At 64.0% G+C, this 55,277-nt stretch carries 55 protein-coding genes, 1 tRNA gene and 1 other RNA gene (2 of these 57 running past the window's edge); 39 read left to right on the forward strand and 18 right to left on the reverse strand.

Going from position 1 to position 55,277, the window contains the following annotated elements; all coding sequences use genetic code 11:
* Positions 1-47, forward strand: partial view of a TRAP transporter substrate-binding protein gene (locus OOB33_RS15730; RefSeq protein WP_271009366.1) — the final stretch only. It extends 1,036 nt beyond the left edge of the window; 47 of the gene's 1,083 nt are visible here — the last part of the coding sequence; its start codon lies off the left edge, out of view; the stop codon is at positions 45-47.
* 78 nt (positions 48-125) lie between these two features.
* Here OOB33_RS15730 and OOB33_RS15735 read toward each other — a convergent pair whose 3' ends face one another.
* The 6 genes from OOB33_RS15735 to OOB33_RS15760 all read right to left on the reverse strand — a co-directional run bounded on the left by OOB33_RS15735 (position 126) and on the right by OOB33_RS15760 (position 5,403).
* Positions 126-1,943, reverse strand: a complete 1,818-nt coding sequence (locus tag OOB33_RS15735; RefSeq protein ID WP_271009367.1) for a TRAP transporter large permease — start codon at positions 1,941-1,943, stop codon at positions 126-128.
* A 13-nt stretch (positions 1,944-1,956) separates the two neighbouring features.
* Complete coding sequence (locus OOB33_RS15740; protein WP_102770453.1) at positions 1,957-2,583, reverse strand: TRAP transporter small permease subunit; 627 nt, start codon at positions 2,581-2,583, stop codon at positions 1,957-1,959.
* Between the two features lie 222 nt (positions 2,584-2,805).
* Complete coding sequence (locus OOB33_RS15745) at positions 2,806-3,147, reverse strand: TIGR01244 family sulfur transferase (protein ID WP_171826234.1); 342 nt, start codon at positions 3,145-3,147, stop codon at positions 2,806-2,808.
* Positions 3,148-3,167: 20 nt separating this feature from the next.
* Positions 3,168-3,614 (reverse strand): GatB/YqeY domain-containing protein, encoded by a 447-nt coding sequence (locus OOB33_RS15750; protein ID WP_102770298.1) that lies wholly within the window; start codon positions 3,612-3,614, stop codon positions 3,168-3,170.
* A 180-nt stretch (positions 3,615-3,794) separates the two neighbouring features.
* Positions 3,795-4,007: a 30S ribosomal protein S21 gene (gene rpsU, locus OOB33_RS15755; protein WP_007833691.1), complete on the reverse strand. Its 213-nt coding sequence runs from the start codon at positions 4,005-4,007 to the stop codon at positions 3,795-3,797.
* Between the two features lie 160 nt (positions 4,008-4,167).
* Complete coding sequence (locus tag OOB33_RS15760; protein ID WP_102770299.1) at positions 4,168-5,403, reverse strand: NAD(P)/FAD-dependent oxidoreductase; 1,236 nt, start codon at positions 5,401-5,403, stop codon at positions 4,168-4,170.
* A 469-nt stretch (positions 5,404-5,872) separates the two neighbouring features.
* Here OOB33_RS15760 and OOB33_RS15765 point away from each other — a divergent pair, with 469 nt between their 5' ends.
* Positions 5,873-6,901, forward strand: a complete 1,029-nt coding sequence (locus tag OOB33_RS15765) for a GGDEF domain-containing protein (RefSeq protein WP_271009368.1) — start codon at positions 5,873-5,875, stop codon at positions 6,899-6,901.
* Between the two features lie 28 nt (positions 6,902-6,929).
* On the opposite strand, the gene OOB33_RS15770 is transcribed toward OOB33_RS15765, so the two are convergent.
* From OOB33_RS15770 to OOB33_RS15800, 8 genes are all read right to left on the reverse strand, one after another.
* Positions 6,930-7,397, reverse strand: a complete 468-nt coding sequence (locus OOB33_RS15770) for an EVE domain-containing protein (RefSeq protein ID WP_102770454.1) — start codon at positions 7,395-7,397, stop codon at positions 6,930-6,932.
* Positions 7,398-7,515: 118 nt separating this feature from the next.
* Positions 7,516-7,696: non-coding RNA, 6S RNA (gene ssrS, locus OOB33_RS24585), on the reverse strand.
* A 38-nt stretch (positions 7,697-7,734) separates the two neighbouring features.
* A complete protein-coding gene (locus OOB33_RS15775) occupies positions 7,735-8,058 on the reverse strand; it encodes a cell division protein ZapA (RefSeq protein WP_102770301.1) in 324 nt (107 codons plus the stop codon).
* Complete coding sequence (zapB, locus tag OOB33_RS15780; RefSeq protein WP_102770302.1) at positions 8,055-8,270, reverse strand: cell division protein ZapB; 216 nt, start codon at positions 8,268-8,270, stop codon at positions 8,055-8,057. The genes OOB33_RS15775 and zapB overlap by 4 nt, the downstream gene beginning before the upstream one ends.
* Before the next feature lie 16 nt (positions 8,271-8,286).
* Positions 8,287-8,958: an endonuclease III gene (gene nth / locus OOB33_RS15785; RefSeq protein ID WP_102770303.1), complete on the reverse strand. Its 672-nt coding sequence runs from the start codon at positions 8,956-8,958 to the stop codon at positions 8,287-8,289.
* 45 nt (positions 8,959-9,003) lie between these two features.
* Positions 9,004-9,693: an electron transport complex subunit RsxB gene (rsxB, locus tag OOB33_RS15790; RefSeq protein WP_271009369.1), complete on the reverse strand. Its 690-nt coding sequence runs from the start codon at positions 9,691-9,693 to the stop codon at positions 9,004-9,006.
* Positions 9,690-11,009, reverse strand: coding sequence for a polyhydroxyalkanoate depolymerase (locus tag OOB33_RS15795; protein WP_271009370.1), 1,320 nt, complete (start codon positions 11,007-11,009; stop codon positions 9,690-9,692). Before OOB33_RS15795 ends, rsxB begins: the two co-directional genes overlap by 4 nt.
* A gap of 242 nt (positions 11,010-11,251) precedes the next feature.
* Complete coding sequence (locus OOB33_RS15800) at positions 11,252-12,454, reverse strand: amino acid aminotransferase (protein ID WP_271009371.1); 1,203 nt, start codon at positions 12,452-12,454, stop codon at positions 11,252-11,254.
* A gap of 179 nt (positions 12,455-12,633) precedes the next feature.
* Here OOB33_RS15800 and uvrB point away from each other — a divergent pair, with 179 nt between their 5' ends.
* From uvrB to tsaD, 9 genes are all read left to right on the forward strand, one after another.
* Positions 12,634-14,727 carry an excinuclease ABC subunit UvrB gene (gene uvrB / locus OOB33_RS15805; protein ID WP_102770306.1) on the forward strand — a complete coding sequence of 698 codons (2,094 nt, stop codon included), beginning with the start codon at positions 12,634-12,636 and terminating at the stop codon, positions 14,725-14,727.
* A 231-nt stretch (positions 14,728-14,958) separates the two neighbouring features.
* Positions 14,959-15,492: a Fe-S cluster assembly transcription factor gene (locus OOB33_RS15810; RefSeq protein WP_102770307.1), complete on the forward strand. Its 534-nt coding sequence runs from the start codon at positions 14,959-14,961 to the stop codon at positions 15,490-15,492.
* A 102-nt stretch (positions 15,493-15,594) separates the two neighbouring features.
* Complete coding sequence (locus tag OOB33_RS15815; protein ID WP_271009372.1) at positions 15,595-16,815, forward strand: IscS subfamily cysteine desulfurase; 1,221 nt, start codon at positions 15,595-15,597, stop codon at positions 16,813-16,815.
* 98 nt (positions 16,816-16,913) lie between these two features.
* The gene (gene iscU, locus OOB33_RS15820; protein WP_102770308.1) at positions 16,914-17,300 is read left to right on the forward strand and encodes a Fe-S cluster assembly scaffold IscU; all 387 of its coding nucleotides are present in this window, start codon (positions 16,914-16,916) and stop codon (positions 17,298-17,300) included.
* 10 nt (positions 17,301-17,310) lie between these two features.
* On the forward strand, positions 17,311-17,634 hold the full coding sequence (iscA, locus tag OOB33_RS15825; RefSeq protein WP_171826242.1) for an iron-sulfur cluster assembly protein IscA: 324 nt from the start codon (positions 17,311-17,313) through the stop codon (positions 17,632-17,634).
* Positions 17,635-17,765: 131 nt separating this feature from the next.
* On the forward strand, positions 17,766-18,302 hold the full coding sequence (gene hscB / locus OOB33_RS15830; protein WP_271009373.1) for a Fe-S protein assembly co-chaperone HscB: 537 nt from the start codon (positions 17,766-17,768) through the stop codon (positions 18,300-18,302).
* A gap of 3 nt (positions 18,303-18,305) precedes the next feature.
* Positions 18,306-20,162: a Fe-S protein assembly chaperone HscA gene (gene hscA, locus OOB33_RS15835; RefSeq protein ID WP_271009374.1), complete on the forward strand. Its 1,857-nt coding sequence runs from the start codon at positions 18,306-18,308 to the stop codon at positions 20,160-20,162.
* 27 nt (positions 20,163-20,189) lie between these two features.
* On the forward strand, positions 20,190-20,528 hold the full coding sequence (gene fdx / locus OOB33_RS15840; protein WP_102770312.1) for an ISC system 2Fe-2S type ferredoxin: 339 nt from the start codon (positions 20,190-20,192) through the stop codon (positions 20,526-20,528).
* A gap of 8 nt (positions 20,529-20,536) precedes the next feature.
* Positions 20,537-21,568, forward strand: coding sequence for a tRNA (adenosine(37)-N6)-threonylcarbamoyltransferase complex transferase subunit TsaD (tsaD, locus tag OOB33_RS15845; protein ID WP_271009375.1), 1,032 nt, complete (start codon positions 20,537-20,539; stop codon positions 21,566-21,568).
* Positions 21,569-21,598: 30 nt separating this feature from the next.
* Here tsaD and OOB33_RS15850 read toward each other — a convergent pair whose 3' ends face one another.
* The gene (locus tag OOB33_RS15850) at positions 21,599-22,039 is read right to left on the reverse strand and encodes an Hsp20/alpha crystallin family protein (RefSeq protein ID WP_165794750.1); all 441 of its coding nucleotides are present in this window, start codon (positions 22,037-22,039) and stop codon (positions 21,599-21,601) included.
* Between the two features lie 519 nt (positions 22,040-22,558).
* Here OOB33_RS15850 and rpsO point away from each other — a divergent pair.
* The 25 genes from rpsO (at position 22,559) to OOB33_RS15975 (ending at position 49,184) form a co-directional block, all read left to right on the forward strand.
* Entirely contained in the window at positions 22,559-22,828 is a 270-nt protein-coding gene (rpsO, locus tag OOB33_RS15855; RefSeq protein ID WP_102770315.1) for a 30S ribosomal protein S15, read from the forward strand.
* Between the two features lie 260 nt (positions 22,829-23,088).
* Entirely contained in the window at positions 23,089-25,218 is a 2,130-nt protein-coding gene (gene pnp, locus OOB33_RS15860) for a polyribonucleotide nucleotidyltransferase (protein ID WP_271009376.1), read from the forward strand.
* Positions 25,219-25,227: 9 nt separating this feature from the next.
* The gene (locus OOB33_RS15865; protein WP_271009377.1) at positions 25,228-26,214 is read left to right on the forward strand and encodes an NAD(P)H-quinone oxidoreductase; all 987 of its coding nucleotides are present in this window, start codon (positions 25,228-25,230) and stop codon (positions 26,212-26,214) included.
* A 53-nt stretch (positions 26,215-26,267) separates the two neighbouring features.
* Positions 26,268-27,008, forward strand: a complete 741-nt coding sequence (gene tpiA, locus OOB33_RS15870) for a triose-phosphate isomerase (protein ID WP_271009378.1) — start codon at positions 26,268-26,270, stop codon at positions 27,006-27,008.
* A 79-nt stretch (positions 27,009-27,087) separates the two neighbouring features.
* On the forward strand, positions 27,088-27,468 hold the full coding sequence (gene secG / locus OOB33_RS15875; RefSeq protein ID WP_271009379.1) for a preprotein translocase subunit SecG: 381 nt from the start codon (positions 27,088-27,090) through the stop codon (positions 27,466-27,468).
* 279 nt (positions 27,469-27,747) lie between these two features.
* Positions 27,748-27,832: transfer RNA gene (locus tag OOB33_RS15880), tRNA-Leu, on the forward strand.
* 228 nt (positions 27,833-28,060) lie between these two features.
* Positions 28,061-28,420, forward strand: coding sequence for an NADH-quinone oxidoreductase subunit A (locus OOB33_RS15885; RefSeq protein WP_102770319.1), 360 nt, complete (start codon positions 28,061-28,063; stop codon positions 28,418-28,420).
* Between the two features lie 152 nt (positions 28,421-28,572).
* Positions 28,573-29,049: a NuoB/complex I 20 kDa subunit family protein gene (locus tag OOB33_RS15890; protein ID WP_047484384.1), complete on the forward strand. Its 477-nt coding sequence runs from the start codon at positions 28,573-28,575 to the stop codon at positions 29,047-29,049.
* A gap of 14 nt (positions 29,050-29,063) precedes the next feature.
* Positions 29,064-29,657: an NADH-quinone oxidoreductase subunit C gene (locus tag OOB33_RS15895; RefSeq protein ID WP_271009380.1), complete on the forward strand. Its 594-nt coding sequence runs from the start codon at positions 29,064-29,066 to the stop codon at positions 29,655-29,657.
* Positions 29,658-29,660: 3 nt separating this feature from the next.
* Positions 29,661-30,914 (forward strand): NADH-quinone oxidoreductase subunit D, encoded by a 1,254-nt coding sequence (locus OOB33_RS15900; RefSeq protein ID WP_271009381.1) that lies wholly within the window; start codon positions 29,661-29,663, stop codon positions 30,912-30,914.
* A gap of 15 nt (positions 30,915-30,929) precedes the next feature.
* Positions 30,930-31,463, forward strand: a complete 534-nt coding sequence (locus tag OOB33_RS15905) for an NADH-quinone oxidoreductase subunit NuoE family protein (protein ID WP_271009382.1) — start codon at positions 30,930-30,932, stop codon at positions 31,461-31,463.
* Between the two features lie 15 nt (positions 31,464-31,478).
* Positions 31,479-32,831: an NADH-quinone oxidoreductase subunit NuoF gene (gene nuoF, locus OOB33_RS15910; RefSeq protein ID WP_102770322.1), complete on the forward strand. Its 1,353-nt coding sequence runs from the start codon at positions 31,479-31,481 to the stop codon at positions 32,829-32,831.
* 18 nt (positions 32,832-32,849) lie between these two features.
* Positions 32,850-35,195, forward strand: coding sequence for an NADH-quinone oxidoreductase subunit NuoG (gene nuoG, locus OOB33_RS15915; protein WP_271009383.1), 2,346 nt, complete (start codon positions 32,850-32,852; stop codon positions 35,193-35,195).
* A gap of 13 nt (positions 35,196-35,208) precedes the next feature.
* Complete coding sequence (gene nuoH, locus OOB33_RS15920) at positions 35,209-36,267, forward strand: NADH-quinone oxidoreductase subunit NuoH (protein WP_102770324.1); 1,059 nt, start codon at positions 35,209-35,211, stop codon at positions 36,265-36,267.
* Between the two features lie 14 nt (positions 36,268-36,281).
* Positions 36,282-36,767 (forward strand): NADH-quinone oxidoreductase subunit NuoI, encoded by a 486-nt coding sequence (nuoI, locus tag OOB33_RS15925; protein ID WP_102770325.1) that lies wholly within the window; start codon positions 36,282-36,284, stop codon positions 36,765-36,767.
* Between the two features lie 156 nt (positions 36,768-36,923).
* Positions 36,924-37,574 (forward strand): NADH-quinone oxidoreductase subunit J, encoded by a 651-nt coding sequence (locus OOB33_RS15930; protein ID WP_102770326.1) that lies wholly within the window; start codon positions 36,924-36,926, stop codon positions 37,572-37,574.
* A complete protein-coding gene (nuoK, locus tag OOB33_RS15935) occupies positions 37,574-37,882 on the forward strand; it encodes an NADH-quinone oxidoreductase subunit NuoK (protein ID WP_102770459.1) in 309 nt (102 codons plus the stop codon). Before OOB33_RS15930 ends, nuoK begins: the two co-directional genes overlap by 1 nt.
* A gap of 6 nt (positions 37,883-37,888) precedes the next feature.
* On the forward strand, positions 37,889-39,940 hold the full coding sequence (gene nuoL / locus OOB33_RS15940) for an NADH-quinone oxidoreductase subunit L (protein ID WP_271009384.1): 2,052 nt from the start codon (positions 37,889-37,891) through the stop codon (positions 39,938-39,940).
* Between the two features lie 19 nt (positions 39,941-39,959).
* Complete coding sequence (locus tag OOB33_RS15945; protein ID WP_271009385.1) at positions 39,960-41,438, forward strand: NADH-quinone oxidoreductase subunit M; 1,479 nt, start codon at positions 39,960-39,962, stop codon at positions 41,436-41,438.
* Between the two features lie 19 nt (positions 41,439-41,457).
* Positions 41,458-42,939 (forward strand): NADH-quinone oxidoreductase subunit NuoN, encoded by a 1,482-nt coding sequence (gene nuoN / locus OOB33_RS15950; RefSeq protein ID WP_171826255.1) that lies wholly within the window; start codon positions 41,458-41,460, stop codon positions 42,937-42,939.
* Between the two features lie 30 nt (positions 42,940-42,969).
* A complete protein-coding gene (locus OOB33_RS15955) occupies positions 42,970-43,278 on the forward strand; it encodes a DUF2818 family protein (RefSeq protein ID WP_102770330.1) in 309 nt (102 codons plus the stop codon).
* Entirely contained in the window at positions 43,268-43,891 is a 624-nt protein-coding gene (locus tag OOB33_RS15960) for an NUDIX domain-containing protein (protein WP_102770331.1), read from the forward strand. The genes OOB33_RS15955 and OOB33_RS15960 overlap by 11 nt, the downstream gene beginning before the upstream one ends.
* A 46-nt stretch (positions 43,892-43,937) precedes the next feature.
* A complete protein-coding gene (locus OOB33_RS15965; RefSeq protein ID WP_271009386.1) occupies positions 43,938-44,468 on the forward strand; it encodes a DUF1178 family protein in 531 nt (176 codons plus the stop codon).
* A gap of 319 nt (positions 44,469-44,787) precedes the next feature.
* Entirely contained in the window at positions 44,788-45,960 is a 1,173-nt protein-coding gene (locus tag OOB33_RS15970) for an efflux RND transporter periplasmic adaptor subunit (protein ID WP_271009387.1), read from the forward strand.
* A gap of 5 nt (positions 45,961-45,965) precedes the next feature.
* Positions 45,966-49,184 (forward strand): efflux RND transporter permease subunit, encoded by a 3,219-nt coding sequence (locus OOB33_RS15975; RefSeq protein WP_102770334.1) that lies wholly within the window; start codon positions 45,966-45,968, stop codon positions 49,182-49,184.
* A gap of 94 nt (positions 49,185-49,278) precedes the next feature.
* Here OOB33_RS15975 and OOB33_RS15980 read toward each other — a convergent pair whose 3' ends face one another.
* Complete coding sequence (locus OOB33_RS15980) at positions 49,279-50,712, reverse strand: FAD-binding oxidoreductase (protein ID WP_271009388.1); 1,434 nt, start codon at positions 50,710-50,712, stop codon at positions 49,279-49,281.
* A gap of 58 nt (positions 50,713-50,770) precedes the next feature.
* Entirely contained in the window at positions 50,771-51,343 is a 573-nt protein-coding gene (locus tag OOB33_RS24450) for a DUF2069 domain-containing protein (RefSeq protein WP_333780334.1), read from the reverse strand.
* 18 nt (positions 51,344-51,361) lie between these two features.
* Between OOB33_RS24450 and OOB33_RS15990 the strand changes: the two genes are divergently transcribed.
* Positions 51,362-52,606 (forward strand): YihY family inner membrane protein, encoded by a 1,245-nt coding sequence (locus tag OOB33_RS15990; RefSeq protein WP_271009389.1) that lies wholly within the window; start codon positions 51,362-51,364, stop codon positions 52,604-52,606.
* Between the two features lie 6 nt (positions 52,607-52,612).
* Here OOB33_RS15990 and OOB33_RS15995 read toward each other — a convergent pair whose 3' ends face one another.
* Positions 52,613-53,209: a helix-turn-helix domain-containing protein gene (locus tag OOB33_RS15995; protein ID WP_171826262.1), complete on the reverse strand. Its 597-nt coding sequence runs from the start codon at positions 53,207-53,209 to the stop codon at positions 52,613-52,615.
* A 141-nt stretch (positions 53,210-53,350) separates the two neighbouring features.
* Here OOB33_RS15995 and kbl point away from each other — a divergent pair, with 141 nt between their 5' ends.
* Both kbl and OOB33_RS16005 read left to right on the forward strand, forming a co-directional pair.
* Entirely contained in the window at positions 53,351-54,556 is a 1,206-nt protein-coding gene (gene kbl / locus OOB33_RS16000; RefSeq protein WP_271009390.1) for a glycine C-acetyltransferase, read from the forward strand.
* 47 nt (positions 54,557-54,603) lie between these two features.
* Positions 54,604-55,277 carry the 5' portion of an NAD-dependent epimerase/dehydratase family protein gene (locus OOB33_RS16005; protein ID WP_171826264.1) on the forward strand. 277 nt of this gene lie beyond the right edge of the window, so the window shows 674 of its 951 coding nt (coding positions 1-674); its start codon is at positions 54,604-54,606; the stop codon falls past the right edge of the window.

Here is a 55,277-nt window from a genome sequence, read left to right on the forward strand (position 1 = left end):
TTGCTGAAGCTGGGTTTGACGACTTCATGCAATCGCAGAAGTTCTAAGCCTCGAGTCGCTCAGACAAAACAAAACCCGGCCAAGGCCGGGTTTTTTTTATGGGCGCGATGCGCGTGAATTGATCGTCAGGGCTTGCGGCTGGCTTCGGCTGCGGCCTCCAGCGGGTCGATGTGGCCTGCCGACGCTTTGCCGGCTCCAGAGGGAGCTGCAGGGGCTGCAGAGGAGGCTGCTGAAGCCGGTTCGTCAGCGGGGCCAAAGAGCTTGTTGGCGTCCATCTCGATGGCATTGCCGGATTCGCTTTGTGGTTGGGCTTCGATCACCACGTTGGCGTTGTCCGTGCTGCTGGCCGCCTGGCCCATGCCACCCGAGACCAGGTTGGGGAAGGCGATGATCAGACCCACCATGACGATCTGGATCAGCACGAAGGGCACGGCGCCCCAGTAGATTTGGCCGGTGGTGACTGGTGCAATGCGGCGCTGGGTCAGCTTGTCGATGTACTCGGTCAGTGGGGCCACGCTGCGCAGATAGAACAGGGCGAAACCAAAGGGCGGGTGCATGAAGGAGGTCTGCATATTGACGCCCAACAGCACGCCGAACCAGATCAGGTCGATGCCCAGCTTCTCGGCCACTGGGCCGAGCAGGGGCACAACAATGAAGGACAGCTCGAAGAAGTCCAGGAAGAAGGCCAGCACGAAGATCAGCACGTTGACGAAGATCAGGAATCCGATCTGGCCTCCGGGCAGTGCGCTGAGCAAATGCTCCACCCATTTGGGGCCGTCCACGCCTTGGAAACTCAGGCTGAAGATGGTGGAGCCCACCAGAATGAAGACCACAAAGCAGGACAGCTTGGTGGTGCTGGTCAGGGCTTGGCGCAAGAGGCCAGACGACATGCGGCCCCGCATGGCGGCCATCAACAGTGCACCCATGGCGCCCATGGCGCCGCCTTCGGTGGGCGTGGCGATGCCGAGGAAGATAGTGCCCAGCACCAGAAAAATCAGCGCCAGTGGTGGGATCAACACAAAGGTGACGCGCTCGGCCATGCGCGAAAGCAGGTTCAGTCGCAATGCCTTGTTGAGCACTGAAGCGATGAAAGCCACACCCACACCGACCGACATGGCCACGACGATGGTCTCATCCGTCGCCACGCTGGCCACCGCCTCGCCCTTGAAGTACTCGGTCACCTCCCGGTAGTGCTGGCCGAACAGAACGGCCAAGCCGGTCGAGACCGTGGCCAGCACGGCCAGTGAGCGCAGACCGCTTTGGCCGTTGTCCTCGCGGATGGAGCGCGCCTCCAGAGGCAGGGCTGGCACCCAGTGCGGCTTGAACACAGCCAGCCCGACGATGTAGAGGGTGTACAGCCCGGTCAGGATGAAGCCCGGCAGAAATGCACCCTTGTACATATCGCCCACGCTCTTGCCCAACTGGTCGGCCAGGATGATGAGCACCAGCGAGGGCGGAATGATTTGCGCCAGCGTGCCGGATGCGGCAATCACGCCCGAAGCCACGCGCCGGTCATAGCCGTAGCGCAGCATGATGGGCAGGGAGATCAGACCCATCGAGATCACCGAAGCCGCCACCACCCCAGTGGTGGCCGCCAGCAGGGCGCCCACGAAGATCACTGCGAACGCCAGGCCGCCACGGATGGGGCCGAAGAGTTGGCCGATGGTGTCCAGCAGGTCCTCGGCCATGCCCGAGCGCTCCAGGATCAATCCCATCAAGGTAAAGAAGGGAATGGCCAGCAACGTGTCGTTCTTCATGATGCCGAAGATGCGCAAGGGCAGGGCCTGCATCAGGGAGGCGGGCAGCACGTTCAGCTCGATGCCGACAAAACCGAAGAAGAGGCCGCAGGCACCGAGGCTGAAGGCCACCGGAAAGCCCATGAGCAGGAACACGATGAGCCCCGCGAACATGATCGGGGCCAGGTTGTTGGCGATGAATTCCATGGTGGGCGCTTCCTCAGGCCTTCTTGTGGTCGTGGGGGGCTTGCAGCGCTTCTTGCTGCCTTTCGGCAGCCAAGCGGATGGCCTCGGCCAACTCTTCCTCCGGGCTGCGCTGCTGCACCTTGATGCCGGGGTCGGGTGCCAGGCCTTGCAGGAAGGCCAGGCGCTTGATCAGCTCACTCAGGCCCTGCAGCAGCAAGAGGCTGAATCCCAAGGGGATCAAGGCGTAGACAGGCCAGACGATCAGGCCTCCGGCGTTGGATGAAATCTCTCCCGAGCGCCAGGCCTGCAGAAAGAAAGGCGTGCCCAGCCACAGCACAGTCACGCACATGGGCATCAGGAAGGCCAGCAGGCCGAAGACATCAATCCAGGTTTGCACGCGCCTGGAGAAGCGGCCGACCACCACGTCAATCCGCACATGCTCGTTGTTGAGCAGGGTGTAACCAGCGGCCAGCAAAAAGGACGCGGCGAACAGATACCACTGCAGTTCCAGGAATGCGTTCGAGCTGTAGTTGAAGACCTTGCGGATGATGGCGTTGACCGCACTGATGACCGTGGATGCCAGCACCAGCCAGATGACCCAGCGGCCGATGAAACGGCTCAGGCCGTCAATCAGGCCTGAGACTTTGAGGAGGGAATTCAAGGTGGTCTCCAATGCATTTTCTGGGGCAGAGGGCCCGCAAGGGCTTGCGCAGGGTTGCCGGCCTGGCCAGCCCCGCGTGGCAAGCCTGCACTGTAAGAGCTGACACCCAGGCTTGGAGCCTTTGTGGGGCCTGTCCTAGGGCAAGTCCTAGGCTGGTTCGCTTTGCCCATGAAAAAAGGGCCTGCATCGACGCAGGCCCTTGGGCATTGAATGGGCGGAGCTTCAGAGCACCGAGGCGGCCGTATAGAGACGGGTCGAGCGTGCGCCTGAACGGCAAAAGGCCAGGATGGGCTTGGGCAGGCTGTTCAGCAGCTGATGGAACTGCACGATCTCTTCCGGTGACTGGTAGCTGCCGCTGACCGGCAGATGGCGGTACTCCAGACCGGCAGCTCGTGCGGCTGCTTCCATTTGCGCCGTAGTGGGCTGATCCGGGCCGCCTTCGAAGTCAGGGCGGTTGTTGATCACGCTGCGGAAACCGGCTTGTGCCGCCAAGGCCATGGCCTCGGGTTGCAGCTGTGGCGAGACGCAGAAATCGGGGGCGATGGTTTGCGCGGGCAGGCTCATGGCAGGGCTTCGTCCCGGAATCACTGGCTCAGAGCTTGCTTGACCGCGGCCGAGACCAGGCCCATATCGGCCTTGCCTGCCAGCTGCGCCTTCACGGCGCCCATGACCTTGCCCATATCGCCCGGTCCCTTGGCGCCCAGCTCAGCGACGATGGCTTGCACGGCGGCTGCCACTTCCTCCGCCGACATGCGTTGCGGCAGGTAGGGCTCCAGCACTTGCAACTCTGCCTGCTCCTTCTCAGCGAGGTCAGGGCGGCCGCCCGCGCTGAACTGGCTGATCGAGTCTTTGCGCTGCTTGATCAGCTTGTCGACGATGGCGATCACACCGGCTTCGTCCAGTTCCACGCGTTCATCGACTTCTTTTTGCTTGATGGCGGCGAGCAGACCCCGAATGGTGGTCAGGCGCTCGCTGTCCTTGGCGCGCATGGCGGCCTTCATGTCGTCGGTGATGCGGTCTTTCAAGCTCATGGCAAATCCTGGGTGTCTTGGAATAGGTGGGTGCGTTGCACGCGGGACCAACGTGCTCTCGGCGCGCAGTGTGCCTGCGTTTGCGCAGGTTCGAGATCAAAAAAAACCCGCTACAGCGTCCTGTGCGGGTTTTTTCGGCCGTGTAGCGGTTCCAGAGGAACTGCCGAGGCAATCAGGCGATCAGTACAGCTTCTTCGGCAGCTGCATGCTGCGAACGCGCTTGTAGTGACGCTTGACGGCGGCTGCCTTCTTGCGCTTACGCTCAGCCGTGGGCTTCTCGTAAAACTCGCGGGCGCGCAGGTCGGTCAGCAGGCCCAGTTTTTCGATGGTGCGCTTGAAACGGCGCAGGGCCACATCAAACGGCTCGTTCTCTTTGACGCGAATCGTGGTCATGAAAAGGTAGTTCCTTCAATATGCGCTCGGTGTTCGCCAAGTACTTCATTCAAGACATTTTGAATTCAGTGTCTGAAACGGCTTATCCGGATTCCGCTTCAGAAGCGTTGCGAATCGACGCGCAGGTTTGCCAGCAAAGACGAAGATTGTAGCCTGATTTTCAAGCGATTGCGGTATTCGCATGCAAAGAGCGCGCGCAGGCCGCCGCGCTGGCCCAGGCCCACTGGAAGTTATAGCCTCCCAGCCAGCCGGTGACGTCCACCACTTCGCCGATGAAATACAGGCCCGGCACCCGTTTGCTCTCCATGTTCTGCGAGTTCAGCTCGCGCGTGTCGACGCCGCCGCGCATCACCTCGGCCTTGCGCCAACCCTCGCTGCCGTTGGGAATCAGCGACCAGGCTTGCAGCTGTTGCGCCAGGTTCTGCAGGTCTTTGTCCTTGCATTCCGGCATGGGACGCTGGCTGGCGAGGCCCAGGCGTTCCAGCCAGGCCTGGGCCAGGCGTTGCGGGAACAGGCTGGCCAGTTCGTTGCCCAGCTGCCGCTTGGATTCCCGCTTGGCGCTCTGCAGCAAGGGCAGCAGCTTGTGCTCGGGCGCCAGATCGATCTGCAAGGCTTGGCCCTCGGTCCAGAAGCTGGAGATTTGCAGGATGGCCGGGCCGCTCAGGCCGCGGTGGGTGAAGAGCAGGTCTTCCAGAAAGCGCGCCTTGACCTTGCCCTGGCCGGTGCTGACCGCGACCGGCAGTGACAGGCCCGCCAGCGCCGAAAAGGGCGCCCAAGCCTGCTCGTCGAAGGTCAGTGGCACCAGGGCCGGGCGGGGCTCGACGATGGCATGACCGAAGCGCTTGGCCAGGCGCAGGCCCCAATCGGTGGCGCCGATCTTGGGCACGGGCAGGCCGCCTGTGGCCACCACCACCGAGTGCGCGCGCACCTGCCCGCGCGTGGTGTGCAGCTCGAATCGGGCCGCCGAGGCCTCTGTCGATTCGGCGCTCAGGGTCTGCAGCTCTTGCACGCTGCATGGCTGCCAGCGCTCCACGCCGCCGGCCGCACATTCCTTGAGCAGCATCTGGATGATCTGGTCGCTGGAGTCGTCGCAGAACAGCTGGCCCTTGTGCTTTTCGTGGAAGGCGATGCCGTGTTTTTGCACCAGGGCGATGAAGTCCTGGCTGCTGTAGCGCGCTAGGGCCGAGCGGCAGAAGGCGGGGTTGTCGGAGAGGAAATTGGCCGGGCCGACGTCGCGGTTGGTGAAGTTGCAGCGGCCGCCGCCTGAAATGCGAATCTTTTCGGCCACGCGCTCGGCATGGTCGATCAGCAGCACCTTGAGGCCGCGTTGACCGGCTTGGCCGGCACAAAAAAGTCCTGCGGCGCCGGCGCCGATGATGACGAGGTCGAAATGCATGAATGCGGTTGATGTGTTCGGGGCGGGCAGATGCGCTGTGCCCGGGGTGAAAGCTGTTGCGTCAATGCCGCGCCTGCCCCTCGTTGATGCGGCGAGAACTGCAAGGCATTGCAAAGAGTGCAGCAATTGTCCCGCAGCCGCAGCATCGGTCCTTGAGATGGTTCTGAAGAGGCCGATATCGCTTGAATACGGCGCTGGGCGTGATCTAGGGACGAACCGTGAAGAAATTTGCATTTGGATCGACCAGAGCCCAGGCTGCACTTCGCTAGGATGCAAGCTGTTGCCAAGTTAGGGGGAGAACCCCGGGCCTGTGCACACTTGCTTGATTCGCGGGCGCGAAGCCATCTACAGTGCCCGAAAGCTTGCGCGGTTCCCCAAAATGGCGCGCGAGTGAGCGAAGGTCTCGCTGGCCTGCTCGTCCCGTCAGCCTGTGTGCGTCGACCCTGAATGATTGAACGACTGAGACCTCATGAACAATCCAGCCGCCCCTGACCACGCCGTGCCACCCGCTCAGGGCAGTTTGGCTCATTGGTTGGCCGGGCATGGGGCGGTGGCCAGCGACATGGGGGCGACCCTGCTCAGCTTGATCGAGCCGCTGAACTTGCTGGCTGCCATCAAGTCCCTGGCCACGGGCCGCTATGTGTTCGCCAGCCCGGGCCTGGACCGCTTGTTCGAGCGCAGTGAGAGCTCGGTGGTCGGCAGCGTTGACAACGACCTGATGCGCGCCGAGGAGGTGGTGGCCATGCGCCGCGTCGAACAGGCGGTGATGGCGCAGCGCTCGGTCACCGTCAGCGAGCATCGCCTGGAGTTGGGCGGGCGCCGGCGCGAGTTCACCGTCACCCGGGCCGGCTTGGGCACCGAATTTGTGCTGTCTGTCTGGCAAGAACGCACCGAAGAGCGGCACCGCGAAAGCCATTTACAGCGTGCCCTGCAGCAACTGGAGCAGCAGCAAAAAGCCCTGGAGCAGATCCGCCGTGAGCTGCAACAGGGCAGCGGCCGTGACGAGGTCTCGGGCCTCTACCTCCAGGCGCAGTTCGACGATGCGCTGCTGCGTGAAATCGACCTTTCGACCCGTGAGCATCGCGAGTTTGCTCTCGTCATCATTGCCCTGGACCCGGCGCCCGCCGCCATCCAGGCCTTGGGCGAAGAGGCCAATCAGCGTCTGCTCGAAGGCATGGGCCGCATGCTGCGCGCCAACACCCGCGCCATGGATGCGGCCTGCCGTGTCGGCCACAGCCGCTTTGCCGTCTTGCTGTCGGGTGTGGGCCTGGCCACGGCGCATGCGCGCATGGAGCAGCTGCGTCGCCAGTGCATGGCGCAGATCATCGTGCTGAACGGCCAGGACATGGGCTTGTCCTTGTCCATGGGCGTGTGCAGCTTCCCGCACACGGCTTCCAAGCAGGATGAGCTCTGGAACGCCAGCGAAGCGGCCGTGCACGAAGCCCAGCGCCGGGGCGGCAATCAGGTGGTCCTGGCCTCGATTCCCTTCGGCGCTTGAGCCTGCATCCAGTGACCTGGCTCGGGCTCTAGCCCAGCAGCGACAGGATCACCGACCATTCGTCCGGCGTGACCGGCGTGATTGACAAGCGGCTGCCTGGCTGCAGCAAGCGCATGCTGGCCAGGCGCGGCTCGGCGCGCAGCTCGGCCAGGCTCAGCAGCCGCGTCTTGCGCTCGAAGCGCACATCCACATGCAGCCAGCGCGGTGACTCGACCGTGGCTTTGGCGTCGAAGTAGGGGCTGGCCGGATCGAACTGCGTGGCATCGGGGTAGGCCGGGCTGGCGACGCGAGCCAGGCCGGCAATGCCGATCTGCTCCGGCTTGGGGCAGGACGAGTGATAGAACAGCACGCCATCACCTAACTGCATCTGATCGCGCATGAAGTTGCGTGCCTGGTAGTTGCGCACGCCCACCCAGGGCAGTTGCTGACCCGGCGCCTGCGCCAGATCATCGATGGAGCATTCCGAAGGTTCGGACTTCATCAACCAGTAGTTCATGGGCGGACTCATGGTCAGGCGCGAGGTCAGGCGCAGGGTCAATCGGCCGCTGGCGCCAGCTTGGGCAATCCAGCGAAACACAAACGGCCCGTGAGGGGCCGTTTGCATGCTGGAAAAAGGTGTCCACCGCGAACCGTGAGCCGCATTCCTGAACCCAGGGGGATTCAGGTGGGCGAGGTCAACCGAACTTCGGGTTCATCTGACGCGAGACGATCACACCAGCTGGGCAATGTTCCAAGCCCTTGCTCATAGAGCATCGGTTCAAGGAAATATAGAGCTCACGCGAATGCGATGGACGTCTGCATTCTACGGCGAGCCGGCCGCTTGCCGACGGAGTTCAGAGCAATTGTCCGTCGTGGCCCAGGGCTTCATCGAGGCGGCGGATCAGGCCGTCGAGATCGGGCAGGTCGGCGCCGTTGGGTGCCGTGACCGCGCTGCGCGCAGCCGGCGCACTGGTTGGCTTCTCCTCCGCCAGTTGATAGGCCAGGTTCAGGGCCGCCAGCACGGCGATGCGTTCGCGCGCCTTGACGCGGCCGGCGTCACGGATGGCGCTCATTTCCTTGTCGACCTGGCTGACGGCCTTGCTCAGCGCCGCTTCTCCACCCTCGGGGCAGCCCAGCAGATAACTCTGCCCCATGATGGTCACTTCCATTTGCTTCATGGACTATTCTTTCCAGATTCACTTTCGACGGGCAGGCGTTCCAGCAAGGCATCGATGCGCGCACGCGCGGCATTCAGGCGCGAGCGCTGGCTGTCGCGCTCCTGGCTCAGCGCCTGAACCTGCTCCTGAAGCAGCGCATTGGTGCGCTTCAACTCTTCGTGGCGCAACAGCAACCGCTCGACGCGGTCGATCAAGTCGTTGAGGCTTGGCATGGTTTCCCGTGGCTCCCTAGGGCTTTTTCGGAACAGTTCCTACTCTGGCAAGCCGGGATTGTAGGCGGCGGCCCTCGTCACAAAATGTAGCGACGCTGCAGCTCTCACACATGGGCGCGCGGGCCTTGCAGACGTAGCGGCCATGCAGGATCAGCCAGTGGTGCGCATCGATCAGAAACTCCTCGGGAATGCGCTTGAGCAGGCCTTGCTCCACCGCCAGCGGTGTCTTGCCGGGCGCCAGGCCGGTGCGGTTGCCGAGGCGGAACAAATGCGTGTCCACCGCCATGGTCGGCTCGCCGAAGGCGACATTGAGCACCACATTGGCGGTCTTGCGGCCGACGCCGGGCAGGGCCTCGAGCGCCTCGCGGGTGCGTGGAACCTGGCCGCCATATTGCTCGACCAGGATCTGGCAGGTGGCGATCAGGTGCCGCGCCTTGCTGCGGTACAGGCCGATGGTGCGGATGTACTCGCTCAGGCCGTCTTCGCCCAGGGCCAGGATTTTCTGCGGCGTGTTGGCCACCGGGAACAGGCGCCGTGTGGCCTTGTTGACGCCGACATCGGTGGCCTGGGCCGAGAGCAGCACCGCCGCGAGCAGCTCGAACACGCTGCTGTACTCCAGCTCGGTCTGTGGACTGGGGTTGGCGGCGCGCAGCGTGGAGAAAAAACCGTGTATCTGTTGCGCGTTCATGAGGCGCGATTGTGCCCGTAGCTCGGCCTCGCAGCCGAGCCTGGTTCAGCATTGGCGTTGCGCTCGCGCACGGGCCAGGGCGGCCTGGATCACGGCGCGCTTGCGCTCAAGATCATCGGGTGCGGTCAGCTTGGAGGCGGCAGCCAGATCGGCCAGCTTGGCTTCGGCCTTGGCCTGCAGGCGGGCGGCGTTGTCGCGCAGCTCGCGCTCGGCTTTGAACTGGTGGAAGCCGTAGCGATCGCGCGCAGCATCGGCTTGCGCCGGGCTCCAGGCCGACCAGCCGGTCTGCTCACCCGTGACCGGGCGCATGGAAATGCAATCCACCGGGCAGGCTGGCACGCAGAGCTCGCAGCCCGTGCATTGCTCAGCCACGATCAGGTGCATTTGCTTGGGCGCGCCGACGATGCAATCGACCGGGCAGGCCTTGATGCACAGCGTGCAGCCGATGCACCAGGCTTCGTCGATCACGGCCAGCGCTCGCGGCCCCTCCTGGCCATGCTCGGCGCTCAAGGGCAGCACGGGGCGGCCGGTCAGGGCGGCCAGGCGCGCCACGCCCTCGTTGCCGCCCGGCGGGCATTGGTTGATGCCGGCTTCGCCGTGGGCCACGGCCTCGGCATAGGCGCGGCAATCCACATAGCCGCAGCGGGTGCACTGGGTCTGGGGCAGGGCGGCGTCGATGCGCGCCGTCAGCTCGGCCAGCAGGGAGCTGGCCTCGGTCTTCTCGATCAGGCTCAAGGTTTGGCGCGGCTTTCTCGGGGCTTGCGCGCCTTGCTGACGGTGGCCTGGGCTTGCGCTTCGGCGGCGGCTTCACCGTGGTCGTACTTGGCGATGAAGTTGCGCACCTCGGGGTAGACCTTCTCGCGCCAGCGGCGGCCGGAGAAGATGCCGTAGTGGCCGGCGCCGATGGCGTCGTAGTGGTACTGGTGCTCGGGTGGGATGCCGGCGCACAGGGCATGGGCGGCGCGGGTCTGGCCGGCGCCGGAGATGTCGTCCAGCTCGCCTTCCACGGTCAGCAAGGCGGTGCCTTGAATGTCCTGGGGGCGCACGAACTGCCCATTGACCTTCCAGGTACCGTTGACCAGGGCGAAGTCCTGGAACACGGTCTTGATGGTGTCCAGGTAGTACTCGGCCGGCATGTCCAGCACGGCGTTGTATTCGTCGTAGAACTTGCGGTGGGCATCGGCGCCATCGTCATCGCCGCGGACCAGGTCCAGGAAATAGTCGTAGTGCGAGCTCAGGTGGCGGTCCGGGTTCATGGCCACAAAGCCGGTGTGCTGCAGGAAGCCCGGGTAGACGGCGCGGCCGGCACCGGGGAAATTGGTCGGCACGCGATAGATCACGTTCGATTCGAACCAGCTGAAGCTGCGGTTCATGGCCAGGTTGTTGACGGCGGTCGGGCTCTTGCGGGCGTCGATGGGGCCGCCCATCATGGTCATGCTGCGTGGCGTGGTTTCGCCATTGCTGGCCATCAGGGAGATGGCCGCCAGCACGGGCACGGTGGGCTGGCAGACCGAGATCACATGGCAATCGGGGCCCAGGTGGCGGATGAACTCCTGCACGTAGGCGATGTAGTCGTCGAGGTGGAAGGGGCCTTCCTCCAGTGAGACCATGCGCGCATCGGTCCAGTCGGTGATGTAGACCTTGTGCTCTTTCAAAAGCTGCTTGACGGTGTCGCGCAGCAGGGTGCTGTGGTGGCCCGAGAGCGGCGCCACGACCAGCACGGTGGGCTGGTCCTTCATCTCGGTCAGCACCTGCAGGTTGTCGGTGTAGCGCTTGAAGCGCAGCAGGCGGCAGAAGGGCTTGGTGATGGGCACCAGCTCCTGCACTGCCACCTCGGTTCCGCTGACCTCGACGCTGCGGATGTCGAACTCCGGCTTTTCGTAATCCTTGGCCAGGCGGTGCATCAGGTCGAGGCCGGCCGACACCCGTTGCGCCATGGGTGTGTGCGCGAACGGGGACAGCGGGTGGCTGTAAAGCTTGGCGGAGGCGGCGGCGAACTCCGAGAACGGGCTCATCAGCGCGCGCTGGGTTTCAAAAAGCTGGTACAGCATGGGTGGGCCTCGGGGTCATGGCGCACAGCATCGCGGGGGAGGGCGGGGCTGCGCTGGGTTGCTGAAGCTCGATCTTGCCTGAAATCTTTTGTGCAGCGCAGCATTTTACCGCGCGCGGCACAGCGGCATGGTCGGCTATTAGCGGTGAAAAGCGTGACAGCTCGCAGCGAACAAACCCGAAATTGTGCGCAGGACGCCCGAAAACCGGGCGTCCTGCGAGCGTCTCACCCGAGCTGAGGGTCTCAGCCGCGCAGCACCGCCGCCATGGCTGCGGCCACGGCCGGCAGGTTCTTCTCGTTCAGCGCGGCTACGCAGATGCGGCCCGAATCCACACCATAAATGCCGAACTCGCTGCGCAGGCGCTGCATCTGGGCAGCGCTCAGGCCCGAGTAGCTGAACATGCCTTTCTGGCGGGTGACGAAGCTCAGGTCCTGGCTGACGCCTGCGGCCTGCAAGGCGCTGACCAGGGCCGAGCGCATGGCGCGGATGCGCAGCCGCATGCCTGCCAGTTCTTCTTCCCACAGGGCACGCAGTGCCGGGCTGGACAGCACGGTGGCCACCACCTGAGCGCCATGCGTCGGCGGGTTGGAGTAGTTGGTGCGGATGACGATCTTGAGTTGGCTCAGCACGCGGCTGGCTTCTTCACCCGAGGCGCAGACCACGCTCAGCGCACCGACACGCTCGCCGTAGAGCGAGAAGCTCTTGGAAAAGCTGGTCGAAACAAAGAAGTTCAGGCCGGAAGCCAGGAACTGCTGGATGACGGCGCCGTCTTCGGCAATGCCTTCGCCGAAACCTTGGTAGGCCATGTCCAGGAAGGCGACCAGGCCACGGGCCTTCACCACCTCGACCACCTGGCTCCACTGGGCCGGGGTCAGGTCGTAGCCGGTGGGATTGTGACAGCAGGCGTGCAGCACGACGACCGTGCCGGCTGCTGCGCTGTTCAGCGCGGCCAGCATGCCTTCGAAGTTGACGCCCAGATTGGCGGCGTCAAAGTAGGGGTAGGTCTCGACCTGGAAGCCGGCGTTGCTGAACAGGGCGCGATGGTTTTCCCAGGACGGGTCGGAGATCAGCACGCGGGCGCCGGGGTTCAGGCGCTTGAGGAAATCGGCGCCAATCTTGAGACCGCCGGTGCCGCCTATGGCTTGCACGGTGGCCACGCGCTTGTCGGCCAGCACGGCGCTGTCTGCGCCGAAGACCAGGCCTTGCACGGCCTTGTCGTAGGCGGCGATGCCGTCGATGGGCAAGTAGCCCCGGGCCTTGGGGTCGGCCAGCATGGCGCGCTCGGCCTCGGCCACGCATTTCAGCAGCGGCAGCTTGCCGTTTTCGTCAAAGTAGACGCCCACGCCCAGGTTCACCTTGGCCGGATTCGGATCGGCATTGAATTGTTCGTTGAGGCCCAGGATGGGGTCACGGGGGGCCATTTCGACGGCGGCAAACAAGGACATGGAAGCTTCCTGACAGGACGGTGGCATGAACAAACGGGCGCGTTTGCTGGGGCTTGCTGCGGCGCGGCTCGGCCTGCGCTACCCTTGCGGGTTGCCCAGCCTTGCGATTTTAGGTGGGCAAACCCTCGGTACTCGGCGCCTGCGCCCCTTGCTTTTCTCTCCCGACCCGGTCTCCACCCATGCAAGATTCAGACAGCCTCACTGACAACGCTCCCGATGCTGCGCAAGCACCCAAGGGTGAGTTCGTGTCTTTCGAAGGCTCGCCGTTCCAGCTGTTTCAGCCCTTTCCGCCGGCCGGAGACCAGCCCACGGCGATTGCGCAGCTGGTGGAAGGTATCAATGACGGCCTCAGCTACCAGACCCTGCTGGGCGTGACCGGTTCGGGCAAGACCTTCACCATGGCCAATGTGATCGCCCGCCTTGGGCGGCCGGCCATCATCTTTGCGCCCAACAAAACCCTGGCGGCCCAGCTCTACAGCGAGTTCCGCGATTTCTTTCCCAACAATGCGGTCGAGTATTTCGTCAGCTACTACGACTACTACCAGCCCGAAGCCTATGTGCCGCAACGCGACCTGTTCATCGAGAAGGACAGCGCCATCAACGAACACATCGAGCAACTGCGTCTCTCGGCCACCAAGAGCCTGATGGAGCGGCGTGATGTGGTCATCGTCGCCTCGGTGTCGGCCATCTACGGCATCGGCAACCCCAGCGACTACCACCAGATGGTGATGACCCTGCGCAACGGCGACAAGCTGGGTCAGCGCGATGTGATCGCTCAGCTGATCCGCATGCAGTACACCCGCAACGAGCTGGAATTCACGCGTGGCGCTTTCCGCGTGCGCGGCGACACCATCGATGTTTTCCCGGCCGAGCATTCGGAGCTGGCCCTGCGCATCGAGCTCTTCGATGACGAAATCGAGACCCTGCAGCTCTTCGACCCGCTGACCGGAAAGATTCGCCAAAAGATTCCTCGCTTCACCGTCTACCCGAGCAGCCATTACGTCACGCCACGCGAGAAAGTGTTGGGCGCGATGGAGACCATCAAGGAGGAGCTGCGCGAGCGCCTGGGTTTCTTCGTCAAGGAAGGCAAGCTGGTCGAGGCGCAACGCCTGGAGCAGCGCACCCGTTTCGACCTGGAAATGCTGCAGGAGGTGGGGCACTGCAAGGGGATCGAAAACTACACCCGGCATTTGTCCGGCGCCGCGCCGGGCGAGCCGCCGCCGACCCTGGTGGACTACCTGCCCAGCGATGCCCTGATGTTCCTGGACGAGAGCCATGTGCTGATCGGCCAGTTCGGCGGCATGTACAACGGCGACCGGGCGCGCAAGACCACGCTGGTGGAGTATGGCTTCCGCTTGCCTTCGGCCCTGGACAACCGGCCGCTCAAGTTCGATGAGTTCGAGCGCAAGATGCGCCAGGCCGTGTTCGTCTCGGCCACGCCGGCGGCCTATGAGCAGCAGAACGCTGGCCAGGTGGTCGAGCAGGTGGTGCGCCCGACCGGCCTGGTTGATCCCATCGTCGAGGTGCGCCCGGCCACTCACCAGGTGGACGATGTGCTGCAGGAAATCCGCGAGCGCGTCGAGGCCAACGACCGGGTGCTGATCACGGTGCTGACCAAACGCATGGCCGAACAGCTGACCGATTACTTGAGCGACAACGGCGTCAAGGTCCGCTACCTGCATTCGGATGTGGACACGGTCGAGCGGGTGGAGATCCTGCGCGATCTGCGCTTGGGTGCGTTCGATGTGCTGGTGGGCATCAACCTGTTGCGCGAAGGCCTGGACATCCCCGAGGTGTCCCTGGTCGCCATCCTCGATGCCGACAAGGAAGGCTTCTTGCGCTCGGAGCGCAGCTTGATCCAGACCATCGGCCGGGCCGCCCGCAACCTCAACGGCAAGGCGATTCTGTATGCCGATCGGGTCACCGAGTCCATGCGCAAGGCCATGGGCGAGACCGAGCGCCGCCGCAGCAAGCAGCTGGCCTTCAACGAGGCCCATGGCATCACGCCGCGCAGCATCAACAAGCGCATCAAGGATTTGATCGACGGCGTGTACTCAGAAAAGAGCGGTCGCGACGATCAAAAGCTGCTGCAGGTGGCGGAGGTGGAGCAGATGTCCGAGAAAGACCTCAGCAAGCGCATCGCCCTGCTGGAAAAGCAGATGCTCGAGCATGCGCGTAATCTGGAGTTCGAAAAGGCCGCGCGCGTGCGCGACCAGCTGGCCCAGCTGCGGGAGCAGGCCTTCGGTGCCGTGGTGCACGACAATATCGGCTGACGCAGCCGGCCTCGCTCTCGGCCACAGGCGGCGTGAAGCCCTGGCAAAACCTGCGGTTTTGCCTGCCCCCAGCAAAGTACTCAGTAATTGAGTAAAATTGTCGGAAATAGACCCGGGTTAACCCTTCAGGCTTCGGCCAAGGGCGCCCGGATCGAGGTGGCAGCTGTCGGCGCTTGGCGCGGTGGTTGCCCTGGGTCTTTCGGACATGAGTTCGGGCAAAAGGAGAGTGTGATGCGTCTCACCACCAAAGGTCGCTTTGCCGTCACGGCAATGATCGATCTGGCCTTGCGTGAAAACGGTGGCCCGGTCGCCTTGGCGGCCATCAGCCAACGGCAGCAGATTTCGCTGTCCTATCTGGAGCAACTGTTCGGCAAGCTGCGCCGCCACGAGCTGGTGGAAAGCACCCGCGGGCCGGGCGGTGGCTATTCGCTGGGCCGCAAATCCAGCGAAATCACCGTGGCCGACATCATCGTGGCCGTGGACGAGCCCATCGATGCCACCGGCTGCGGCGGCAAGGAAAACTGCATGGGCGAGGACACCGGCCGTTGCATCACGCACGAGCTCTGGACCAGCCTGAATGCCAAGATGATCGAGTACCTCGATTCGGTCTCCCTGCGCAAGCTGGTGGAAGACCAACTGGCCAAGGGCGTGACCATCGAGGAGTCGCCGATGAAGCGCGCGATTTCCTCCACGCCGGTGGTCAAACCCATCCGCATCACCGCGCCCAACTCGGTTTTTGCCTTGGGCAATGCCTTCACCAAGTAAGCCGCCATCCGCGACCACGCCAGCAGGGCAGGCGCTTTGGGCCTGCTCAGCTGGCGGAGCCAGTCGGAACAAAAGTCAGAACAAAAAGAGCATTTCTCGAACATGGACATGACCCCGCATTTCCCCATCTATCTCGACTACGGCGCCACCACCCCGGTGGATCCTCGTGTGGTCAGCGCCATGGTGCCCTGGCTCAGCGAGCATTTCGGCAACCCCGCGTCGCGCAGCCACGCCTGGGGTTGGGAGGCGGAGGCCGTGGTTGAGAAATCGCGCGAACAAGTGGCCGCCCTGATCGGTGCGGACCCGCGCGAAATCGTCTGGACCTCGGGTGCGACCGAGTCCATCAACCTGGCCATCAAGGGTGCGGCCCAGTTCTACAAGACCCGCGGCAAGCACATCATCACGCTCAAGACCGAGCACAAGGCGGTGCTGGACACCTGCCGCGAGCTGGAGCGCCAAGGTTTTGAAGTCACTTACCTGGATGTGCAGGCCGATGGCTTGCTGGACATCGAGGCCTTCAAAGCGGCGATCCGCCCGGACACCATCCTGACCTCGGTGCTGTACGTCAGCAACGAGATCGGTGTGATCCAGGACATCCCGGCCATCGGCGCCATCTGCCGCGAGCGCGGCATCATCTTCCACGTCGACGCCGCTCAGGCCACCGGCAAGATTGCGATCAACCTGGCCGAGCTGCCGGTCGATCTGATGAGCCTGGCCTCGCACAAGACCTATGGCCCCAAGGGCATTGGTGCCCTGTTCGTGCGTCGCAAGCCGCGCGTGCGCCTGGAAGCGCAGATGCACGGTGGTGGCCAGGAGCGCGGCATGCGCTCGGGCACCTTGGCGACACACCAGATCGTGGGCATGGGCGAGGCCTATCGCATCGCCAAGGAAGAAATGGCGACCGAAGGCGAGCGCATCCGCATGCTGCACGATCGCTTGCTGAACGGCCTCAAGGACATCGAGCAGGTCTTCGTCAACGGCAACCTCGAGCGCCGTGTGCCGCACAACCTGAACATGTCCTTCAACTATGTGGAAGGCGAGTCCCTGATCATGGGCGTCAAGGGTTTGGCAGTGTCTTCGGGCTCGGCCTGCACCTCGGCCAGCCTGGAACCCAGCTATGTCCTGCGCGCCCTGGGGCGCAGCGACGAGCTGGCGCATTCCTCGCTGCGCATGACCATCGGCCGCTTCACCACCGTGGAAGAGATCGATTACGCCATCGCCACCCTGAAGGACCGCGTGGCCAAGCTGCGCGAGCTCTCGCCGCTGTGGGATATGTACAAGGACGGCATCGACCTCAGCACCATCCAGTGGGCTGCCCACTGACCGACCGATCACAGCCCGCCGCCGATTGAAGTCGGCAACAGGCTTGGTTCAGCGCCTTGCGATGAGACGTTGATCCGCCAATAGCTAGGAGAAAAATCATGGCATACAGCGAAAAAGTCGTTGATCACTACGAAAACCCGCGCAATGTCGGCGCCTTCGAAAAGGGCGACGAGTCGGTCGGCACCGGCATGGTCGGTGCGCCGGCCTGCGGTGATGTGATGAAGCTGCAGATCAAGGTCAACCCGGCCACAGGGCTGATCGAAGATGCGAAGTTCAAGACCTATGGCTGCGGCTCGGCCATCGCCTCGAGCTCGCTCGTGACCGAATGGGTCAAGGGCAAGAGCCTGGATCAGGCCCTGGCCATCAAGAACACCCAGATCGCCGAAGAGCTGGCCCTGCCGCCGGTCAAGATCCACTGTTCCATCCTGGCCGAGGACGCCATCAAGGCGGCCGTGGACGACTACCGCGCCAAGCACACGCAGTAAGGACGGCGCCATGTCAGTGACCGTGACCGAAGCCGCCGCACGCCATGTGACGCGCTACATCACCAAGCGCGGCCGCGGCGTCGGCGTGCGCCTGGGCGTCAAGACCACCGGCTGCTCCGGCCTGGCCTACAAGCTGGAGTACGCCGACGAGGTGGCCCCCGAGGACGTGATCTTCGAAGGCCATGGCATCAAGATCCTGATCGATCCCAAGAGCCTGCCTTATCTGGACGGCACCGAGCTGGACTTTGTCCGCGAGGGCCTGAACGAGGGCTTCAAGTTCCGCAACCCGCGCGAGAAAGACCGCTGCGGCTGCGGCGAGTCCTTCCGCGTGTAATACAGTGCTGCGCCGCGCGAGCGGTGCAGGCCAGGAGGGCGCGGCGTCGGTCCGCGCTTTTTTCATGGCCGAAGCCAAGTGTCGGCCGCTCTGCGCCCGCCCCAAGATTCGAAAAGCCCGAGACCAGTTCCATGAAACTCGATGACGACGACTTCAGCCTGTTCGGCCTGCCGCAGCGGCAGACCCAGGATCGTGCCGCCATCGATGCCAGCTGGAAGGCCTTGCAGGCCCAGGTCCACCCCGACCGTTTTGCGGCCCAGGGCGCCGCGGCGCAGCGCCTGAGCGCGCAGTGGGCGATGCGGGTCAATGAGGCGCACCAGCGCTTGCGTGATCCGCTCAAGCGCGCGGCCTACCTGTGTGAGCTGCGCGGTGTGCCTTTGCAGATCCACGAGAACACCCGCATGCCCACAGCGTTCCTGATGGAACAGATGGCCTGGCGCGAGGCCCTGGACGAAGCGCAAGGCCTGGCCGAAGTGGAGGCATTGGATGCCGAGGTGGCAACGCGCGAGCATGAACTGCTGGCCGAGGTGCAGCGCCTGCTCGATGCCGACGCCGACACCGATATGGCCGCCGCCACCGCTGCCGCCGCCCAGCAGGTGAGGGCGCTGATGTTCATTCACCGATTCCGTTCCGATCTCGATCGACGCCTGGAAGCCCTAGGACAATAAGACATGGCTTTGCTGCAAATTTCCGAACCGGGCCAGTCGCCCAATCCGCACGAGCGTCGCATCGCGGTGGGCATTGACCTGGGCACCACCCACTCTCTGGTGGCCGCCGTGCGTCACGCTGTGGCCGAGTGCCTGCCCGATGAGCAGGGCCAGGTGATCCTGCCCTCGGCCGTGCGCTACCTGGAAGAAGGCCGCCGCCAGATCGGTGCCGCCGCGCTGGCCGCGCAAGCCGAGGACCCGGTCAACACCATTGTCTCGGTCAAGCGTTTCATGGGCCGCGGCCTGGCGGATGTGGCCGAGCGCGGCCAGCTGCCCTATGAATTCGAAGACACGCCGGGCATGCTGTCCCTGCGCACCCGCGATGGCCTGAAGTCGCCGGTGGAGATCTCGGCCGAGATCCTGGCCACCTTGCGCTTCCGTGCCGAGGACAGCTTTGCCGACGATGTGTTCGGTGCGGTGATCACCGTGCCCGCTTATTTTGACGACGCGCAGCGCCAGGCCACCAAGGACGCGGCCCAGCTGGCCGGCCTGAATGTGCTGCGCCTGATCAACGAGCCCACGGCCGCGGCCATTGCCTATGGCCTGGACAACGCCAGCGAAGGGCTCTATGCCGTCTACGACCTCGGCGGCGGCACCTTCGACATCTCTTTGCTGCGCCTGAGTCGCGGTGTGTTCGAGGTGGTGGCCACCGGCGGCGATGCCGCCCTGGGCGGCGATGATTTCGACCGCGTCCTCGCCGATTGGGCGCTGGCGCAGAGCGGCCTGCAGCTGAGCTCGGCCCATGACAAGCGTGCGGTTCTGGTGGCGGCGCGTGCTGCCAAGGAGCAGCTTTCCGGTGTCGACAGCGTGCTGCTGCGGGCGTCTTTGGATGCCGGAGCGCTGGAAGTGCGCGTGTCTCGCAGCCAATTCGAAACCCTTGCCCAGCCGCTGCTGGCCCGCACACTGAGCGCCGTCAAGCGCGTGCTGCGCGATGCCAAGGTGCGGGCCGACGAGGTGCAGGGCACCGTCATGGTGGGTGGCTCCACCCGCATGCCTTGCGTGCGCGCGGCGGTGAGTGCATTGTTCGGCCGCGAGGTGCTGACCAATCTGAACCCCGATGAGGTCGTGGCCCAGGGCGCCGCCATTCAGGCCAACCAACTGGCCGGCAATGCGGCCGATGGCGACATCCTCCTGCTGGACGTGATCCCGCTCTCGCTCGGCCTGGAAACCATGGGCGGCCTGGTCGAGCGCATCATCGAGCGCAACGCCACCATCCCCGTGGCCCAGGCGCAGGACTTCACCACTTTCAAAGACGGCCAAACTGCCATGGCCCTGCATGTGCTGCAGGGTGAGCGCGAGCTGGTCAGCGAATGCCGTTCGCTGGCGCGCTTCGAGCTGCGCGGCATCCCGCCCATGGTGGCCGGCGCGGCGCGCATCCGCGTGACCTTCCAGGTCGATGCCGATGGCCTGCTCAGCGTCGCTGCCAAGGAACTGGGTTCGGGCGTGGAGGCCACCATCCAGGTCAAGCCCAGCTACGGCCTCAGTGACGAGCAGATCGCCGGCATGCTCAAGGATGGCTTTGCCAGCGCCGAATCCGACATGACGGCACGCAAGCTGCGCGAGGCGCGTGTCGAGGCCGAGCGCATGCGCCTGGCCACGCTGTCCGCGCAGGCCGCCGACGGCGATCTGCTGTCCGAAGCCGAGCTGGCAGACATTGCCGGCCTCTTGCAGGCGCTGGCGCAGGCGGCCGATGGCGAGGATGCCGATGCCATCACCGCCGCCGTCGAAGCCCTGGCCAAGGGCACCGAAGCCTTTGCCGCCGCGCGCATGAACCGCGGCATTCACAAGGCCTTGACCGGCCGCAGCGTCGACCAGATCTGAGCCGGCGCGCCGCGCCAGGAGAGCCCCATGCCTGTCATCAAGATTCTTCCCCACGCCGAATACTGCCCCGAGGGTAAGACGGTCAACGCGCCGGCCGGCACCTCGATCTGCGAGGCGCTGCTGGACAACCAGATTGCTATCGAGCACGCCTGTGACATGGTTTGCGCCTGCACCACCTGCCACGTGATCGTGCGCGAAGGCATGGCCTCGCTGTCCGAGATGGAGGAGGGCGAGGAGGACATGCTGGATCGAGCTTGGGGCTTGGAGCCCGATTCACGCCTGAGCTGCCAGGCCATCCTCGGGCAGAAAGACGTCACCATCGAGATTCCCAAGTACTCGATCAACCACGCCAAAGAAGGCCACTGAGCGCGGCCATGCTGGTTCTGGGATTCGAATCCTCTTGCGACGAGACCGGGGTGGCGCTGGTCGAGGTGCCGGCTGCCGGCGCGCCCCAGCTGCGCGCCCAGGCGCTGCACAGCCAGATCCGCATGCACCAGGCCTACGGCGGCGTGGTGCCAGAGCTGGCTTCGCGGGATCACATCCGACGCGTGCTGCCGCTGACGCGTGAGGTGCTGTCGCAAGCCCAGGTGGCTTTGAGCGACATCGATGTCATCGCCTACACCCAGGGCCCCGGCCTCGCTGGCGCCTTGCTGGTGGGCGCCGGTGTGGCCGTGGCCATGGCGGCAGCGCTGGACAAGCCCACCGTGGGTGTTCATCACCTCGAGGGGCATTTGCTCTCGCCCTTCCTGTCGGTCGATCCGCCGGAGTTTCCTTTTGTGGCCTTGCTGGTGTCCGGCGGGCACACCCAGCTGATGCGGGTGGACGATGTCGGCCAGTACCAGATGCTGGGCGAGACCATCGACGACGCCGCCGGCGAAGCCTTTGACAAGAGCGCCAAGTTGCTGGGCCTGCCCTATCCGGGCGGTCCGCATCTGGCTCAGCTGGCTGAGCAGGGCGACCCGACGGCCTTTGATCTGCCGCGGCCCATGCTCAAGAGCGGCAAGCCGGATTTCAGCTTTGCCGGCCTGAAGACGGCTGTGCTGACCCAGGTGAAGCGCCTGGGCGAGGTGCCGACCGAGCAGCAAAAGGCCGATCTGGCCGCCAGCACGCAGGCGGCCATCGTCGAGCTGCTGCTGCGCAAATCCTTGCTGGCCTTGAAAGAGACCGGGCTCAAGCGCCTGGTGGTGGCTGGCGGCGTGGGGGCCAACCGGCATCTGCGTGAGCAGCTCAATGCGGCCTGCGCCCAGCGCCAGATCCGGGTGCATTACCCGGAGTTGAGCTTGTGCACCGACAACGGCGCCATGATCGCCATGGCCGCCGCGATGCGCTTGCAGCGTGGCATGGCCAGCTTGCGCCCGGGCGCGGGCTTTGAGGTGCGGCCTCGCTGGACGCTGGGCGCGGCTTGAGCGCCGCGCACCTGCACGCCCGGCTTGGCCTCAGCTGACGATCAGCTGGGTCGGGCCGCTGGCCTGCAGCTTGCTCAGCTTCAGGGTCAGCACGCCGTTTTCGAGCTTGGCGCTGCATTCGTTCTGGTTCAGCTCCTGCGGCAGCTGCAGGCTGCGCGAGAAGCGTGTGGCGGCCCGTTCGCGGTGCAGCAGCTTTTCACCTTCGGCCAGTTCCGGGTCGCGGGTTTGTTCGGCGTCGATGCTGACGCGGCGGCCCTCGATGCTGATCTTCACAGCTTCCTTGCTCACGCCCGGCAGATCCAGCAGTACGGTGTAGCCGCTCGCACTTTCGCTGACATCCAGCGCCGGGCTGCGCAAGGCCAGGGCCTGAGGATCCTGGGTGAACAGGCGCTCAATCTGGCCGCCGACACGGTGGCGCTCCAATTGGCGGGACAGTTCGGCGGCATGGCGGGCGACGGGAATCACAAACATGGCAGTCTCCTGGGCTTGGCTCCGAGCGGTGCTCGGCGGCGTTGGGTTTCGATCCATTTCGGCGGGCCTGGCGGCGCGCCGAACTCCTTGGGGGAGGGGCGAGTCAGCCGTCTTGCGCTGGGTCTCGCATCCCCTTGCAGCCTCAATTGCGCCTGGGTTTTTGCCTTTCAAGGGGCTGAAAAAATTCTCCGCCGGCCCTCTTGCTGACGGAGACGTTGGCGCCATATGTCGACGATTGGCCGCAAGCTTGGAGCCGCGGGCGACTGGGGCTCTGAGGTGGCCTTGTAACTCTGGGCTATAATCCGAGAGTTTTGTCTCTTCCGGCTTTGAATCTGGGTGGGGCAAAGCCGCTGAAGTGGCGCAACAAGACCGTGGCAAAACGGGCTTGCAGGCCGCAGCAGCGAAGCACGGCCCGGGTCGGTTTCACCCGGGACCGCAAGTGAAACCATGGAAACCGTCTGTGTCTGGCTCAAGCCTGTCCTTGAGTCGCCGGCGGCTTCCGACAACAGGAACGCGCACATGTCAGTCGCCGATATCAACAAAGCAGAAATCGTTCAATCGAACGCCCGCAGCGCCAACGACACCGGCTCGCCGGAAGTCCAAGTGGCCCTGCTCACAGCCCGTATCAACGCGCTGACCCCCCACTTCAAGGCCAATATGAAGGACCACCACGGTCGTCGCGGCCTGCTGAAGATGGTCAACACCCGCAAGAGTCTGCTGGCCTACCTGAAGGCCAAGGACGCAACGCGCTACACCGCGCTGATCCAGAAGCTGGGCCTGCGCAAGTAATTTGCCGCTGAGATCAAAGAGCCTGTCTGGGTTGTTCGTCCAGTACAGGCTCTTTGTCTTTTGGCATTGCATGGAGTTGAGCTGAAGTGGCGCTGCTGTGTCATTCCAAGGCCTCTGCCGACAGTCGTGTCGATCTTGCAGATTCTCTGGAATGGCATCCCGCCAAACCCAGTCTCACTCTCGGTTCTGAAGTGGCACCGCAAGCCGCTATGACTGCGTTGTCGGGCCGTGTGGCCTGAGCGCATACAAGGAGAGAGACCATGAGTTTGTTCAATAAAGTCACCAAGACCTTCCAGTGGGGCAACCACACCGTCGTGATGGAAACCGGCGAGATCGCCCGTCAGTCCAGCGGCGCGGTTGTCGTGAACATCGAAGGCACCGTGGTGCTGGCCACCGTGGTGGCCAAGACCGAAGCCAAGGCCGGTCAGGACTTTTTTCCGCTGACCGTGGACTACATCGAGAAGACCTATGCCGCCGGCAAGATCCCGGGCAGCTTCTTCAAGCGTGAAGGCCGCCCCAGCGAGCTGGAGACTCTGACCAGCCGCCTGATCGATCGCCCGATCCGCCCGCTGTTCCCGGAAGGCTTCTACAACGAAGTTCAGGTCGTGGTGCATGTGCTGTCGCTGAATCCCGAAGTTCAGGCCGACATCGCCGCTTTGATTGCGTCCAGCGCTGCGCTGGCCGTGTCCGGCATTCCGTTCAATGGCCCGATCGGCGCTGCGCGCGTGGGCTATGTCAACGGTGAGTACATCCTGAACCCGGGCAAGACCGAGCTGATCAACAGCAAGATGGACCTGGTCGTTGCCGGCACGCAAGCTGCCGTGCTGATGGTGGAATCGGAAGCCGACGGCCTGAGCGAAGAGATCATGCTGGGCGCCGTGGTCTACGGTCACGAGCAAGGCAATATCGCCATCGCCGCCATCGACGAGCTGGTGCGTGACGCCGGCAAGCCGGCCTGGGACTGGAAGGCTCCGGCCAAGAACGAGCCGCTGATCGCCAAGGTTGGCGCCCTGGCCGACGAAGCCCTGGCCGCCGCCTACCAGATCCGCAACAAGCAAGCTCGCACCCAGGCTTGCCGTGCAGTGACGGCGAACGTGTTCAAGGCGCTGACCGACGAAGGCGTGGCGTTCGACAAGGTCGAGGTGGAAAGCCTGCTGTTCGAGATCGAAGCCCGCATCGTGCGTGGTCAGATCCTGGCGGGCGAGCCCCGCATCGACGGTCGCGACACCCGCACCGTGCGCCCGATCGAGATCAGCAACAGCATCCTGCCGCGCACCCACGGTTCGGCTCTGTTCACCCGCGGTGAAACGCAGGCACTGGTGGTGGCAACGCTCGGTACCGATCGTGACGCCCAGCGCATCGACGCCCTGGCCGGCGAGTTCGAAGACCGCTTCATGCTGCACTACAACATGCCTCCGTTCGCCACCGGCGAAACTGGCCGCGTGGGCAGCCCGAAGCGCCGCGAAATCGGCCACGGCCGCCTGGCCAAGCGCGCGCTGATCGCCGCTTTGCCGAGTAAGGAAGACTTCCCCTACACCATGCGTGTGGTGTCGGAAATCACGGAAAGCAATGGCTCCTCGTCGATGGCTTCGGTCTGCGGCGGCTGCCTGGCCCTGATGGACGCAGGCGTGCCGATGAAGGCCCATGTGGCCGGCATCGCCATGGGCCTGATCAAGGACGGCAACCGCTTCGCCGTGCTGACCGACATCCTGGGTGACGAAGATCACCTGGGTGATATGGACTTCAAGGTGGCTGGCACCACGGGTGGCATCACCGCCCTGCAGATGGACATCAAGATCCAGGGCATCACCAAGGAAATCATGCAGGTCGCCCTGGCGCAAGCCAAGGAAGCCCGTCTGCACATCCTGGGCAAGATGGTCGAAGCCATGGGCACGGCCAACACCGAGGTGTCGCAGTTCGCGCCGCGCCTGTACACCATGAAGATCAACCCGGAAAAGATCCGTGACGTGATCGGCAAGGGCGGCGCCACCATCCGTGCGCTGACCGAAGAAACCGGTACCACCATCGACATCGGCGAAGACGGCACCATCACCATCGCCTCGACCGACGCCGAGAAGGCCGAATACGCCAAGAAGCGCATCGAGGAGATCACTGCTGAAGTTGAAATCGGCAAGGTCTACGAAGGCCCGATCACCAAGATCCTGGACTTCGGTGCCCTGGTGAACCTGCTGCCTGGCAAGGATGGTCTGCTGCACATCAGCCAGATCGCCCACCAGCGCGTCGAGAAGGTGACCGACTTCCTCAAGGAAGGTCAGATCGTCAAGGTCAAGGTCATGGAAACCGACGAAAAGGGTCGCATCAAGCTGTCCATGAAGGCCCTGATCGAGCGCGACGCAGCGCCCGCTCAAGCGCCGGCTGACGCTGAGTAAGACCTGTCCATGAAGGCGATCGCCATCACCCGCCCCGGCGGGCCCGAGGTGTTGCAGTTGATTGGGCGCCCTGATCCCGTCGCCGGGGTCGGGGAGTGCTTGATCGCGGTGGAGGCCTATGGCATCAACCGCCCCGATGTTCTGCAGCGCAAGGGCGCCTATCCACCGCCAGCGGGTGCCAGCGATCTGCCGGGTCTGGAGGTGGCGGGTCGCATCGTCGCCGGTGATGCCGAGGCCCTGGCGGCTTCGGGTTTCAAGCTGGGTGATGCGGTCTGTGCCTTGGTGGCGGGCGGTGGCTATGCCGAGTTGTGCGTGGCGCCGATTGGCCAGTGCCTGCCGGTGCCTGCCGGCTGGAGCATGGCGGAGGCGGCCAGTCTGCCGGAAACCTGCTTCACGGTCTGGTCCAACGTGTTCGCGCGTGCCGCTCTGCAGCCGGGTGAGAGCCTGCTGGTGCATGGCGGCAGCAGCGGCATCGGTGTCACCGCCATCCAGATGGCCAAGGCGCTGGGTTCGCGTGTGCTGGTGACGGTGGGCTCGGCAGCCAAAGCCGAGGCCTGCTTGAAGCTGGGGGCCGATGTCGCCATCAACTATCGCGAGCAGGATTTCGTTGCGGAAGTGAAGTCGGCGACGGCGGGGCGGGGCGTCGACGTCATTCTGGACATGGTGGCCGGTTCCTATGTCGAGCGTGGCGTGCAATGCCTGGCCGACGATGGTCGCATGGTCATCATTGCGGTGCAGGGTGGTGTTGAGGCTCGCTTTGATGCGGGCGCGGTCTTGCGTCGTCGTCTGACGATCAGTGGCTCGACCCTGCGGCCGCGTTCGCTGGCCTTCAAGGCGGGTGTTGCGGAGGCCCTGCGTGAGCGTGTGTGGCCTTTGCTGGCCGCGCGAGAGATTTCGCCAGTGCTGTACCGTCAGATGCCTGCGGCCCAGGCGGCCGAAGCGCATGCGCTGATGGAATCGGGCGAGCACATCGGCAAGATTGTTTTGACTTGGTGAGCGGCAGTCCTCAGTGGGCCTCGATTGGGCTTGCTGGGAGTTTGGAGAACGAGATGCGCAAGAAATTGGTCGTTGGCAACTGGAAGATGCATGGCAGCCGTGCGGCCAACGCGGCCCTGTTGTCGGGCCTGAAGGAGCTGGGGCCCTGGTCGGCCGATGTGGCGGTCTGTGCGCCATTCCCCTACCTGGCCGAAACGGCTTTGGCCTTGACGGGGCAGGCTGTCGGTCTGGGTGCGCAAGATTGCTCTGCTTTCGAGCAAGGCGCCTACACTGGCGAGGTCTCTTCGGCCATGCTGGCCGATTTGGGTTGTCGTTATGTGATCGTTGGTCACTCCGAGCGTCGTGCCTACCATCACGAAAGTGATCAGCTGGTGGCCGACAAAGCCAAGGCGGCACTGGCGCACGGCGTGACGCCCATCGTCTGCGTGGGTGAGACCCTGGCAGAACGCGAGGCTGGCCAGACCGAAGCGGTCGTCAAGCGTCAGCTGGCTGCGGTCATCCACACCCTTACCCATTGCATCGGTGAAATCGTGCTGGCCTATGAGCCGGTGTGGGCCATCGGTACGGGTTTGACTGCCACGCCGGAGCAGGCGCAAGCGGTGCACGCGGTCCTGCGCAAGCAGTTGCATGCGGCCACGCAAAAGTCGGATGCCATGCGCATCCTGTACGGCGGCAGCGTCAAGCCCGACAACGCGCTGCAGTTGTTTGCGCAGCCCGATATCGATGGTGGCTTGATTGGTGGCGCGGCCTTGAAGGCCGCGGACTTCGCGGCCATCTGCCGTGCAGCGCACTGAAAGTTGGCTTGAAATCCTGGGTGGATTGCCTGATCGGCAATCGGCCCTTTGAAAAGAACGATTGACTGGAGAGTTAGAGATGCAGGTCTTGATGAATTTGGTTCTGGTGGTGCAGTTGCTGAGCGCGCTGGCCATGATTGGCTTGGTGCTGGTGCAGCAAGGCAAGGGTGCCGATATGGGTGCCAGCTTCGGCAGTGGTGCTTCGGGCAGCTTGTTCGGCGCCACCGGCAGCGCCAACTTCCTGTCGCGCAGCACGGCTGTGTGCGCGACCTTGTTCTTTGCCTGCACTTTGGCTCTGGCCTATCTGTCCAACCACCGCAGCGGTGGTGCTGCCGCTGAAACGGTTCTGGATCGCGCGGCTCCGGCAGCCGTCGCAGCATCGGGTGCTGCAGCCATTCCAGGTGCTGCGCCTGCGGTGGCACCCGTGGTGGCTCCGGCCGCCTCTGCTGCTTCGAACTGATCGCATGATGCGAAAGCCTGCGCACGCGCTGTGGTTCCGGCTGGCGTGCGCAGCGCCAGGCGCTTGAGTCACGTGCGATCGCGGCCGCTTGCCGCCCGCTTGCGGGCTTGGTGCTTGGGGTGGACGATGTTCGGATGAGCTCGCCGCAGATATTTTGAGTGCTTCGATCTGAAATGATCAAAAGTGCGAAATTTTCGGTATAGAATTCAAGGCTGTCTGGGAAGCAATCCCTCTCGCTGATGAAGATCGGCGCCAGACAGAGTTGAGAAGTGAAATTCAGCCGTCGTGGTGAAATTGGTAGACACGCTATCTTGAGGGGGTAGTGGCGAAAGCTGTGCGAGTTCGAGTCTCGCCGACGGCACCAAATGTTCGGTTAATATCCAAAGGTTGGAGCCTGCGGAATATTGGTCGTAGCGCCTCTGTTGCAAGGGTGTGAGCAAACGAAGTTTGTCGCATTTTTGCGGGGGACATGGCGGGCGCAGTCCGTGAGCGATACATTCGCTGGCGGCGCGCCCGTTGCTTTTGTTAAATCACTGCATAAAACTCGGCCGGGGCCTGGAGGCGTACGGCGGTTTTTTAAAGAGCGTCACCTATGAACTTGGATCAGTACCTCCCCGTCATCCTCTTCATCCTGGTCGGCGCAGGCGTCGGTGTGGCGCCCCAAGTGCTCGGCTTTCTGCTGGGTCCCAATCGGCCGGATCAGGCCAAAAACTCCCCCTACGAATGCGGCTTCGAGGCCTTTGAAGACGCGCGCATGAAATTCGATGTGCGCTATTACCTCGTGGCCATTTTGTTTATCTTGTTTGACCTGGAAATTGCTTTCCTGTTTCCCTGGGCGGTTTCGCTCCGTGAGATTGGTGCGGCTGGTTTCTGGTCGATGATGATTTTCCTGGGCATTCTGGTCGTGGGTTTCGCCTACGAATGGAAAAAGGGCGCCCTGGACTGGGAGTGATTGTTAGCCCCTCGCCCGGCGCGCTGCGCTGGTCGGTCCCCCGAGGGGACGCCCCTCCGTCGATGGATGGGCATGGCGGGCTCGCTCGGCAGCAATGCTGGGTCAGGGCTCGGCGCTCGGCTCGCAAGGGCCTGAACGAATGAAAGCTTGCAATGGGTATTGAAGGCGTATTGAAAGAAGGCTTTGTCACCACTTCGGTCGACACGCTGATCAACTGGTCCAAGACCGGTTCCCTCTGGCCCATGACCTTCGGTCTGGCCTGCTGTGCGGTGGAAATGATGCACGCGGGCGCGGCCCGTTATGACATCGACCGTTTCGGCATGTTGTTCCGCCCCAGCCCGCGCCAGAGCGATCTGATGATCGTGGCCGGCACGCTGTGCAACAAGATGGCGCCGGCCCTGCGCAAGGTCTACGACCAGATGGCCGAGCCACGCTGGGTGCTCTCCATGGGTTCCTGCGCCAACGGTGGCGGCTACTATCACTACAGCTACTCCGTCGTGCGCGGCTGCGACCGCATCGTGCCGGTTGATGTGTATGTGCCGGGCTGTCCGCCGACGGCCGAGGCCTTGCTGTACGGCATCCTGCAATTGCAGGCCAAGATTCGCCGTGAAAACACGATCGCGCGCTGAAGGATCAAGCACCGATGAGCAAACTTGACACCCTCAAGACGTCGCTGGAGGCTGCCCTCGGCGAGCGCATCCAGAGTCTGAAGACCGAATTTGGCGAAGTCACCCTGCAAGTGCGTGCGGCCGACTACCTCGGCGTCGCCAAAACGCTGCGCGATCACTCCGAGCTGCGCTTCGAGCAGCTGATTGACCTCTGCGGCATCGACTACAGCAGCTACAAGGACGGTGCATACGACGGTCCGCGTTACGCTGTGGCCTCGCATCTGCTGTCGGTCAACAAGAACTGGCGTCTGCGCCTCAAGGTTTACTGCCCGGATGACGATTTCCCGTCGGTGGCAGCCATCACTCCGATCTGGAACTCGGCCAACTGGTTCGAGCGCGAAGCCTTCGATCTGTACGGCATCATTTTTGATGGCCACGAAGACCTGCGTCGCATCCTGACCGATTACGGCTTCATCGGCCACCCGATGCGCAAGGACTTCCCGACCTCGGGTCATGTGGAAATGCGCTACGACGCCGAGCAAAAGCGCGTGGTCTACCAACCGGTGACCATCGAGCCGCGTGAAATCACGCCGCGCATCATTCGCGAAGACAATTACGGTGGACTTTGATTCATGGCTGAAATCAAGAACTACACCCTGAATTTCGGTCCCCAGCATCCCGCCGCTCACGGCGTGTTGCGCCTGGTGCTGGAGCTGGATGGCGAAGTCATCCAGCGCGCCGATCCGCACATCGGCCTGCTGCACCGCGCCACCGAGAAGCTGGCTGAGAGCAAGACCTATATCCAGTCGCTGCCCTATATGGACCGTCTGGACTATGTGTCCATGATGGCCAACGAGCAGGCTTACTGCCTGGCGATCGAGAAGATGCTGGGCATCGAAGTGCCCGAGCGTGCGCAGTACATCCGCGTGATGTTTGCCGAAATCACCCGCTTGCTGAACCACCTGATGTGGCTGGGCGCGCACGGTCTCGATTGCGGCGCGATGAACGTGCTGATCTACGCCTTCCGCGAGCGCGAAGACCTGTTTGACATGTACGAGGCCGTGTCGGGCGCTCGCATGCATGCGGCCTATTTCCGCCCGGGCGGTGTCTACCGCGATCTGCCGGACACCATGCCGCAGTACCGCGTGTCCAAGATCAAGAATGCCAAGACCTTGGCCAAGATGAATGAGAACCGCAGCGGCTCGCTGCTGGACTTCATCGAGGACTTCTGCAAGCGTTTCCCCAAGAACGTCGATGACTACGAAACCCTGCTGACCGACAACCGCATCTGGAAGCAGCGGACGGTCGGCATCGGCGTGGTCTCGCCGGAACGCGCGCTGAACATGGGCTTCACCGGCCCGATGCTGCGTGGTTGCGGCATCCCCTGGGATCTGCGCAAGACTCAGCCTTACGACGCCTACGCCCAGCTGGACTTTGACATCCCGGTCGGCACCAACGGCGACACCTACGACCGTTACGTCGTTCGCGTCGAGGAAATGCGCCAGTCCAATCGCATCATTCAGCAATGCGTGAACTGGCTGCGCGCCAACCCGGGCCCGGTCATTACCGACAATCACAAGGTGGCGCCGCCTTCGCGTGTGGACATGAAGTCGAACATGGAGGAGCTGATCCACCATTTCAAGCTGTTCACCGAAGGTTTCCGCGTGCCGGAAGGCGAGGCCTACGCGGCCGTCGAACATCCCAAGGGTGAGTTCGGCATCTACATCGTCAGCGATGGCGCCAACAAGCCTTACCGTTTGAAGATCCGTGCCCCGGGCTTTGCCCACTTGGCTGCGCTGGATGAGATGGCCCGAGGCCATATGCTGGCCGACGCGGTGGCCATCATCGGCACGATGGACATCGTGTTCGGCGAAATCGATCGTTGAGTGATGAGCAGAACGATGACAACGAACAACGAAACCTATGTGCTGAGCGAGGCCACGGCGGCCCGCTTTGCGCGTGAAGTGGCCAAGTACCCGGCGGACCAGAAGCAATCGGCCGTGATGGCCTGCCTGTCCATCGTGCAGCAGGAAATCGGCTATGTGTCGCGCGCCAGCGAAGACGCGATCGCCGCCTACCTGGGCATGCCGCCGATCGCCGTCTATGAAGTGACGACCTTCTACAACATGTACAACCAGCGCAAGCTGGGTCAGTTCAAGTTGAATGTCTGCACCAATCTGCCTTGCCAGCTGCGCGACGGCCAGAAGGCGCTCAAGCACCTCTGCGAAAAGCTCGGCGTGGAAGAGGGCGGCACCACGGCCGACGGCCTGTTCACCGTGCAAAAGAGCGAGTGCCTGGGTGCTTGCGCGGACTCGCCGGTCATGCTGGTCAACGACCGCCAGATGTGCAGCTTCATGAGCAACCAGCGCCTCGATGAGCTGGTGGACGTGCTCAAGGCCCATGCTGCGGTCGAAGCCGCTGCGGCCAAGAACTGAGGAACGGGAAGAAGCATGCTGGATCTATCCAAGTTTCAGAGTCAGGGCGTCGAGACCTGTTTCCATGATCGCCACATTGGCGCACAGATTTACGCCGGTCTGGACGGCAAGAACTGGGGCCTGAAGGACTACGTGGCACGTGGCGGTTATGCCGCGCTGCGCAAAATCCTGAAAGGCGAGGGCGCTCCGGAAGGCACGCCGCTGACCCAGGATCAGGTCATCGCCGAGGTCAAAGCTTCGGGCCTGCGTGGACGTGGCGGCGCCGGCTTCCCCACCGGCCTGAAGTGGAGCTTCATGCCGCGCCAGTTCCCGGGCGCCAAATACCTGGTCTGCAATTCGGACGAGGGTGAGCCGGGCACCTGCAAGGACCGCGACATCCTGATGTTCAACCCGCACATCGTGATCGAAGGCATGGCCATCGCCGCCTTCGCCATGGGCATCAAGACGGGCTACAACTACATCCACGGCGAGATCTTCGAGGTCTACGAGCGCTTCGAAGCGGCCCTGGAAGAAGCCCGTGCGGCCGGTTTTCTGGGTGACAACATCCTGGGCTCCGACTTCAGCTTCCAGCTGCACGCCTTCCACGGTTTCGGCGCCTACATCTGCGGCGAAGAAACCGCGCTGCTCGAGTCGCTGGAAGGCAAGAAGGGCCAGCCGCGTTTCAAGCCGCCGTTCCCGGCCAGCTTCGGCCTCTACGGCCGCCCGACCACCATCAACAACACCGAGACCTTTGCGGCCGTCCCCTGGATCATCCGCAACGGCGGCCAGCCCTATCTGGAAATCGGCAAGCCCAACAACGGCGGCACCAAGATCTTCTCGGTCTCGGGTGACGTGGAGCGCCCGGGCAATTACGAGATCCCGCTGGGCACGCCGTTCTCCAAGTTGCTGGAGCTGGCCGGTGGCGTGCGCAAGGGTCGCACGCTCAAGGCCGTGATTCCCGGCGGTTCGTCCTCGCCGGTGCTGACCGCCGAGGTCATGATGAACTGCACCATGGACTATGACTCCATCGCCAAGGCCGGCTCCATGCTGGGCTCGGGCGCGGTCATCGTCATGGACGACAGCCGTTGCATGGTCAAGAGCCTGCTGCGCCTGTCCTACTTCTATGCCCACGAGTCTTGCGGCCAGTGCACGCCTTGCCGCGAAGGCACGGGCTGGATGCACCGGGTGGTCGAGCGCATCGCCAACGGCCAGGGCAAGCCCGAAGACATCGACCTGCTGAACTCGGTGGCCGACAACATCCAGGGTCGCACGATCTGCGCGCTCGGCGATGCGGCGGCCATGCCGGTGCGCGCCATGATCAAGAACTTCAAACACGAGTTCGTTCATCTGATCGAACACAAAACGGCTCTGGTGCCGGCCTCGGTCTGAGGCAGGACAGGACACGACATGATTGAAATCGAACTCGACGGCCAGAAGGTAGAGGTCCAGGAAGGCAGCATGGTCATGCATGCAGCCGAAAAGGCCGGCACCTACATCCCGCATTTCTGCTACCACAAGAAGCTCTCCATCGCCGCCAACTGCCGCATGTGCCTGGTGGATGTGGAAAAGGCGCCCAAGCCCATGCCGGCCTGCGCCACCCCCGTGACCCAGGGCATGATCGTTCGCACCAAGAGCGAGAAGGCCGTGAAGGCGCAGCAGGGCGTGATGGAGTTCCTGCTGATCAACCACCCGCTGGATTGCCCGATCTGTGACCAGGGTGGCGAGTGCCAGCTGCAAGACTTGGCCGTGGGCTACGGTGGCAGCAAATCTCGCTACACCGAAGAAAAGCGCGTGGTTTTCCACAAGAACGTCGGCCCGCTGATTTCCATGCAGGAAATGAGCCGTTGCATCCATTGCACCCGCTGCGTGCGCTTCGGCCAAGAGATTGCCGGCGTGATGGAGCTGGGCATGGCCCACCGTGGTGAGCATGCCGAGATCCAGACCTTTGTCGGCCGCTCGGTGGACTCCGAGTTGTCGGGCAATATGATTGACATCTGCCCGGTCGGCGCCCTGACCAGCAAGCCCTTCCGCTACAGCGCCCGCACCTGGGAGTTGTCGCGCCGCAAGAGTGTCAGCCCGCATGATTCGACCGGCGCCAATCTGATCGTCCAGGTCAAGAACAACCAGGTGATGCGCGTCGTTCCGCTCGAGAACGAAGCCGTCAACGAATGCTGGATCGCCGACCGCGACCGCTTCTCCTACGAAGCGCTGAACAGTGACCAGCGCATCAGCCAGCCCATGATCAAGCAGGGCGGTGCCTGGAAGACCGTCGACTGGACCACGGCGCTGGAATACGTGGCCAACGGCCTCAAGCTGGTCAAGGCCGAACACGGCCCAGCGGCCATCGGTGCCCTGGGCTCGGCCCACAGCACGGTGGAAGAGCTGCATCTGCTGGGCAAGCTGGTGCGCGGTCTGGGCAGCCAGAACGTGGACTACCGCCTGCGCCACGCCGATTTCAGCAACACCGCCGAAGCCGGCAAGGCCCATTGGCTGGGTGGCTCGATCGCCGCGCTGAGCGAACTGGATCGTGCCCTGGTCGTGGGCAGCTTCCTGCGCAAGGATCATCCGCTGTTTGCGCAGCGCCTGCGTCAGGCCGCCCGTCACGGCGCCCAGATCAATGTGATCCACGGCAGCGAAGACGATTGGCTCCTGCCCATCGCTGCACGCATCACCGCGGCGCCGAGCGCCTGGCTGCAGTCGCTGGCCGCTGTTGCTCAAGCCGTGGCCCAGGCCAAGGGCGTGAGTGCACCGGTGAGCGCTGAAGTGACCCCGGCTGCGAACGCGATCGCCGAATCGCTGCTGAGCGGCGAGCGCAAGGCGGTTCTGCTGGGCAATGCCGCTGCACAACATCCGCAAGCCGCGGCCTTGCTGAGCCTGGCCAACTGGATCGCTGCCCAGGTGGGCGCTCAAGTCGGCTACCTGACCGAAGCCGCCAACACCGTCGGTGCGCAGTTGGTTGGCGCTGTGCCGCAAGGCAATGGTTTGAATGCCGCCCAGATGCTGGGTGCGCAAGCCGGCGGCGCGCCGCTCAAGGCTGTGATCCTGCTGAACACCGACCCGGTGCTGGAGAGCGCCAACGCGGCCGCCGCTGCGAAGAGCCTGGCCGCGGCCGAAATGGTCGTGGTGCTGAGCCCCTTCAAGAGCGGCATCGAGTACGCGGATGTGATCCTGCCGACCTCGCCCTTTACCGAGACCTCGGGCTCTTTCGTGAACGCGGAAGGTCGCCTGCAGAGCTTTGTGGGCGTGGCCAAGGCCCTGGGCGAAACCCGCCCGGGCTGGAAGATCCTGCGCGTGCTGGGCAATCTGTTGGCTCTGGATGGTTTCGGCCAGGACAGCTCCGAGCAGGTGCGCAACGAAGCGCTGGGCGTAGATGCTGATCTGAGCAGCCGCCTGAGCAATGCCAGCCAAGCGCCGGTGCAGCTGCAAGCGGCAGCGGGCGGTCTGGAACGCCTGGCCGAGGTGCCGATCTATGCCACTGATGCTCTGGTTCGCCACTCGACCTCGCTGCAGCTGACCACCGACGCCCGCCAGGCGGCCGTGGCGCGCCTGCCGCAGGCGCTGTGGGATCAGCTGGGTTTGGCCGAGGTGCAGGGCGCTTCGGTTCGCATCAGCCAGGAAGGCGCCGGCACCGTGCAACTGCCGGCCAAGCTCGACGCCAAGCTGCCCGCGAATGTGGTGCGTGTGCCCGTCGGGCTCCCGGAAACTGCGGCCCTGGGCGCGGCCTTCGGTTCGCTGAACGTGTCCAAGGTGTGAGGCGAGAACAGCAATGATTGACACCCTCTACCAAACTGGCGCCAGCCTGCTGGGCGGTGCCTGGCCCGTGGTCTGGAACCTGATCAAGATCATCGTGCTGGTTGCCCCGCTGATGATTTGCGTGGCCTACCTGACCTTGTGGGAACGCAAGGCCATCGGCTGGACCCAGATCCGTCCGGGCCCGAACCGTGTCGGCCCTTACGGTCTGCTGACCCCCATCGCTGATGCGGTCAAGCTGATCTTCAAGGAAATCATCGTCCCGACGGCGGCCAACAAAGGCCTGTTCTTCCTCGGCCCCATCATGACCATCATGCCGGCCCTGGCCGCTTGGGTTGTGATCCCCTTCGGCCCGGAAGTCGCGCTGTCCAATATCAACGCCGGCCTGCTGTTCCTGATGGCCATCACCTCGCTCGAGGTTTACGGCGTGATCATTGCCGGCTGGGCCTCGAACTCCAAGTACGCTTTCCTGGGTGCGCTGCGCGCGTCCGCCCAGATGGTCAGCTACGAAATTCCCCTGGGCTTTGCCCTGGTGATCGTGCTGATGGTCAGCGGCAGCTTGAACATGAGCGACATCGTCATGAGCCAGTCGCGCGGTCAGTTCGCCGATATGGGTCTGAACCTGCTGTCCTGGAACTGGCTGCCTCTGCTGCCGATCTTTGGCGTCTACTTCATCTCCGGCCTGGCTGAAACCAACCGTCACCCCTTCGACGTGGTGGAAGGTGAGTCTGAGATTGTGGCCGGCCACATGGTCGAGTACTCGGGCATGTCCTTCGCCATGTTCTTCCTGGCCGAGTACGCCAATATGTGGCTGGTCTCGATCCTGACCGTGCTGTTCTTCCTGGGCGGCTGGCTGGCCCCTGTGGCTGCGCTGGACTTCATCCCGGGCTGGATCTGGCTGGGCCTCAAGACCTTCTGCGTGGTCACCGTGTTCCTCTGGGTTCGCGCCAGCTTCCCGCGCTTCCGCTATGACCAGATCATGCGTCTGGGCTGGAAGATCTTCATTCCTGTGACCCTGGTCTGGTTGGTCGTCGTCGGCCTCTGGATTCAGTCGCCGTACAACATCTGGAAGTGAGCTGAGGTCCTCCCATGTCTGCAGTGAGCTTCGTCAAGAGCTTCATGCTCATCGAGCTGTTCAAGGGCCTGGCCCTGACCGGCCGCCATTTCCTGTCGCGCACGATCACCGTGCAGTTTCCGGAAGAAAAAACCCCGCTGTCGCCGCGTTTCCGCGGTCTGCATGCGCTGCGCCGTTACGACAACGGCGAAGAGCGCTGCATTGCCTGCAAGCTGTGCGAAGCAGTCTGCCCGGCGATGGCCATCACCATCGAGTCCGATGTGCGCGATGACGGCTCCCGCCGAACCACGCGTTATGACATCGATCTGACCAAGTGCATCTTCTGCGGTTTCTGCGAAGAGAGCTGCCCGGTCGACTCGATCGTGGAAACCAATATCTTCGAGTACCACGGCGAAAAACGCGGCGACCTCTACTTCACCAAGGACATGCTCCTGGCTGTGGGTGACCGCTATGAACCCGAGATCGCAGCCCAAAAGGAGGCCGACGCAAAGTACCGTTGACCCCTCGTCCGAGAGTACTCGGCCGGTCCCCCGAGGGGACGCAGAGGTCCGTCGGCCAACGCCGCCGTACACCTCGGCTCGAGTCGCCCTGAACTTGTTTCAAGGCGGCCCGGCGGGCGACTCGATCGGACAAGAGTTAAGTACTGCTGGAACGCTATGGAAATCACCACTGCTCTGTTCTACATCTTCTCGGCCGTGTTGCTGGGCGCCTCGTTCCGTGTGATCACGGCGCGCAGCACTGTGCACTCGGCCCTGTTCCTGATCCTGGCCTTCTTCAATGCCTCGTGCATCTGGATGCTGCTGAAGGCGGAATTCCTGGCTATCACCTTGGTGCTGGTCTATATCGGCGCCGTCATGGTGCTGTTCCTGTTCGTGGTGATGATGCTGGACATCAATTCAGACCACGTGCGGGAGGGTTTCTGGAAACACATGCCCATGGCTGGCCTGGTCGGCGCCTTGATCGCGCTGGAAATGGCCGCCATCCTGATGGGTGGCTTCCGCCTGGCTGACGCGCCGGAGCTGTCGCCCGCAGCCATGCAGCTAGGCAACACCAAGCTGCTCGGCATCGCCATCTACACCCAATACCTCTATCCCTTGCAGATTGCGGCCGTGCTGCTGCTGGTGGCCATCATTGCCGCCATCGCGCTGACCCTGCGCCGCCGCAAGGATTCACGCAGCCAAGACGCCTCCGAGCAGGTCAAGGTCAAGAAGGCCGACCGCCTGCGCATCGTCAAGATGGCGCCCACGGTGGAACTGCCCGCCGCGCCTGCAGCCGATGCTGCTGCTGACACAGGAGCCAAAGCATGATGAGCTTGACCTTGGGCCATTTCCTGACCTTGGGGGCGATCCTGTTCGCCATCTCGGTGGTGGGCATCTTTTTGAATCGCAAGAACCTGATCGTGTTGCTGATGGCGATCGAGCTGATGTTGCTCGCGGTGAACCTGAACTTCGTGGCCTTCTCGCACTACCTGGGCGATATGGCAGGCCAGGTGTTCGTGTTCTTCATCCTGACCGTGGCGGCTGCCGAGTCGGCCATCGGCCTGGCCATTTTGGTCGTGCTGTTCCGCAACCGGGCGTCCATCAATGTCGAAGAGCTCGACGCGCTGAAGGGCTGAAGAACAATGTCTGCACAACTCTCTCAGAACCTCCTCCTGGCGGTGCCGCTGGCCCCGTTGGTCGGCGCCGTCGTGGCCGGCCTGTTCGGCAAGCAAGTGGGCCGCAAGGGTGCCCACACGGTCACCATCCTCGGCGTGCTAGTGGCCTTCATCTTGTCGGCCATGACGCTGGAATCCGTCATCAACGACGGTGCCCGTTTCAACCAGACCATTTATGAATGGATGGTGGTCGGCGGCCTGAAGATGGAAGTCGGCTTCCTGGTCGACGGTCTGACCGCGATGATGATGTGCGTGGTGACCTTTGTGTCGCTGATGGTGCACATTTACACCATCGGCTACATGGAAGAAGATCCGGGCTACCAGCGCTTCTTCAGCTACATCTCGCTGTTCACCTTCTCGATGTTGATGCTCGTGATGAGCAACAACATGCTGCAGCTGTTCTTCGGTTGGGAAGCGGTGGGCCTCGTGTCCTACCTGCTGATCGGCTTCTGGTACACCAAGCCGACCGCGATCTTCGCGAACATGAAGGCCTTCCTGGTCAACCGCGTCGGTGACTTCGGCTTCATCCTCGGCATCGGCTTGCTGGTGGCTTACGGTGGTTCGTTGAACTACACCGAGACCTTTGCCAAGGCCGGTGAGCTGTCTCAGATCAAGTTCACCGCGCCGCTGTGGGGCAGTGACTGGATGATGCTGAGCGTGGCCTGCATCTGCCTGTTCATCGGTGCCATGGGCAAGTCGGCCCAGTTCCCGCTGCACGTGTGGCTGCCGGACTCGATGGAAGGCCCGACCCCCATTTCCGCGCTGATCCACGCCGCCACCATGGTGACGGCCGGCATCTTCATGGTCGCCCGCATGAGCCCGCTGTTCGAGCTCTCTGACACCGCGCTGAACTTCATCCTGGTGATCGGCTCCATCACGGCGTTGTTCATGGGCTTTTTGGGCATCATCCAGAACGACATCAAGCGCGTGGTCGCCTACTCGACCCTGTCGCAGCTCGGCTACATGACCGTGGCCCTGGGTGCCTCGGCCTACTCGGTGGCCGTGTTCCACCTGATGACCCACGCCTTCTTCAAGGCCCTGCTGTTCCTAGGCGCGGGTTCGGTCATCATCGGTATGCACCACGACCAGGACATCCGCAATATGGGTGGTCTGTGGAAGTACATGAAGGTGACTTGGATCACCTCGCTGCTGGGTTCGCTGGCTCTGATCGGCACGCCGTTCTTCTCGGGTTTCTACTCCAAGGACTCCATCATCGAAGCGGTGCATGCCAGCCATCTGCCGGCGGCACAATGGGCTTACTACGCCGTCATCATTGGCGTGTTCGTCACCGCCTTCTATTCCTTCCGGATGTACTTCCTGGTCTTCCATGGCAAGGAGAACTTCCGCCACAAGCCCTTCCCGGGCGAGCATGACCATCACGATGACCACGGTCACCATGAGCCTCATGTGCCTCACGAGTCGCCTTGGGTTGTGACCCTGCCGCTGGCCTTGCTGGCGGTGCCTTCGGTGCTGATCGGTTACTTCACCATCGCCCCGATGCTGCATGGCGATTTCTTCAAAGATGCCATCTTCATCAACCACCAGGTCCACCACGCGATGACTGAGCTGGGCCATGAGTTCCACGGCGCTGCGGCCATGGCTGTGCATGGCCTGCAGACGCTGCCGTTCTGGCTGGCTCTGGGCGGGGTGGTGACGGCTTACCTGTTCTACATGGTCTGGCCGGCCGTGCCGGCGATCTTGGCTCGTGTGCTGCGTCCGCTGATCGTGGTCCTGGAGAACAAGTACTTCATGGACTGGATCAACGAGAACATCCTGGCCAAGGCCGCGCGAGGCTTGGGCCTCGTGTTCTGGAAGGCCGGTGACGGCGCCGTGATCGACGGTGTGCTGATCAACGGCTCTGCGCATGCGGTTGGCGGCATCGCCGGCCTGGTGCGTCGCGTTCAAACCGGCCACCTGTACTGGTATGCGCTGGTGATGATCCTGGGCGTGATCGGCCTGATGACCTGGCAGCTGTGGCCCTATATGTGGCCCCAACTCAAGACCCTGACCGGTCTGTGATTGAGGGCGGAGAACAACAATGTTGCTAAGTCTTGCCATTTTCCTGCCCATCGCCTGCGGCGCCGTGCTGCTGGCCCTGGGTCGTGACGACCGGGCCAAAACCGTGCGCTGGCTGGCCTTGCTGGCCGCGCTGGCCAGCTTTGCCGTGACGCTGCCGCTGATCAGCGGTTTCGACAACAGCACGGCTGCCATGCAGTTCGTCGAAAACCAGCCCTGGATCGAGCGGTTCAACATCCGCTACCACCTGGGCCTGGACGGCATCTCCATGTGGTTCGTGCCGCTGACGGCCTTCATCACCGTCATCGTGGTGCTGGCCGCCTGGGAGGTGATCGAGTCGCGCGTCAATCAGTACATGGGCGCCTTCCTGATCCTGTCGGGCCTGATGATCGGCGTGTTCTCGGCCCTCGACGGCATGCTGTTCTACGTGTTCTTCGAGGCCACGCTGATCCCGATGTACATCATCATCGGCGTCTGGGGCGGCCCGCGTCGCGTGTACGCGGCCTTCAAGTTCTTCCTCTACACCCTGGCCGGTTCGCTCTTGATGCTGCTCGCGCTGCTCTACCTGTACTTCCAGTCCGGTGGCAGCTTCGACATCCTGACCTGGCACAAGCTGCCCCTTGCCGGTGGCACGCAGACCTTGCTGTTCTTTGCCTTCCTGGCCGCCTTCTCGGTGAAGGTGCCGATGTGGCCGGTGCACACCTGGCTGCCCGATGCCCACGTGGAAGCGCCCACCGGCGGTTCGGTGGTGCTGGCCGCCATCATGCTGAAGCTGGGTTGCTACGGTTTCCTGCGCTTCTCCCTGCCCATCGTGCCGGACGCGGCCCATCAGTGGTCCTGGCTGATTATTGCCATGTCCCTGATCGGCGTGGTCTACATCGGCCTGGTGGCTCTGGTGCAGCAGGACATGAAGAAGCTGGTGGCCTACTCGTCCATCGCCCACATGGGTTTCGTGACCCTGGGCTTCTTCATCTTCAACGACCTGGGTGTGCAAGGCGGTCTGGTGCAGATGATCTCGCACGGCTTTGTGTCGGGCGCGATGTTCCTGTCCATCGGCGTGCTCTACGACCGCGTCCACTCGCGTGAGATCGCCAGCTACGGCGGTGTGGTCAACACCATGCCCAAGTTCGCGGCCTTCGCCCTGTTCTTCGCCATGGCCAATTGCGGCCTGCCTGCCACCGCCGGTTTCGTGGGTGAGTGGATGGTGATCCTGGGCACCGTGCGCTACGACTTCTGGCTCGGCGCCATCGCCGCCACGGCCCTGATCTTCGGTGCGGCCTACACCTTGTGGATGTACAAGCGCGTCTACTTCGGTGCCGTCACCAACGACGATGTGCGCAACCTCAAGGACATCAACGCCCGTGAGTTCCTGATGCTGGCAGTGCTGGCCATTGCTGTGCTGTGGATGGGTGTGTACCCCAAGCCCTTCACCGATGTGATGCAGGTGTCGGTGGCTGAGTTGCTCAAGCATGTGGCAACGTCCAAGCTGATCCCCGGTTGATTCTTAGGGCCAACAAGACATGAACAATATGAACTGGCTCGCGGTTTATCCCGAAATCATTTTGCTGGCCATGGCCTGCGTGGTGGCCTTGGCGGACCTGTTCGTCAAGGACCCGGCGCGCCGCCCGACCTACTGGCTGACCCAGCTGACCCTGGTGGCCGTGGCCACCGTGCATTTCAGCGCCTTCAGCGAGGGCCAGACCCTGTACGCCATGCAGGGCATGGTGGTGTCCGACCCCATGGGCCATCTGCTGGGCTTCTTCGCCAGCATCGCCACCATCGTCGTGCTGGTCTATGCGCGTCCCTACGCCGCTTCGCGCGAGATGCTCAAGGGTGAGCTCTTCACCCTGAGCCTGTTCTCGCTGCTGGGCGTGTTCGTCATGCTCTCGGCCAACAACTTCCTGGTCATCTATCTGGGCCTGGAATTGATGAGCCTGTCGCTCTATGCCCTGGTGGCCCTGCGCCGTGACCATGCGGTGTCGACCGAAGCGGCGATGAAGTACTTTGTGCTGGGCGCCCTTGCCAGCGGCTTCCTGCTCTATGGCTTGTCCATGATGTACGGCGCCACCGGTTCGCTGAGCATTCCGCGCGTCTTCGAGGTCATCTCCACCGGCGTGCCCAACAAATCGGTGCTGGTCTTCGGCGTGGTCTTCGTGACCGCTGGTCTGGCCTTCAAGCTTGGCGCTGCCCCCTTCCATATGTGGGTGCCGGACGTCTACCAAGGCTCGCCCACGGCCGTGACCCTGCTGATCGGCTCGGCGCCCAAGCTGGCAGCCTTTGCCATCACCGTGCGTTTGCTGGTGGAAGGCATGATCGGCCTGGCCGTGGATTGGCAGCAGATGTTGATCGTGCTGGCGGTGATGTCGCTGCTGGTCGGCAACCTGGCCGCGATCGCCCAGACCAACCTCAAGCGCATGCTGGCCTACTCGACCATCGCGCAGATGGGCTTCATGCTGCTGGGCCTGGCTTCGGGCGTGGTGAACAACAACACCTTGTCGGCCGCCAATGCCTACAGCTCGGCCATGTTCTACGCCGTGACCTATGTGCTGACGACGCTGGGCAGCTTTGGCATGATCCTGCTGCTCTCGCGCGCCGGTCATGAGGCCGAGGAGCTCAAGGATCTGGCCGGTCTGGCCAAGCGCAGCCCCTGGTTCGCCGTGGTGATGGCGGTGTTCATGTTCTCTCTGGCTGGCGTGCCGCCGACTGCGGGCTTCTACGCCAAGCTGTCGGTGCTGCAGGCCCTGGTCTCGACCAATGTGCCGTTCTACCTGGGCCTGGCCATTGCCGCCGTGGTGGTGTCGCTGATCGGCGCCTTCTACTACCTGCGTGTCGTCAAGGTCATGTTCTTCGACGAACCCACGGACCGCGCGCCCCTGGCAGCGCCTGCCGATGTGCGTCTGGTGCTGTCGCTGAACGGTGCCGCCGTGCTGGTCTTTGGTGTGCTGCCCGGCGGTCTGATGGCCTGGTGCGCGTCTGCCATCGTCAAGACGCTGGCGACCTGATCCTCCGGTTTCGCTTTTTCTACCGAATCCATGGATCAAACCGCAGCCGTCTGGCTGGTTTTGTTGGCGGCTGTTCTGGCCGCCAACCTGCCTTACTTCAGCAACCGGGTCCTGCTTGTGGGGCCGCGCCGCAGTCCCAAGGCGGTGGGCTGGCGTCTGCTGGAATTGGTCTTGCTCGCGCTTCTGACCCTGGGACTCGGTTTCCTGCTCGAGTCCAAGCTCGGTCAACGCCAGCCTCAGGGCTGGGAGTTTTACGCGGCCGGCTTCTGTCTCTTCGTGACCCTGGGTTTCCCGGGCTTTGTCTGGTGCTACCTGCGCCGCCATCGCCATGAACCCTGAGGGCGGCGCCGCTGCGCAGCCGGGCTCCACAAGTTCGGACGCCCACTTGCGCGAAGACAGCGTCTCCTCCGAGCGCGTCTTCAACGGCAACTTCCTCCACGTACAGCGCGACATCGTTCGCCTGCCCGATGGCGCCCAGGCCAGCCGTGAGTACATCCTGCACCCCGGCGCGGTCATGATCGTGCCGCTGCTGGACGATGGCCGTCTGCTGCTGGAACGTCAGTTCCGCTTCCCCATGGGCCGGGTGATGCTGGAGTTCCCAGCCGGCAAGCTCGATGCCGGCGAAGCCCCGCTGCGCTGTGCCCAACGCGAGCTGATCGAGGAAACCGGCTACCACGCGGCGGAGTGGGCCCATGCCGGCGTGCTTCACAACGCCATTGCCTACTCGGACGAAGGCATCGAGATCTTCTTTGCCCGCGGCCTCACGCCGGGCCGCCAGGCGCTCGATGACGGGGAGTTCATCGAGCTGCAGGCCTTTACCGTCGCCGAGGTCGATGCCATGTGCCAGGACGGCCGCATCACCGATGCCAAGACGCTGATCGGCCTGCTCTGGCTGCAGCGTTGGCAGGCGGGGGCTTGGGCCCTCAAATGGGTGGCTGCTGCGCAAGAATGAGTGGCGGTGGCCTGAAAGGCCTGCCGCCAGCGCTTACCATCGTTCCATGCTGGTTCTGAATCTTTGCTGTTCCCTCGATCATGGTTTCGAAGGTTGGTTCGCCTCTGCGGCCGACTTTGAGAGCCAGCAGGCGCGCGACCTGGTGTCCTGCCCCATGTGCGGCAGCAATGAGGTCCGACGTTTGCCCAGTGCGCCGCGACTTAATGTCTCGCACCTGCGCCGTGGTGCGTCTGGGGCTGAGCGTGCCGATACCGCCTCGCCTGCAGCGATCGCGGCACGTTCTGAGCCCTCGTCAATCAGCAGCGCTTCCGAGGTCGACTCAAGCGCCTCGTCTTCTGCCGAGTCTTTGGCGCGCGTGCAAGCGCAGATGATGCAGGCTTTGCGTGCCATGGTCTCGCAAAGCGAAAACGTCGGTTCGCGTTTCGCCGAAGAAGCACGTCGGATTCACTATGGCGAGGCCGAGCCGCGCAGCATCCGTGGCCAAGCCAGCCGGGCTGACACCGAGGCCCTGGTGGAGGAGGGCATTGCCGTCTTGCCTTTGCCCGATGTGCCCGGGCTCAAAGAGCCTTTGCAGTAGGCGCCACGCCTCGTTGAACCTCGGGCTTTCTTGCCGAGCCATGGCCTGACGGGCGCTGGGCGAAGCTAGGGTAAATCCGAGGCTCAATTCTGCTCCATGACCTATGGCCCACCCCTTGGGCTCACTTAAGCTGCGGGGCTTTTGTTCGGCTTTCAAAGACTCGCTTGAGGGTTGCTGCCGGCCACGCTGACCGGGTGGTTGCTGGCCTTGAGCGCGGGGTGGGCGTCATGCGGTTTTTGGGTGACCTCTGCTCACACACCAAGCCCGAACTTCCTTTTGTTTCCAGCTTGTTCAAACTCATCCAAACGGAGTTGATCCGATGACGCGTTCGTCCCGCCTTGCCCGTTCTGTTTCCCCGACCTTGCTGCTGTGCGCTGCACTGGCGCTCAGTGCCTGCGGCAAGCGCGAAGGGGCGGGCGCTGCGGATGCGCCCAGCAAGGCGGCCAGTGCCGCCGCCGCCTCGCTCTTGGTGGCCCCGGAAGATTTGCGCACCCTGAGTCTGTCCAGCTATGCCTTCGGCCCCGTCATCACCGGCTCCATCCAGCCCGAGAAGCGCGCCGATCTGCGTGCCGAGGTGTCGGCCGTGGTGCTGCAGGTGCTCAAGGAAAACGGCGAGAACGTGCGCCGCGGCGACCTGCTAGTGCGTCTGGATGACACCTCCATCCGCGACTCACTCGCCTCGGCCGAGGAGGGTGCCCGCGTGTCCGCCCAGTCTTTCGAGCAGGCCGAGCGCCAGATGCAGCGCCTCAAGACCCTGCAGTCCCAGGGCATGAGCTCGCTGCAAGCGCTGGAAGACGCCGAGCTGCGCCGCAACAACGCCCAGAACGATCTGGTCGCCGCCAAGGCTCGCCTGGTGCAGGCGCGCCAGCAGCTGCAACGCACCGAGGTGCGCGCGCCTTTTGACGGTGTGGTCAGCGAGCGCAAGGTTTCGGCCGGCGACACCGCGCAGGTGGGCAAGGAGCTGGTCAAGGTGATCGACCCGCGCAGCATGCGCTTCGAGGGCCTGGTCTCGGCCGACCGCATGCACGAGATCAAGGCGGGGCAAACCGTCAATTTCCGCGTCAACGGCTTTGGTGAAGGCAACTTCAGCGGCAAGGTCCGCCGCATCGATGCCGCCGCCAATGCCACCACCCGCCAGCTCGAAGTGCTGGTGGATTTCGCGCCCGGCAAGGCGCCGACGGTGGCCGGCCTCTATGCCGAAGGTCGGGTGGAATCCGGCAGCGTCAGCACTCTGATGCTGCCCGAGGTTTCGCTGCAGCGCTCGGGCGACGCGGCCCATGCCTGGCGCGTCAAGAACGGCGTGCTCAACAAGGTGGCGGTGGAGCTGGGCGAGCGCGACGCGCGCCGCGGTGAGTTCGTCATTCGCAGCGGCCTGGCCGTGGGTGACCAGGTGCTGCGCAGCCCCGGTTCCAACCTCAAGGATGGTCAGAAAGTCCAAATCGCCGCTGCGGCCGTGGCCTCGGCTTCGGCGCCGGCCAGCACAGGGAAGTAATTGCCATGTTTCTTTCCGATTTCAGCATCAAGAAGCCGATCGCCACGATCGTCATCATCATTGCGCTGATGTGCATGGGCCTGCTGGCCCTGAAGAAGCTGCGCGTCAACCAGATCCCCGATGTGCAGGAGCCGGTTCTGGTGGTGTCCATCGCCTACCCCGGCGCCTCGCCCGAGACGGTGGAGCGCGAGGTGGTGAACCGCATCGAGAAGTCGCTGCAGAGCATCTCGGGCGTGCAGCGCGTGCGGGCCACGGCGGCCGAGGGCTTCGCCCAGATCGTGCTGATCTTCAACTTCAACAAGAACATGATCGAGGCCTCGGATGAGGTCCGCAACGCCATCGGCACGGTGCGCTACAAGCTGCCAACCGAGATCCGCGAGCCGGTGCTGGAGCGGGAAGACCCCGCCGCCGAGCCCATCATGCAGCTGGCCCTGTCCAGCAGCAAACACAGCCATGCCGAGATCTCGCGCATTGCCGAAGATCAACTGGCCGACAAGTTCCGCGCCGTGCCCGGCGTGGCCGTGGTTTTCGTCAACGGCGCGCTCAAGCGCGAGCTCAGTGTGCTGCTCCATGCCGAGAAGCTGCGCGAGAACAATGTCTCCGTCACTGAAGTCGTGGCGGCGCTGCGCAACCAGAACGGCACGGCTCCCGTGGGCAAGGTGCGCGGCACGCTGGAAGACCAGAGCATCCGTCTGCTCGGCCGTCTGGAGTCACCCGCCGAGTTCCAGCAGATCGTCGTCAAACGCCGTGGCACCGAGCTGGTGCGCCTGTCCCAGGTGGCCAGCATCGAAGACGGCTACGGCGAGCTGACCCGCCAGAGCCTGCGCAATGGCAACCCCAATGTGGGTCTGGCCATCACGCGCTCGCGCGACGCCTCCACCGTCACCACGGCCAACAAGATCCGCAGCCTCGTCGATGAGATCAACAAGACCCTGCCCGAAGGCGCCAAGCTGGAAGTGACCCAGGACGGCGGCAAAGATGCGCAGAACAGCCTGAACAACGTCATCGAGTCCCTGGTGCTGGGGGCGGGCCTGACCATTTTTGTGGTCTATGTCTTCCTGAACTCCTGGCGCTCGACCCTGATCACGGCGCTGTCCTTGCCCACCTCGGTGATCGCGGCCTTCATCGCCGTCTGGCTGTGCGGTTTCACGCTCAATTTCATGAGCTTGCTGGGACTGTCTCTGGCCATCGGTGTGCTGATCGACGATGCCATCGTGGTGCGAGAGAACATCGTGCGCCACCTCGAGCGCGGCTCCGACCGGCGCACCGCGGCGCTGCAGGGCACGGCCGAGATCGGCCTGGCCGTGGCGGCCACCACCTTTGCCATCGTGGCTGTGTTTGTGCCCGTGGCCTTCATGCCGGGTGTGTCGGGTGAGTGGTTCCGACCCTTCGCGCTGACCGTGGTGGCTTCGGTGATGGTGAGCTTGTTCATCTCCTTCACCCTCGATCCGATGCTGTCGGCCTTCTGGGGTGACCCACCGAATCATCACCAACTGCCCAAGAACGCCTTGGGTCGAGCCCTGGTTCGCTTCAACGACTGGTTTGATCATCAGACCGAGCGTTATGGTCTTGTCATCGCCTGGGCCCTGCACCATCGCAAATGGATGGCTGCCTTCGCCCTGGCCAGCTTGGTCGGCGCCGTGATGTTGCACGCCAAGTTCGGCGGCTCCAGCTTCCTGCCGGTGACCGACAACGGCATGGTCGCGGTGGAAGTCCGCACCCCCGCCAGCAGCAGCCTGGAGTACTCCAAGCTCAAGCTCGAAGCGGCCGCCAAGCTGGCGCGCGAGATGCCCGAGACCGTGGCCACCAACAGCAATGTCAACGTCAACGGTGGCCGCATCTACGTGGACATCGGCAAGGCCAAGGATCGCAAGCGTTCGGCCAATGAAGTGGCGAATGAGCTGCGCGAAAAGCTCTCGCGTCTGGTCGGTGCCGAGTACGCCGTGTCCGACAACCTCAATGGCGGCGGCCGCAAGCCGGTGCAGATCCGCTTCACCGGCGTCGATTCGCGCAAACTGCTCGATATCACCAACGAGTTCATGGCCAAGCTGCGCAATGTCAAGGGCGCGGTCGATGTGGGCCTGTCCGAGCAAGACCCGCAGGACGAGTTGCAGATCGAGCTGAACCGCGGCCTGGCCAACTCCCTGGGCATCTCGGTCAACGATGCCGCGCAAGCCTTGCGTGTCGCTTTTGCCGGCGTGGAAGTGGGTGACTGGGTCGACCCCTCGGGCGAGACCCGCGATGTGGCCGTGCGCCTGCATCCGAGTGACCGTGTCGATGCCAGCAATATCGAACGCCTGCCCATTGCCGTCAGCGGCAGCAATGTGATGGTGCCGCTGGAGCAGATCGCAACCGTGACCATGGGCAAGGGCCCGTCCAAGATCAGCCATGCCGATGGCAAGCGCACCATCGCCGTGGCCGCCAACGTCCAGGGCCGCTCACCCGGCGAGGTCACGGCCGACGCGCTCAAGCTGGCCAAGTCCATCAACTTCCCGCCCGGCTACAGCCTGGAGCTGGAAGGGGACTCGCGCGAGCAGAACGAGGTCTTCAGCGAGATGGGCATTGCGCTGCTGTCCGGCATCGGCCTGATGTATCTGGTGCTGGTGATGCAGTTCGGTTCCTTTACCGCGCCGCTGCCGGTGATGATGTCACTGCCGCTGTCCCTGATCGGTGTGGTGCTGGCCCTCTTGATGAGCAACAGCACGCTCAATCTCATGAGTTTCATCGGCGTCATCATGCTGATGGGCCTGGTGGCCAAGAATGCCATCCTGCTGCTGGACGCCGCGCGTCAGCTGGAGCGTGAGGGCTTGGGCCGCGAAGACGCCTTGATGGCCGCCGGCCGCAAGCGCCTGCGCCCCATCCTGATGACCACCCTGGCACTGATCGCCGGCATGCTGCCGGTGGCCATCGGCCTGGGCGAGGGCAGCGAGTTCTACCGTCCCATGGCCGTGGCCATCATCGGTGGCACCATCACCTCGACCTTGCTGACCCTGCTGGTCATCCCGACCTTCTACGACAGCATCGAGATCGCCCGCGACCGCATGATCGCCAAGTTCCGTCGTCGCATGGATCGCTGGAACGGCCTGTTTGCTTTCGTGATGACCTTTGTTGAGGCCCTGCTGACCTTGATCCTGCTGCGCTTTGTCTTCCGCATGGTGCTCAAGGCATTCGACCTGCTGACCCGCCGCCGCGGCGGACCTGCGGCGCCGCAAGGTGCGGATTGAGCGGGCTCGGCTGATTCGGGCTCAGCCCATGCAAAAGGCCTCCTGAGTGGAGGCCTTTTTTTGTCGGCGCGGAAGCGGGCGGTTCAAGCCGGGCTCAGAGCACCCGGCCCGGATTCAGCAGCCCCTGCGGATCCAGCGCCTGCTTGATGGCGCGCATCAAGCCGATGGCCACGGGGCTCTTGCGCGCCACCAGTTCCTCGCGTTTGAGCTGGCCGATGCCATGCTCGGCCGAGATGGAGCCACCATGGGCGACGACCGCGTCGTAGACGATGGCGTTGATGGCCTTCTCGTGCTGGCTCAAGAACTCGCCAGCAGCCTGCCCCTCGGGCGCTTGCACGTTGTAGTGCAGATTGCCGTCGCCCAGATGGCCAAAGTCCACCATGCGGATGCCGGGAAAGGCTTGCGCCAGGGCCGCATCGGTGCCGCTGACAAAGGCCGGGATGGCCGAGACGGGCAGGGCGATGTCGTGCTTGATGTTCAGGCCCTCCTCGGCCTGAGCCAGCGGGATGGACTCGCGCAGATGCCAGAGCGCGTGCGATTGTGGCAGGCTTTCCGCCACGGCCGCGTCGCTGATCAGCTCGGCCTCCAGTGCCGCCTCCAGCAGGCCTTCAAACAGGGCGCGCGCATGGGCTTCGCTCTCTGCGTCCGAGATCTCCAGCAGCACCATCCAGGCGCTGGCCGCCAGCGGCTGTTGCAGCTGGGGGAAATGCTTGCGCACCAGGCCCAGCGAGAACTCGTTCATCACCTCGAAGCCGGTCAGGCCTGAGCCGGCGCGGGCGCGCGCGAGGCTCAGCAGTTGCACGGCCTGGTCCAGGCTGTCGCAGGCGGCCAGCGCCGTCATCTTGGCCACGGGCTTGGGGAAGAGCTTGAGCGTGGCCGCGGTGATGATGCCCAGCGTGCCCTCGCTGCCGATGAAGAGATCGCGCAGGTCGTAGCCGGTGTTGTCCTTGCGCAGACCGGAGAGGCCGTCCCAGACCTCGCCGGCGGCCGTCACCACCTCCAGACCCAGGCAGAGCTCGCGCGCATTGCCATAACGCAGCACCTGCGTGCCACCGGCATTGCTGGCCAGATTGCCGCCGATGGTGCAGCTGCCCTCGGCCGCCAGGCTGAGCGGGAACAGCAGGTCTTGCGCCGCGGCCGTGGCCTGCACGGTCTGCAGAATGGCGCCGGCTTCCACCGTCAGCGTCAGGTTGGCGGCGTCCAGGGCGCGCACGCGGTTCATGCGGCTGAGGCTGAGCACGATCTGCGTGCCGCTGGCATCGGGCGTGGAGCCGCCGACCAGGCCGGTGTTGCCGCCCTGCGGCACCAGGCTCACGCCATGGGCGGCGCAGAGCTTGACGACGCCGGCCACCTGCTCGGTGTTGGCCGGCCGGGCCACGGCCAGGGCGCGGCCGGCATAGCGGCGGCGCCAGTCGAGCTCATACGCGCTCAGGTCGGCATCACCGGCATTGGCGCCACCCATCAGCAAGCCGGCTTCGCCGAGCAGGGATGTCAAGGCCTCGATCAGGGCCGCGTGTTCTTGTCTCATGGTTCTGGTTGTTATGGGGTGTTGCAGAAAATCGATGCGGGCTGAGCAGCCCCGGGGCTCAGGCCTCGCCGCGTTCGGCCTTGGCTGCCGCCAGGCGCTGGCGCACCTGCAGGGCACAGGCCACAAAGATCAGCACGCTGAGCAGCACCTCGGCCGTGGCCAGCCACATGGCCCGGCCGCTTTCGCTGGTGGCGCGCACGGCGCCCTCGGCGAAATACAGCCAGACCATCAGGCTCAGCCAGCGGAAGGTGTAGAGCCGATAGCGCCACAAGCCGGCCATGGGCAGCAGCAAGGGCAGGGCCTTGATGGCCAGCGAGCCGCTGCCCGTGGGCGCCAGCCATAGTTCCCAGGCCAGGCACAGCACAAACAAGGCCATCAGGGCGCCCAAGGCCAGATTGCGGCTCAGCGCCTCCTGCGGGCTGGCTTGGGTGCGCCCGGTGGGCGGTGGCGGCGGGGCTTCGCGCGCAGCCGCACGGGCCGCGGCTTTGGCGGCGCGGGCGGTGGCTTTGGCCGCTCGCTCGGCGCGGCGCTGTTCGGTGGGGCTCAGCGGGATGGGCGTGGCTGGAAGCTCGATGGGAGAGGGTGCATTCGCGCTCTGGGGCGCGTTCGATGGCAGGGGCGGCTGAGACATGCTGGCATCATAGCCAGCATGCGAAAACCGAGTTCCGACCCCCTGATCCAGAGACCGACGCTGGATCAGTTTCTTGTCTCCCTGCAAAACTGGCCCTGGCGCCTGACCGTACACAGCCTGCGCGAACGCTTTCGTGAGGGCCGCCTGGGTCTGACCGCCGGCAGCCTGACCTTCACCACGCTGATCTCCCTGGTGCCGCTGCTCACCGTGATGCTGGCCTTGTTCACGGCCTTCCCGATGTTTGCGTCCTTCCAGGTGGCGCTGGAAAAGTACTTCCTGAAGAGCCTGATTCCCGACACCATTGCCCGGCCGGTGCTGGGCGCGCTGACCCAGTTCGCGTCCAAGGCCAGCCGCCTCGGCACCGTGGGTCTGGTGGCCCTGGGCCTCTCGGCCCTGGCCTTGATGCTGACCATCGACCGCACCTTGAACCAGATCTGGCGCGTCAAGCGCCCGCGGCCGATTGCCCAGCGGGTGCTGGTGTACTGGGCGGCCGTCACCCTGGGCCCCATCCTGCTGGGCGGCAGCCTGGCCCTGACCAGCTATGCCATCACCACCGGCCATGAGCTGGTCAGCACCCTGCCGGTGTCTCTGTCCCTGCTGTTCAGCACGGCGCAATTCTTGTTTCTGTCCTTCGGCGTGGCGTCCTTGTTCCACTATGTGCCCAACACCGATGTGCGCTGGCGCCATGCGCTGCTGGGCGGCGTCTTCGTCACCGTGGGTTTCAATCTGGCCAAGGCCGGCCTCGCTTGGTACGTGAAACAGGTGCCGACCTTCTCTACGCTTTACGGCGCGTTCGCCACCGTGCCCATTTTTCTGGTCTGGCTCTATCTCGGTTGGGTGATCGTGCTGCTGGGCGCCTTGCTGGCGGCCAATGCGCCCAGCCTCAGCAGCGGCATGCTGCGCCGGCCCGAGACGCCGGGCCTGAGCCTGGAGCTCTCGCTGGGCGTCTTGCGTGAGTTGCGCGACAGCCAGGCGCGCGGCGAGGGCGGGCTGACCAGCTTGATGCTGGCCCGCCGCCTGCGGGTGGACCCGCTGCAGCTGGAGCCGGTGCTCGATCAGTTGCTGGACCTGGACTGGCTGGGCCGGCTGGAAGAGGAGGGCGCGCAGCGCCTGGTGCTTCTGTGTTTGCCGCAGGAAACCCTGGCCCAGGCTTTGCTGCAAGCCACGCTGGCCGAACGCACGCCGGGGCTGGCGCCGTTGTGGGCGCGCAGCGGCTGGGAGCGTGTCAGCCTGGCCGAACTGCTGGACGCACAGTCGGCCTGATCACCCTCAGGGGTGCAGCACCACGAGCAGGGCCACGGCCGGCTCGGCCTGCGCATCGCCCAGCGCCGCAAGGTGGCGGATGGCATGCGGTCCGTCGACGGCATAACGCGCGGTTTCGCCGGCGCTCAAGGTCCGGCTGCTGCCACCGGCTTCCACGCGCAGGCTGCCGCTGAGCACGCTCAGGTGCTCGCGCGAACCAGGCTCGTGCGCGGCCGATTCCAAAGCGCCGCCGGGCTGAACCGTCAGCTGATACCACTCGAACTGCCCGGCCAGGTCGATGGGGCCGAGGATGCGCAGCTGGCACAGGCCGTCGGGGCTGCTCATGCCCGGCGTGGCGTGGGCGGCCACGGTTTCAATCGCCGGCGCTGCGGCGCGCTCGCCGCCGAGCAGCTCGGACAGCTCCACCCGCAGCGCATTGGCCAGGCGCCAGACCACGGCTACGGTCGGATTGGCCTGGTTGCGCTCGATCTGGGACAGCATGGATTTGCTCACCCCGGCGCGGCGCGACAGCTCGTCCAGCGACAAGCCCTGGCTTTGCCTCAGGGCTTGCAGGGTGGCGCCGACCTTGGGCGGCTCCAGATGATCCAAACTCGGCACGGACATGACGCTTGACCCCAAAAAGGAAATCCCAGATACTGCACGACAGTTCGATATATCGAACTATGTTCAATTTAGCGGATTGTGCATCAAGCCCAGTGGGGTGAGCCGCCGCGCGCAACGTCAAGCCACACCCAGGAGACCCTCATGGCCAGCAGCGAAGACTTCTACGCCCATATTCGCAATGAACTGGCGGGCATCCGCGAGGCCGGTCTCTACAAGAACGAGCGCGTCATCACTGGCCCGCAAGGCTCGCTGGTGCACACCAACGATGGCCGCGAAGTCATCAACCTCTGCGCCAACAACTACCTGGGTCTGTCCTCGCACCCGGCGGTGATCGAAGCCGCGCACGAAGCCCTGCGCAGCCACGGCTACGGCCTGTCTTCGGTGCGCTTCATCTGCGGCACGCAAGACCTGCACAAGACCTTGGAACAGCGCCTGGCCAAGTTCCTGGGCACCGAGGACACCATCCTTTACGCGGCGGCCTTCGATGCCAACGGCGGCCTGTTCGAGCCCCTGCTCGGCGAGCAAGACGCCATCATCAGCGACGAGCTGAACCACGCCTCCATCATCGACGGCATCCGCCTGTGCAAGGCCAAGCGCTTCCGCTACAAGCACAACGATCTGGTCGATCTGCAAGCCCAGCTGGAGGCCGCCAAGGCGGCCGGCGCCCGCCACACCCTGGTCTTCACCGACGGCGTGTTCTCCATGGACGGCACCATCGCCCAGCTGGACAAGATCCGCGCCCTGTGCGACCAATACGGTGCGCTGCTGGGCATCGACGAATGCCATGCCAGCGGTTTCCTGGGCCAGACCGGCCGCGGCACGCATGAGTACCGCGGTGTGTTCGGCAAGATCGACATCATCACCGGCACCCTGGGCAAGGCCCTGGGCGGCGCCTCGGGCGGCTTCACCTCGGGCCGCAAGGAAGTGATCGAGCTGCTGCGTCAGCGCTCGCGCCCCTATCTGTTCTCCAACACCGTGGCGCCCAGCATCGTCGGCGCGTCCATCGCCGTGCTCGATCTGCTGGAGGGCTCCACCGCCCTGCGCGACAAGCTGGAGGCCAACACCACCTACTTCCGCGAGGCCATCCAGGCCGCCGGCTTCGAGATCAAGCCCGGCACCCACCCCATCGTGCCCATCATGGTCTACGACGCGGTGATGGCGCAAAAGCTCAGCGCCCGCATCCTCGAGCTGGGCGTTTATGCCGTTGGCTTCTTCTTCCCCGTGGTGCCGAAGGGCCAGGCGCGCATCCGCGTGCAGGTCTCGGCCGGCCATGAGCGCGAGCAGCTGGAGCGCGCCGTCGCCGCCTTTGCCCAGGCCGGCCGCGAGCTGGGCCTGATCAAGGCCTGATCAAGGCCTGATTTTCTGAAGCCCCTCCCCGAATTGCACTCAGACCCATGAGCACCCCCAAGATCCTCATCATCGGCGCCAACGGCCAGATCGGCACCGAGCTGGCCCAGGCCCTGGCCCTGCGCCACGGCAACGACAAGGTCATCACCAGCGACCTGGCGCCTGAAGGCCGCGTGCCGGCCCTGACGCACGAGATGCTGGACGCCACCGACGCAGCGGCCATCGCCGCCGTCGTCAAGCGCCACAGCATCACCCAGATCTATCTGCTGGCGGCCGCGTTGTCCGCCACCGGCGAAAAGCACCCGATGTGGGCCTGGGACCTGAACATGAAGGGCCTGCTCAATGTGCTGGAGCTGGCCCGCACCCAGAAGCTGGACCGCATTTTCTGGCCCAGCTCGATCGCAGCCTTTGGCCCCAACACCCCGGCCCTGGACACGCCCCAAACCACGGTCATGGACCCGACCACGGTCTACGGCATCTCCAAGCTGGCCGGCGAGCGCTGGTGCCAGTGGTACTTTGAGAAGCACGGTGTTGACGTGCGCAGCCTGCGCTACCCTGGCCTGATCAGCTACAAGACGCCCCCGGGCGGTGGCACCACCGATTACGCCGTGGACATCTTCCACTCGGCGCTCAAGACCGGCCGCTACACCTGCTTCCTGGAAGAGGGTCAGGCCTTGCCCATGATGTACATGCCCGACGCCCTGCGCGCCACCATCGAGCT

The sequence above is a fragment of the Paucibacter sp. B51 genome, assembly GCF_027863535.1.
GTDB lineage: Bacteria > Pseudomonadota > Gammaproteobacteria > Burkholderiales > Burkholderiaceae_C > Paucibacter_A > Paucibacter_A aquatilis.

Excerpts from the sequence above, each read along its gene's own strand:
- OOB33_RS15735 (WP_271009367.1), bottom strand. The coding sequence starts at position 1,943 with ATGGAATTCATCGCCAACAACCTGGCCCCGATCATGTTCGCGGGGCTC.
- OOB33_RS15745 (WP_171826234.1), bottom strand. The coding sequence starts at position 3,147 with ATGAGCCTGCCCGCGCAAACCATCGCCCCCGATTTCTGCGTCTCGCCA.
- OOB33_RS15750 (WP_102770298.1), bottom strand. The coding sequence starts at position 3,614 with ATGAGCTTGAAAGACCGCATCACCGACGACATGAAGGCCGCCATGCGC.
- rpsU (WP_007833691.1), bottom strand. The coding sequence starts at position 4,007 with ATGACCACGATTCGCGTCAAAGAGAACGAGCCGTTTGATGTGGCCCTG.
- OOB33_RS15760 (WP_102770299.1), bottom strand. The coding sequence starts at position 5,403 with ATGCATTTCGACCTCGTCATCATCGGCGCCGGCGCCGCAGGACTTTTT.
- OOB33_RS15765 (WP_271009368.1), top strand. The coding sequence starts at position 5,873 with ATGAACAATCCAGCCGCCCCTGACCACGCCGTGCCACCCGCTCAGGGC.
- OOB33_RS15770 (WP_102770454.1), bottom strand. The coding sequence starts at position 7,397 with ATGAACTACTGGTTGATGAAGTCCGAACCTTCGGAATGCTCCATCGAT.
- OOB33_RS15775 (WP_102770301.1), bottom strand. The coding sequence starts at position 8,058 with ATGAAGCAAATGGAAGTGACCATCATGGGGCAGAGTTATCTGCTGGGC.
- zapB (WP_102770302.1), bottom strand. The coding sequence starts at position 8,270 with ATGCCAAGCCTCAACGACTTGATCGACCGCGTCGAGCGGTTGCTGTTG.
- nth (WP_102770303.1), bottom strand. The coding sequence starts at position 8,958 with ATGAACGCGCAACAGATACACGGTTTTTTCTCCACGCTGCGCGCCGCC.
- OOB33_RS15795 (WP_271009370.1), bottom strand. The coding sequence starts at position 11,009 with ATGCTGTACCAGCTTTTTGAAACCCAGCGCGCGCTGATGAGCCCGTTC.
- OOB33_RS15800 (WP_271009371.1), bottom strand. The coding sequence starts at position 12,454 with ATGTCCTTGTTTGCCGCCGTCGAAATGGCCCCCCGTGACCCCATCCTG.
- uvrB (WP_102770306.1), top strand. The coding sequence starts at position 12,634 with ATGCAAGATTCAGACAGCCTCACTGACAACGCTCCCGATGCTGCGCAA.
- OOB33_RS15810 (WP_102770307.1), top strand. The coding sequence starts at position 14,959 with ATGCGTCTCACCACCAAAGGTCGCTTTGCCGTCACGGCAATGATCGAT.
- OOB33_RS15815 (WP_271009372.1), top strand. The coding sequence starts at position 15,595 with ATGGACATGACCCCGCATTTCCCCATCTATCTCGACTACGGCGCCACC.
- iscU (WP_102770308.1), top strand. The coding sequence starts at position 16,914 with ATGGCATACAGCGAAAAAGTCGTTGATCACTACGAAAACCCGCGCAAT.
- iscA (WP_171826242.1), top strand. The coding sequence starts at position 17,311 with ATGTCAGTGACCGTGACCGAAGCCGCCGCACGCCATGTGACGCGCTAC.
- hscB (WP_271009373.1), top strand. The coding sequence starts at position 17,766 with ATGAAACTCGATGACGACGACTTCAGCCTGTTCGGCCTGCCGCAGCGG.
- hscA (WP_271009374.1), top strand. The coding sequence starts at position 18,306 with ATGGCTTTGCTGCAAATTTCCGAACCGGGCCAGTCGCCCAATCCGCAC.
- fdx (WP_102770312.1), top strand. The coding sequence starts at position 20,190 with ATGCCTGTCATCAAGATTCTTCCCCACGCCGAATACTGCCCCGAGGGT.
- tsaD (WP_271009375.1), top strand. The coding sequence starts at position 20,537 with ATGCTGGTTCTGGGATTCGAATCCTCTTGCGACGAGACCGGGGTGGCG.
- OOB33_RS15850 (WP_165794750.1), bottom strand. The coding sequence starts at position 22,039 with ATGTTTGTGATTCCCGTCGCCCGCCATGCCGCCGAACTGTCCCGCCAA.
- rpsO (WP_102770315.1), top strand. The coding sequence starts at position 22,559 with ATGTCAGTCGCCGATATCAACAAAGCAGAAATCGTTCAATCGAACGCC.
- pnp (WP_271009376.1), top strand. The coding sequence starts at position 23,089 with ATGAGTTTGTTCAATAAAGTCACCAAGACCTTCCAGTGGGGCAACCAC.
- OOB33_RS15865 (WP_271009377.1), top strand. The coding sequence starts at position 25,228 with ATGAAGGCGATCGCCATCACCCGCCCCGGCGGGCCCGAGGTGTTGCAG.
- tpiA (WP_271009378.1), top strand. The coding sequence starts at position 26,268 with ATGCGCAAGAAATTGGTCGTTGGCAACTGGAAGATGCATGGCAGCCGT.
- secG (WP_271009379.1), top strand. The coding sequence starts at position 27,088 with ATGCAGGTCTTGATGAATTTGGTTCTGGTGGTGCAGTTGCTGAGCGCG.
- OOB33_RS15885 (WP_102770319.1), top strand. The coding sequence starts at position 28,061 with ATGAACTTGGATCAGTACCTCCCCGTCATCCTCTTCATCCTGGTCGGC.
- OOB33_RS15890 (WP_047484384.1), top strand. The coding sequence starts at position 28,573 with ATGGGTATTGAAGGCGTATTGAAAGAAGGCTTTGTCACCACTTCGGTC.
- OOB33_RS15895 (WP_271009380.1), top strand. The coding sequence starts at position 29,064 with ATGAGCAAACTTGACACCCTCAAGACGTCGCTGGAGGCTGCCCTCGGC.
- OOB33_RS15900 (WP_271009381.1), top strand. The coding sequence starts at position 29,661 with ATGGCTGAAATCAAGAACTACACCCTGAATTTCGGTCCCCAGCATCCC.
- OOB33_RS15905 (WP_271009382.1), top strand. The coding sequence starts at position 30,930 with ATGACAACGAACAACGAAACCTATGTGCTGAGCGAGGCCACGGCGGCC.
- nuoF (WP_102770322.1), top strand. The coding sequence starts at position 31,479 with ATGCTGGATCTATCCAAGTTTCAGAGTCAGGGCGTCGAGACCTGTTTC.
- nuoG (WP_271009383.1), top strand. The coding sequence starts at position 32,850 with ATGATTGAAATCGAACTCGACGGCCAGAAGGTAGAGGTCCAGGAAGGC.
- nuoH (WP_102770324.1), top strand. The coding sequence starts at position 35,209 with ATGATTGACACCCTCTACCAAACTGGCGCCAGCCTGCTGGGCGGTGCC.
- nuoI (WP_102770325.1), top strand. The coding sequence starts at position 36,282 with ATGTCTGCAGTGAGCTTCGTCAAGAGCTTCATGCTCATCGAGCTGTTC.
- OOB33_RS15930 (WP_102770326.1), top strand. The coding sequence starts at position 36,924 with ATGGAAATCACCACTGCTCTGTTCTACATCTTCTCGGCCGTGTTGCTG.
- nuoK (WP_102770459.1), top strand. The coding sequence starts at position 37,574 with ATGAGCTTGACCTTGGGCCATTTCCTGACCTTGGGGGCGATCCTGTTC.
- nuoL (WP_271009384.1), top strand. The coding sequence starts at position 37,889 with ATGTCTGCACAACTCTCTCAGAACCTCCTCCTGGCGGTGCCGCTGGCC.
- OOB33_RS15945 (WP_271009385.1), top strand. The coding sequence starts at position 39,960 with ATGTTGCTAAGTCTTGCCATTTTCCTGCCCATCGCCTGCGGCGCCGTG.
- nuoN (WP_171826255.1), top strand. The coding sequence starts at position 41,458 with ATGAACAATATGAACTGGCTCGCGGTTTATCCCGAAATCATTTTGCTG.
- OOB33_RS15955 (WP_102770330.1), top strand. The coding sequence starts at position 42,970 with ATGGATCAAACCGCAGCCGTCTGGCTGGTTTTGTTGGCGGCTGTTCTG.
- OOB33_RS15960 (WP_102770331.1), top strand. The coding sequence starts at position 43,268 with ATGAACCCTGAGGGCGGCGCCGCTGCGCAGCCGGGCTCCACAAGTTCG.
- OOB33_RS15965 (WP_271009386.1), top strand. The coding sequence starts at position 43,938 with ATGCTGGTTCTGAATCTTTGCTGTTCCCTCGATCATGGTTTCGAAGGT.
- OOB33_RS15970 (WP_271009387.1), top strand. The coding sequence starts at position 44,788 with ATGACGCGTTCGTCCCGCCTTGCCCGTTCTGTTTCCCCGACCTTGCTG.
- OOB33_RS15975 (WP_102770334.1), top strand. The coding sequence starts at position 45,966 with ATGTTTCTTTCCGATTTCAGCATCAAGAAGCCGATCGCCACGATCGTC.
- OOB33_RS15980 (WP_271009388.1), bottom strand. The coding sequence starts at position 50,712 with ATGAGACAAGAACACGCGGCCCTGATCGAGGCCTTGACATCCCTGCTC.
- OOB33_RS24450 (WP_333780334.1), bottom strand. The coding sequence starts at position 51,343 with ATGTCTCAGCCGCCCCTGCCATCGAACGCGCCCCAGAGCGCGAATGCA.
- OOB33_RS15990 (WP_271009389.1), top strand. The coding sequence starts at position 51,362 with ATGCGAAAACCGAGTTCCGACCCCCTGATCCAGAGACCGACGCTGGAT.
- OOB33_RS15995 (WP_171826262.1), bottom strand. The coding sequence starts at position 53,209 with ATGTCCGTGCCGAGTTTGGATCATCTGGAGCCGCCCAAGGTCGGCGCC.
- kbl (WP_271009390.1), top strand. The coding sequence starts at position 53,351 with ATGGCCAGCAGCGAAGACTTCTACGCCCATATTCGCAATGAACTGGCG.